The 57,671-nt window shown below is 63.5% G+C and carries 46 protein-coding genes (2 of these 46 cut by a window edge); 21 read left to right on the top strand and 25 right to left on the bottom strand.

Features of this window, described 5'->3' with window-relative positions:
* The 10 genes from ptsP to LGQ10_RS14740 form a co-directional block, all read left to right on the top strand.
* Positions 1-1,508, top strand: the 3' portion of a protein-coding gene (ptsP, locus tag LGQ10_RS14785; RefSeq protein ID WP_226525971.1) for a phosphoenolpyruvate--protein phosphotransferase. 1,354 nt of this gene lie to the left of the window's left edge; the window shows 1,508 of its 2,862 coding nt (coding positions 1,355-2,862); the start codon falls outside the window, past its left edge; it ends in the stop codon at positions 1,506-1,508.
* A complete protein-coding gene (gene pfkB / locus LGQ10_RS14780; RefSeq protein WP_226525970.1) occupies positions 1,508-2,449 on the top strand; it encodes a 1-phosphofructokinase in 942 nt (313 codons plus the stop codon). Before ptsP ends, pfkB begins: the two co-directional genes overlap by 1 nt.
* 11 nt (positions 2,450-2,460) lie before the next feature.
* Positions 2,461-4,218, top strand: coding sequence for a PTS fructose-like transporter subunit IIB (locus tag LGQ10_RS14775; protein WP_226525969.1), 1,758 nt, complete (start codon positions 2,461-2,463; stop codon positions 4,216-4,218).
* 769 nt (positions 4,219-4,987) lie between these two features.
* Positions 4,988-5,365 carry a hypothetical protein gene (locus LGQ10_RS14770; RefSeq protein WP_226525968.1) on the top strand — a complete coding sequence of 126 codons (378 nt, stop codon included), beginning with the start codon at positions 4,988-4,990 and terminating at the stop codon, positions 5,363-5,365.
* A 339-nt stretch (positions 5,366-5,704) separates the two neighbouring features.
* Entirely contained in the window at positions 5,705-8,863 is a 3,159-nt protein-coding gene (gene cas3f, locus LGQ10_RS14765; RefSeq protein WP_226525967.1) for a type I-F CRISPR-associated helicase Cas3f, read from the top strand.
* A gap of 131 nt (positions 8,864-8,994) precedes the next feature.
* Entirely contained in the window at positions 8,995-10,347 is a 1,353-nt protein-coding gene (gene csy1, locus LGQ10_RS14760; protein WP_226525966.1) for a type I-F CRISPR-associated protein Csy1, read from the top strand.
* On the top strand, positions 10,340-11,323 hold the full coding sequence (gene csy2 / locus LGQ10_RS14755; RefSeq protein WP_058434977.1) for a type I-F CRISPR-associated protein Csy2: 984 nt from the start codon (positions 10,340-10,342) through the stop codon (positions 11,321-11,323). Before csy1 ends, csy2 begins: the two co-directional genes overlap by 8 nt.
* An 18-nt stretch (positions 11,324-11,341) precedes the next feature.
* Positions 11,342-12,364: a type I-F CRISPR-associated protein Csy3 gene (gene csy3, locus LGQ10_RS14750; protein WP_226525965.1), complete on the top strand. Its 1,023-nt coding sequence runs from the start codon at positions 11,342-11,344 to the stop codon at positions 12,362-12,364.
* A gap of 3 nt (positions 12,365-12,367) precedes the next feature.
* On the top strand, positions 12,368-12,931 hold the full coding sequence (cas6f, locus tag LGQ10_RS14745) for a type I-F CRISPR-associated endoribonuclease Cas6/Csy4 (RefSeq protein ID WP_226525964.1): 564 nt from the start codon (positions 12,368-12,370) through the stop codon (positions 12,929-12,931).
* A 339-nt stretch (positions 12,932-13,270) separates the two neighbouring features.
* The gene (locus LGQ10_RS14740; RefSeq protein WP_226525963.1) at positions 13,271-14,812 is read left to right on the top strand and encodes an alkaline phosphatase D family protein; all 1,542 of its coding nucleotides are present in this window, start codon (positions 13,271-13,273) and stop codon (positions 14,810-14,812) included.
* A gap of 111 nt (positions 14,813-14,923) precedes the next feature.
* Here LGQ10_RS14740 and LGQ10_RS14735 read toward each other — a convergent pair whose 3' ends face one another.
* Together LGQ10_RS14735 and LGQ10_RS14730 are read right to left on the bottom strand one after the other, a co-directional pair.
* Positions 14,924-17,455, bottom strand: a complete 2,532-nt coding sequence (locus tag LGQ10_RS14735; RefSeq protein ID WP_226525962.1) for a PepSY domain-containing protein — start codon at positions 17,453-17,455, stop codon at positions 14,924-14,926.
* Between the two features lie 152 nt (positions 17,456-17,607).
* Positions 17,608-19,869: a TonB-dependent receptor gene (locus LGQ10_RS14730; protein WP_226525961.1), complete on the bottom strand. Its 2,262-nt coding sequence runs from the start codon at positions 19,867-19,869 to the stop codon at positions 17,608-17,610.
* Positions 19,870-20,077: 208 nt separating this feature from the next.
* Here LGQ10_RS14730 and LGQ10_RS14725 point away from each other — a divergent pair, with 208 nt between their 5' ends.
* Together LGQ10_RS14725 and LGQ10_RS14720 are read left to right on the top strand one after the other, a co-directional pair.
* Complete coding sequence (locus LGQ10_RS14725) at positions 20,078-20,758, top strand: Fe2+-dependent dioxygenase (RefSeq protein WP_058437505.1); 681 nt, start codon at positions 20,078-20,080, stop codon at positions 20,756-20,758.
* 3 nt (positions 20,759-20,761) lie between these two features.
* Positions 20,762-21,661: a tetratricopeptide repeat protein gene (locus LGQ10_RS14720; RefSeq protein ID WP_226525960.1), complete on the top strand. Its 900-nt coding sequence runs from the start codon at positions 20,762-20,764 to the stop codon at positions 21,659-21,661.
* Between the two features lie 113 nt (positions 21,662-21,774).
* Here LGQ10_RS14720 and LGQ10_RS14715 read toward each other — a convergent pair whose 3' ends face one another.
* From LGQ10_RS14715 to LGQ10_RS14695, 5 genes are all read right to left on the bottom strand, one after another.
* A complete protein-coding gene (locus LGQ10_RS14715) occupies positions 21,775-22,938 on the bottom strand; it encodes a type III PLP-dependent enzyme (protein WP_058437504.1) in 1,164 nt (387 codons plus the stop codon).
* 818 nt (positions 22,939-23,756) lie between these two features.
* Positions 23,757-24,914, bottom strand: a complete 1,158-nt coding sequence (locus tag LGQ10_RS14710) for a betaine/proline/choline family ABC transporter ATP-binding protein (RefSeq protein WP_058433310.1) — start codon at positions 24,912-24,914, stop codon at positions 23,757-23,759.
* The gene (locus tag LGQ10_RS14705; protein WP_226525959.1) at positions 24,911-25,579 is read right to left on the bottom strand and encodes an ABC transporter permease; all 669 of its coding nucleotides are present in this window, start codon (positions 25,577-25,579) and stop codon (positions 24,911-24,913) included. The genes LGQ10_RS14710 and LGQ10_RS14705 overlap by 4 nt, the downstream gene beginning before the upstream one ends.
* A gap of 12 nt (positions 25,580-25,591) precedes the next feature.
* Entirely contained in the window at positions 25,592-26,485 is an 894-nt protein-coding gene (locus LGQ10_RS14700; RefSeq protein ID WP_226525958.1) for a glycine betaine ABC transporter substrate-binding protein, read from the bottom strand.
* A 24-nt stretch (positions 26,486-26,509) separates the two neighbouring features.
* Positions 26,510-27,226: an ABC transporter permease gene (locus tag LGQ10_RS14695; protein ID WP_226525957.1), complete on the bottom strand. Its 717-nt coding sequence runs from the start codon at positions 27,224-27,226 to the stop codon at positions 26,510-26,512.
* Between the two features lie 478 nt (positions 27,227-27,704).
* On the opposite strand from LGQ10_RS14695, the gene LGQ10_RS14690 reads away from it, so the two are divergent.
* Both LGQ10_RS14690 and LGQ10_RS14685 read left to right on the top strand, forming a co-directional pair.
* A complete protein-coding gene (locus LGQ10_RS14690; RefSeq protein ID WP_058437844.1) occupies positions 27,705-29,288 on the top strand; it encodes a peptide chain release factor 3 in 1,584 nt (527 codons plus the stop codon).
* Positions 29,289-29,534: 246 nt separating this feature from the next.
* Positions 29,535-29,777 (top strand): hypothetical protein, encoded by a 243-nt coding sequence (locus tag LGQ10_RS14685; protein ID WP_226525956.1) that lies wholly within the window; start codon positions 29,535-29,537, stop codon positions 29,775-29,777.
* A 103-nt stretch (positions 29,778-29,880) separates the two neighbouring features.
* Here LGQ10_RS14685 and LGQ10_RS14680 read toward each other — a convergent pair whose 3' ends face one another.
* The 10 genes from LGQ10_RS14680 to LGQ10_RS14635 all read right to left on the bottom strand — a co-directional run bounded on the left by LGQ10_RS14680 (position 29,881) and on the right by LGQ10_RS14635 (position 42,766).
* Positions 29,881-30,849, bottom strand: a complete 969-nt coding sequence (locus LGQ10_RS14680) for a peptide ABC transporter ATP-binding protein (RefSeq protein ID WP_058437848.1) — start codon at positions 30,847-30,849, stop codon at positions 29,881-29,883.
* Positions 30,849-31,817, bottom strand: coding sequence for an ABC transporter ATP-binding protein (locus tag LGQ10_RS14675; protein WP_058437850.1), 969 nt, complete (start codon positions 31,815-31,817; stop codon positions 30,849-30,851). Before LGQ10_RS14675 ends, LGQ10_RS14680 begins: the two co-directional genes overlap by 1 nt.
* Before the next feature lie 10 nt (positions 31,818-31,827).
* Positions 31,828-32,739: an ABC transporter permease subunit gene (locus LGQ10_RS14670; RefSeq protein ID WP_058437852.1), complete on the bottom strand. Its 912-nt coding sequence runs from the start codon at positions 32,737-32,739 to the stop codon at positions 31,828-31,830.
* A gap of 11 nt (positions 32,740-32,750) precedes the next feature.
* Positions 32,751-33,761, bottom strand: coding sequence for an ABC transporter permease subunit (locus LGQ10_RS14665; protein WP_058437854.1), 1,011 nt, complete (start codon positions 33,759-33,761; stop codon positions 32,751-32,753).
* 72 nt (positions 33,762-33,833) lie between these two features.
* Positions 33,834-35,429, bottom strand: a complete 1,596-nt coding sequence (locus tag LGQ10_RS14660) for an ABC transporter substrate-binding protein (protein WP_058437856.1) — start codon at positions 35,427-35,429, stop codon at positions 33,834-33,836.
* Between the two features lie 78 nt (positions 35,430-35,507).
* The gene (locus LGQ10_RS14655) at positions 35,508-36,914 is read right to left on the bottom strand and encodes an OprD family porin (RefSeq protein WP_058437858.1); all 1,407 of its coding nucleotides are present in this window, start codon (positions 36,912-36,914) and stop codon (positions 35,508-35,510) included.
* 169 nt (positions 36,915-37,083) lie between these two features.
* Complete coding sequence (locus LGQ10_RS14650) at positions 37,084-38,685, bottom strand: ABC transporter substrate-binding protein (RefSeq protein WP_226525955.1); 1,602 nt, start codon at positions 38,683-38,685, stop codon at positions 37,084-37,086.
* 239 nt (positions 38,686-38,924) lie between these two features.
* Positions 38,925-40,550, bottom strand: a complete 1,626-nt coding sequence (locus LGQ10_RS14645) for an ABC transporter substrate-binding protein (protein ID WP_058437422.1) — start codon at positions 40,548-40,550, stop codon at positions 38,925-38,927.
* A gap of 704 nt (positions 40,551-41,254) precedes the next feature.
* Positions 41,255-41,818 carry a helix-turn-helix domain-containing protein gene (locus LGQ10_RS14640; protein WP_058437423.1) on the bottom strand — a complete coding sequence of 188 codons (564 nt, stop codon included), beginning with the start codon at positions 41,816-41,818 and terminating at the stop codon, positions 41,255-41,257.
* 228 nt (positions 41,819-42,046) lie between these two features.
* The gene (locus LGQ10_RS14635; protein ID WP_058437424.1) at positions 42,047-42,766 is read right to left on the bottom strand and encodes an SIMPL domain-containing protein; all 720 of its coding nucleotides are present in this window, start codon (positions 42,764-42,766) and stop codon (positions 42,047-42,049) included.
* A gap of 429 nt (positions 42,767-43,195) precedes the next feature.
* On the opposite strand from LGQ10_RS14635, the gene LGQ10_RS14630 reads away from it, so the two are divergent.
* The 3 genes from LGQ10_RS14630 to LGQ10_RS14620 all read left to right on the top strand — a co-directional run bounded on the left by LGQ10_RS14630 (position 43,196) and on the right by LGQ10_RS14620 (position 46,835).
* A complete protein-coding gene (locus LGQ10_RS14630) occupies positions 43,196-44,458 on the top strand; it encodes an ATP-binding protein (protein WP_058437425.1) in 1,263 nt (420 codons plus the stop codon).
* Positions 44,451-45,011 (top strand): response regulator transcription factor, encoded by a 561-nt coding sequence (locus tag LGQ10_RS14625; protein ID WP_025132017.1) that lies wholly within the window; start codon positions 44,451-44,453, stop codon positions 45,009-45,011. Before LGQ10_RS14630 ends, LGQ10_RS14625 begins: the two co-directional genes overlap by 8 nt.
* A 96-nt stretch (positions 45,012-45,107) precedes the next feature.
* A complete protein-coding gene (locus LGQ10_RS14620) occupies positions 45,108-46,835 on the top strand; it encodes an ABC transporter ATP-binding protein/permease (RefSeq protein ID WP_226525954.1) in 1,728 nt (575 codons plus the stop codon).
* A 69-nt stretch (positions 46,836-46,904) separates the two neighbouring features.
* Here LGQ10_RS14620 and LGQ10_RS14615 read toward each other — a convergent pair whose 3' ends face one another.
* Positions 46,905-47,093: a hypothetical protein gene (locus tag LGQ10_RS14615; protein WP_058437426.1), complete on the bottom strand. Its 189-nt coding sequence runs from the start codon at positions 47,091-47,093 to the stop codon at positions 46,905-46,907.
* A 13-nt stretch (positions 47,094-47,106) separates the two neighbouring features.
* A complete protein-coding gene (locus tag LGQ10_RS14610; protein WP_226525953.1) occupies positions 47,107-48,747 on the bottom strand; it encodes a phospholipase in 1,641 nt (546 codons plus the stop codon).
* Positions 48,748-48,998: 251 nt separating this feature from the next.
* Here LGQ10_RS14610 and LGQ10_RS14605 point away from each other — a divergent pair, with 251 nt between their 5' ends.
* Positions 48,999-49,940 carry an AEC family transporter gene (locus tag LGQ10_RS14605; RefSeq protein WP_058437428.1) on the top strand — a complete coding sequence of 314 codons (942 nt, stop codon included), beginning with the start codon at positions 48,999-49,001 and terminating at the stop codon, positions 49,938-49,940.
* A 40-nt stretch (positions 49,941-49,980) separates the two neighbouring features.
* On the opposite strand, the gene LGQ10_RS14600 is transcribed toward LGQ10_RS14605, so the two are convergent.
* The 6 genes from LGQ10_RS14600 to gatC all read right to left on the bottom strand — a co-directional run bounded on the left by LGQ10_RS14600 (position 49,981) and on the right by gatC (position 55,173).
* Entirely contained in the window at positions 49,981-50,361 is a 381-nt protein-coding gene (locus LGQ10_RS14600; protein WP_058437429.1) for a carboxymuconolactone decarboxylase family protein, read from the bottom strand.
* On the bottom strand, positions 50,358-51,422 hold the full coding sequence (locus tag LGQ10_RS14595) for a calcium/sodium antiporter (protein WP_226526143.1): 1,065 nt from the start codon (positions 51,420-51,422) through the stop codon (positions 50,358-50,360). Before LGQ10_RS14595 ends, LGQ10_RS14600 begins: the two co-directional genes overlap by 4 nt.
* A 49-nt stretch (positions 51,423-51,471) precedes the next feature.
* Entirely contained in the window at positions 51,472-51,846 is a 375-nt protein-coding gene (locus LGQ10_RS14590; RefSeq protein ID WP_226525952.1) for a septal ring lytic transglycosylase RlpA family protein, read from the bottom strand.
* Positions 51,847-51,961: 115 nt separating this feature from the next.
* The gene (gene gatB, locus LGQ10_RS14585; RefSeq protein ID WP_058434362.1) at positions 51,962-53,407 is read right to left on the bottom strand and encodes an Asp-tRNA(Asn)/Glu-tRNA(Gln) amidotransferase subunit GatB; all 1,446 of its coding nucleotides are present in this window, start codon (positions 53,405-53,407) and stop codon (positions 51,962-51,964) included.
* 10 nt (positions 53,408-53,417) lie between these two features.
* The gene (gatA, locus tag LGQ10_RS14580; RefSeq protein WP_058434361.1) at positions 53,418-54,869 is read right to left on the bottom strand and encodes an Asp-tRNA(Asn)/Glu-tRNA(Gln) amidotransferase subunit GatA; all 1,452 of its coding nucleotides are present in this window, start codon (positions 54,867-54,869) and stop codon (positions 53,418-53,420) included.
* A gap of 16 nt (positions 54,870-54,885) precedes the next feature.
* On the bottom strand, positions 54,886-55,173 hold the full coding sequence (gene gatC, locus LGQ10_RS14575) for an Asp-tRNA(Asn)/Glu-tRNA(Gln) amidotransferase subunit GatC (RefSeq protein ID WP_022642307.1): 288 nt from the start codon (positions 55,171-55,173) through the stop codon (positions 54,886-54,888).
* A gap of 211 nt (positions 55,174-55,384) precedes the next feature.
* On the opposite strand from gatC, the gene mreB reads away from it, so the two are divergent.
* From mreB to mreD, 3 genes are all read left to right on the top strand, one after another.
* The gene (gene mreB, locus LGQ10_RS14570) at positions 55,385-56,422 is read left to right on the top strand and encodes a rod shape-determining protein MreB (protein WP_022642308.1); all 1,038 of its coding nucleotides are present in this window, start codon (positions 55,385-55,387) and stop codon (positions 56,420-56,422) included.
* Positions 56,423-56,563: 141 nt separating this feature from the next.
* Complete coding sequence (gene mreC / locus LGQ10_RS14565) at positions 56,564-57,655, top strand: rod shape-determining protein MreC (RefSeq protein ID WP_226526142.1); 1,092 nt, start codon at positions 56,564-56,566, stop codon at positions 57,653-57,655.
* Positions 57,655-57,671, top strand: partial view of a rod shape-determining protein MreD gene (mreD, locus tag LGQ10_RS14560; protein WP_058434360.1) — the start only. The gene runs 475 nt beyond the window's last position; 17 of the gene's 492 nt are visible here — the first part of the coding sequence; the start codon lies at positions 57,655-57,657; its stop codon lies off the right edge, out of view. The genes mreC and mreD overlap by 1 nt, the downstream gene beginning before the upstream one ends.

Below are 57,671 nucleotides of genomic sequence, written 5' to 3'. Positions count from 1 at the left end.
AGGGGCTGATCCAGCGCAGCCAGGCCAAGGCCATCCGCGAGATCTTCATCACCCACCTGGAAATGCTCGACGACCCCGAGCTAGTGGACGAGGTGGACACCCGGCTCAAGCAGGGCGAAAGCGCCGAGGCCGCGTGGATGAGCGTGATCGAAGGCGCCGCCCGGCAACAGGAAGCCTTGCAGGATGCCTTGCTCGCCGAGCGCGCCGCCGACCTGCGGGACATCGGGCGCCGGGTGCTGGCCCAGCTCTGCGGCCTGGCGGCCCCGGTCGAGCCGGAGCAACCCTATATCCTGGTGATGGATGAGGTCGGCCCCTCGGACGTGGCCCGCCTGGACCCGGCCCGGGTGGCCGGCATTCTCACCGCCCGTGGCGGCGCCACGGCCCACAGTGCCATCGTCGCTCGGGCCCTGGGCATTCCGGCGCTGGTGGGCGCCGGCGCCGGGGTACTGTTGATTGCGTCCGGCACGGCGTTGCTGCTGGATGGCCAGCGCGGTCGCCTGCATGTCGACCCGGATCCGGCGACCCTGCAGCGTGCAGTCCAGGAGCGCGACAGCCGCGAGCAGCGGCTCAAGGCCGCCGCTGAACAGCGCCACCTGCCGGCCCAGACCCGTGACGGGCATGCGGTGGAGGTGTTTGCCAATATCGGTGCCAGCGCGGAGGTTGCCGCGGCCGTGGAGAACGGCGCCGAAGGCATCGGCCTGCTGCGCACCGAACTGATCTTCATGGCCCACCCCCAGGCCCCGGACGAAGCCACCCAGGAAGCCGAGTACCGCCGCGTGCTCGATGGCCTGGGCGGGCGGCCGCTGGTGGTGCGCACCCTCGACGTGGGCGGCGACAAACCGCTGCCCTACTGGCCGATCGCCCAGGAGGAAAACCCCTTCCTCGGCGTGCGCGGCATCCGCCTGACCCTGCAACGCCCGCAGATCATGGAAGCGCAGTTGCGGGCCCTGCTGCGCTCGGCCGACGACCGCCCGCTACGGATCATGTTCCCCATGGTCGGCAGCGTCGAGGAATGGCGCCAGGCCCGGGACATGACCGAGCGCCTGCGCCGGGAAATCCCCGTGGCCGACCTGCAGCTGGGGATCATGATCGAGGTGCCGTCGGCGGCCCTGCTGGCCCCGGTACTGGCCAAGGAAGTGGACTTCTTCAGTGTCGGCACCAACGACCTCACCCAGTACACCCTGGCCATCGATCGTGGCCATCCGACCCTCTCGGCCCAGGCCGACGGCCTGCACCCGGCGGTGCTGCAACTGATCGACATCACCGTGCGCGCCGCCCATGCCCACGGCAAGTGGGTCGGTGTGTGCGGCGAGCTGGCGGCCGACCCGCTGGCGGTGCCGGTGCTGGTGGGCCTGGGCGTGGATGAGCTGAGCGTCTCTGGGCGCAGCATCGCCGAGGTCAAGGCGCGCGTTCGCGAACTCGGCCTGGCCCAGGCCCGAACCCTTGCTCAACAGGCCCTGGCCGTTGGCAGCGCCAATGATGTGCGCGCCTTAGTGGAGGCCATGTAATGGCGAAGATTCTCACCCTGACCCTCAACCCGGCACTGGATCTGACCGTGCCCCTGGCGCGCCTGGAGGTGGGGCAGGTCAACCGCAGCGAGGCCCTGCACGTGCATGCCGCCGGCAAGGGGGTGAACGTGGCCCAGGTCCTGGCTGACCTGGGCCATCGCCTGACCGTCAGCGGTTTTCTCGGCGCCGGCAATCCCCAGGCCTTCGATGAGTTGTTCGCCCGTCGTGGGTTCGTCGACGCCTTCGTCCGCGTGCCGGGGGAAACCCGCAGCAACATCAAGCTGGCCGAGGCCGATGGGCGCGTTACCGACGTCAACGGCCCCGGTCCGCAGGTCGACGAAGTCGCTCAGCAGGCGCTGCTGGCGCGCCTGGAGCAGATCGCCCCCGGGCATGACGCGGTGGTGGTCGCCGGCAGCCTGCCCCAGGGCGTGAGCCCGCAGTGGTTCCAGGCCCTGCTGCTGCGCCTGAAGGCCATGGGCCTGAAGCTGGCCCTGGACACCAGCGGTGCGGCCTTGCGTGCCGGGCTGGCGGCCGGGCCGTGGCTGGTCAAGCCCAATGGCGAGGAACTGGCCGATGCCCTGGGCCGGCCGGTGGCTTCGCCGGCTGACCAGGCTGGCGCTGCACGCCAGTTGCAGGCCCAGGGGATCGAGCATGTGGTGGTCTCCCACGGCGCCGACGGCGTCCACTGGTTCGCCGCCGACCAAGCCTTGCAGGCGCTGCCGCCCAAGGTTGCGGTGGTCAGTACGGTGGGCGCCGGCGACTCGTTGCTGGCCGGGGTGCTGCACGGCCTGCTCGCCGGCCAGGACGCCGCCCAGGCCCTGCGCACGGCCACGGCCATCGCCGCCATGGCGGTGACCCAGATCGGTTTCGGCATCGGCGACCGGGCACAACTGGCCCGCCTGGAACAGGGGGTGCGCGTGCAGCCCCTGGCAGAACAATAAGAGAGGTGCCCATGAAGTTAGCCATCGTTACTGCCTGCCCCAACGGCATGGTCACCAGCGTGCTCTGCGCACGCCTGCTGGACGCCGCGGCCCAGCGCCAGGGCTGGAGCACCAGCGTCGAGGTCCACGACCCGGCCCGTCCGGAACGCCAGCTGTCCGCGGCCATCCTGTCTGCCGCCGAGTGGGTGCTGGTGGTCAGCAGCGGGCCTGTGGATCTGTCGCGTTTCGTCGGCAAGCGGGTCTATCGCAGCAGCCCGTCCCAGGCCTTGCAGGATGTGGATGCCCTGCTGCGCCGTGGCGCCGAGCAAGCCCAGGTGCTCACGGCTGCCGAAGAGCCGCTCGAGTCCGCGCCCAGCATCGAACAGTCAACCCCACGGGTGGTGGCGATCACTGCTTGCCCCACCGGCGTGGCCCACACCTTCATGGCCGCCGAGGCCTTGCAGCAGGCGGCCAAGCGCCTGGGTTACCAGCTGCAAGTGGAAACCCAGGGTTCGGTGGGCGCGCGCAATCCGCTGAGCGCCGAGGCCATCGCCGAAGCCGACGTGGTGCTGCTGGCGGCGGACATCGAAGTGGCCACCGAACGCTTTGCCGGCAAGCGCATCTATCGCTGCGGCACCGGGGTGGCGTTGAAGCAGGCCGAGGCGACCCTGGACAAGGCGCTGGCCGAGGGGCGGCCGGAGTCCGTGGCCAGTGACGCCCAGGCGCCGGCCAAGCAGGACAAGGCCGGGGTCTACAAGCACCTGCTGACCGGGGTTTCGTTCATGCTGCCGATGGTGGTGGCGGGCGGCTTGATGATCGCCCTGTCGTTCGTCTTCGGCATCACTGCGTACAAGGAGGAGGGCACCCTGGCCGCGGCCTTGATGCAGATCGGTGGTGATACCGCCTTCAAGCTGATGGTGCCGTTGCTGGCCGGCTACATCGCCTACTCCATCGCCGACCGGCCGGGGCTGGCCCCGGGGATGATCGGCGGCCTGTTGGCCAGCACCCTGGGCGCGGGGTTCATCGGCGGTATCGTCGCCGGGTTCCTGGCCGGGTACGCAGCCAAGGTGATCAACCGTTACCTGCAATTGCCCCAGGGCCTGGAGGCCCTGAAGCCGATCCTGATCATCCCGTTGCTGGCCAGCCTGTTCACCGGCCTGGTGATGATCTACGTGGTGGGCAAGCCGGTGGCGGGAATGCTCGGAGCCCTGACCCATTTCCTCGACAGCATGGGCACCACCAACGCGATCCTGCTGGGTGTGTTGCTGGGGGCGATGATGTGTGTGGATCTGGGCGGGCCGATCAACAAGGCGGCCTATGCGTTTTCGGTGGGGCTGCTGGCGTCCCAGAGTTATGCGTCGATGGCCGCAGCGATGGCGGCAGGGATGGTGCCGCCCATTGGCTTGGGCATCGCCACGTTCATCGCCCGGCGCAAGTTCGTCCAGACCGAGCGGGAGGCGGGCAAGGCGGCACTGGTGCTGGGGTTGTGCTTTATCTCCGAAGGGGCGATTCCGTTCGCCGCCAAGGACCCGTTGCGGGTGATTCCGGCGAGCATTGCCGGTGGGGCGTTGACCGGGGCCTTGTCGATGTATTTTGGCTGCAAGCTGATGGCGCCCCATGGGGGATTGTTCGTGATGCTGATTCCGAATGCGATCAATCATGGGGTGTTGTATTTGCTGGCGATCGTGGCGGGGAGTTTGTTGACGGCGGGGGTGTATGCGGTGGTGAGGCGGGGGGATATGGGGGTGGAGCCGGAGTCTGGGGTGGGGCAGGTGGACGGGGCGGCCTGATAGCCGGCCCGGGCTCTTTGGGTTTTGTGTACATATCCGTTGTTGGTGGGGTGGCTTGCTTATGGTTCCGCCCTTACGGCGGGTCACTTTTTTCAAACGCCAAAAAAGTAACCAAAAACGCTTGCCCCCACGTCCGGCCGCTCGCTGCGCTCGGGTTCCCTCGTTCCGGTACTTCTCAGGGGGCATCGCTTCCAGCGATGTCCTCGACTGCGTCGAGGGGCGCTGCGCGCCATTCCCCTGATAAGCACCTGCACTCGGCCTCCCCAGGGGGCGGGTGGGTCAAGATCACCAGCACCACGGCGCGCCCTACCGGGCGGCGCATCGCGGGGTGTGGTGTGCGTGTTTGGCATCGCTTCGTGTAGCCGCTGCCGAAGGCTGCGCACGGGCGCGCAGCGGCCGCCTGGATCTTGAATCCGCCGAAGATTTTGTGGCCTTTCTTAGCCTTCGACAGGCTCAAAACCCATCCAAGTCTCTTTCTTTTGTAAGGGGTTTCCGAGAGACTTCCTGGCGCTTGCGGGTGAGCACTCTGCTCACTAGTCTCGGTTCGTCACTGACCCTCAGTGATCGGGTTTAGCAGCCCGATACCAAGACTCGTAAGCATCGTCGTCAGCCCAGTTGGTTATCTACCTGCTGGGTTTTGTTATGGCGGCTGTGCGTGGGGCACCCTCGGGTGCGCCGGGTTCCTTGGACCGGTCTGCTAACCCGCGTACAGCTGCCACCCTCACGTTTAGCAGCGTCGGGTGATAGCTCAACTCCAAGGAGCTACACCATGAAAAAGCTCGTCCCCGATCCACCCATTTTCTCTTCTGTTTCACGTCGCAACCCGGAGCATGACCGGGCCAACGAGGTGATTCTCCATGCACTGGTGAACACCCGTACCGGTTCGCTGATCCGGACGCTGAAACCCACGGTCGCCGCAGCGGTGGGTCGCGATTCATTGTTCAACGTCCGCTCCGGCATCAGTGCCGAGGAGGCCCTGGTCCATGTGTCCATGCTGCTCAAGGCCGCCGAGGAGGTGTCCGATGAGATCACCGAGCAGGCCAGCGGCGTCGAGCGTGGTTTGATCTGGTCCCTGGTGCATTCGGTGGAGATGGCTCGCGGCGTGGTGGATGCCTTGCTCGATGGCCATCGCCTTTCCCCTGACTGAGTGCGCACCACCTGTGGCGAGGGAGCTTGCTCCCGCTGGGGCGCTTTCTCGCCCCAGTGCCCGGTGTGCAACGTCGCCAGCGGGATGCCTTGGCGAGCCCGCAATCTGCCGGCCAAGATCTTCAGTCATGGGCCCGTGCGCAGCTGGCCATAACTCTTCCTTTACCTTGGCCTTGTGCCCGTAAACCCTGGCTCCAGCAGGGGGCGGTTGCTGTTTGCCGGGGCTTGGGACGTGCCTTCATGCCCTCTATTTGAACTTTCAATACGCCATGGACGAACAATCGGACATTGCTTATAACCGCTAGCGCTCAATGGACGATGCAGCAGGCGGTTGTATTTCATGGAAGACATCAACTCCGCGATTCTAGAAACAGAGCTTCACTCCAAACGCACTCGCCACCCTGACTTGCTGCGTAGTGCCGCAAGCAAGGACTGGCACACCGCTGATGACATCTCGCTGCTGGCGCAATTGGCGGCGCTGCTGCATGACGTGGGCAAGGCCAGCCGGGCCTTCCAGCAGAAGCTGCGGCGCCGCGGCCTGGAAAAGGACCTGTATCGCCATGAGTGGGTATCGCTGCGACTGTTCCTGGCTTTTGTCGGGGCTGACGATGATCCCGCCTGGCTCCGGCGCCTGGCAGCGCCCAGTGCCGAGGATGATCAGACTTGGCTGGCTACCGGGCGTTTTCAGCGGGATGGGCTCGATGTCACGACGCCGCCATTCAAGCAGCTCGCGCCCTTGGCGGCTGCCGTGGCTTGGCTGGTGGTCAGCCATCATCGCCTGCCGACGCTGCCCAGCTGGAACGAGGCCGGTGATGGTGAGCAATCATGGCTGGGCAAGAAGTCCGCCCGCTTCAATCCCGCGATGCTGGACAACCTGATCGAAGGCATCACCCACGAGTGGAACGAATGCAGTCGTTCGGCGCCGCTCGAAGAGGTCGAGGGGTTCTGGCAATTCGCGCACGGCCTGCCCGTGGTCTATCCCAAGTGGCGGGCCCAGGCGGCCAAGATCGCCCAGCGGTTGCTGGTGCTGCAAGCCAAGCCTGGGCATGGCGATTGGCTGGACAACCCTTATGTCATGCACCTGGCGCGCATGAGCCTGATGCTGGCTGATCATCACTATTCCAGCCTGCCGCCGGAGTCGAGCCAGCGGGTCAGGGGTGATGACCAGGGCTCGGTGTTCGCCAATACCCATAGCGACGGCCAGCTCAAGCAGCCCCTGGATGAACACTTGCTCGGGGTTGCCCGCATGACCCGCAGCATCGTCCATGGCTTGCCCGATTTCGAGCGGTGTCTGCCGCGTTTGGCGCGTCATGCAGGCTTGCGCAAACGCAGTGGTTCCGGGCGTTTTGCCTGGCAGGATCAGGCGGTGGATGCGGCGACCGGCCTGCGTGGCCAGTCGCAGCGACAAGGGGCCTTTATCGTCAACATGGCCTCTACCGGATGCGGCAAGACCCTGGCCAACGCACGGATCATGCATGCCCTGGCCGACCCCCAGGCCGGCATGCGTTGTACCTTCGCCCTGGGGCTGCGCAGCCTGACCTTGCAGACCGGCAACAGCTACCGCCAGCTACTGAACCTGGGGGACGACGACCTGGCCATCCGGGTTGGCGGTTGCGCCAGTCGGGCGTTGTTCGAGCATTACCAGGCCGAGGCCGAAGCCAGCGGTTCGGCTTCGACCCAGGCGTTGATCGAAGAAGACAGCCATGTGCGCTACGAGGGCTCGCTGGCCGCCCACAGCCTGTTGTCCAAGGTGCTGAGCCAGCCCCAGATCACCGCGTTGCTCAACGCGCCGATGTTGGTCTGCACCATCGATCACTTGATGCCCGCCACCGAAGCGCAAAGGGCCGGGCGGCAGATTGCGCCGATGTTGCGCCTGCTCAGCAGCGACCTGGTGCTCGATGAGCTGGATGATTTCGACCTGGCCGACCTGCCGGCCCTGACGCGCCTGGTGTACTGGGCAGGTTTGCTGGGCACGCGGGTGCTGTTGTCGTCGGCGACCCTGCCAGCGGCCCTGGTGCAGGGGATGTTCCAGGCCTATGGTGCCGGGCGCCGGCACTATCGACGCAACCGTGGACAGCCCGACACGCCTGGCGAGATTCCTTGCCTGTGGATCGATGAGTTCACGGCCCAGCCCTTCAACTGCCACGACGCCGAGGCTTTCTGCCAACAGCATCGGGCCTTCGTTGACCAGCGGGTGCAGGCGCTCGGGCGTATCGAGCCCAGGCAGCGTGGCGAACTGGTTGCCTTGAGCATTGGCGCGCAGCCAGTGGCGGACATACGCCGGGCGTTCGCCGAACAGGTGCGGGCCACGATGTTGCGGGCCCATGCCCGGCATGCCGAGGTGTGCCCGCACAGTGGCAAGCGCGTCAGTTTTGGCCTGGTGCGCATGGCCAATATCGAACCGCTGTTCGATGTCGCCCTGGCCCTGTTCGCCCTCGGCGCGCCAGCCGGCCAACGTATTCATCTGTGCGTCTACCACTCGCGGTTCCCGCTGTTGCTGCGCTCGGCCATCGAGGCGCAGTTGGACACCTGCCTGGACCGTCGGCAGCCGGGCGCGGTGTATGACCAACCGCAGATCCGCCAGTTGCTCGACCAGTACCCCGAAGAGGAGCAGGTGTTCGTGGTGCTGGGGTCACCGGTCACTGAAGTCGGGCGCGACCATGACTACGACTGGGCAGTGGTCGAACCCTCATCGATGCGTTCGCTGATCCAGCTGGCCGGGCGGGTACAGCGCCACCGCCAGCAGCCGTGCCGGCACGCCAACATGTTTATCTTCGATAGCAACCTGCGGCATTTCGAACAGCCTGGAGCCGCAGCGTTCATCCGCCCGGGTTTCGAGCATGGCAACCGCCAGGCGGATCACCCCATGCGCCTGGCCAGCCATCGCCTCGGGCAGCTGCTGGATCCGGCCGACTACCAGGAGCTCAGCGCCCGTCCGCGCATCCAGCCCAGGGCCAGCCAGGCGTGGCGTCCACGGCACAACCTGGTGGACCTGGAGCATGCGCGGCTCAGCGCGCAGATGCTGCCCAAGGTTCGCAGCCGCGCAGGCCAACCGACCCCACGCGGGGTCAAGCCGGTGGCTTTCGATCTGGACGCGGCCTGTGCCTGGCAATACCCCAGGGCGGCCCTGACCTGGGCCTTGCCCCAGCAGCAGCCTTTTCGTGAAAACACGATCAGGGAGACGGAGCTGTTGTGGTTGCCTGATGACGATGAACAACGTTTGGTCCTGCACCGTATTCATCAGCAGCCCGGGTCGCGTACGCCTGATCTCTATCTGCCGGCGTCTTCGTTGCTGGAGGAAGTCGATCTGGAGGAACTGTCCGGCCCAGGCATCAGGCCCTGGGGGCGGTATGAGCTGCTGTCGCTGCTGATCGAGCAGGCGGACATTCAAGGCCTGTCGCTGCGGGCCTGCGCCGAGCGCTTTACCACGGTCAAGTTGAGCGACAGCACCCATGGTTGGCGTTTTCATCCGGTACTGGGAGTGGGTGCAAAACCGTGACCCAACACCGGTGCCCTCCAGGAGCCAGGTTCTTGAGGGGCAAACCCCAGATGGCCGAAAAACGGTAGTGGCTAAGTGCCCGGTAAAACCGTTATAGATTTGTCATCTGTCAGTTCACTCAAGGAAGAGATATGAACGAAGGATCGGATCACATAACGCGCACTCTGCTTTTTCGTAACGCCATCACGGCGTTCATCCATGAACGGCGGGACGCAAAACTGAAAGGCGCTGACACAAGCGATGCGCTCAGCGCCGCAAAATATGAATACGCCACCTGGCTCGCCGACGCCGCTCGCCGAGTAGGGCAGATCCAGGCTGTCACCCATGTGCTCAAGGCCACCCACCCCGACGCTCGTGGCAGCAGCCTGCATGCCGCTCCGCAAACATTGCCGCGGCACCGGGAAGTCGGCAGCCACATGCTGGGCAGCGATTACGCGCAGGACATCGTCGGCAACGCCGCAGCGCTGGATATCTACAAGTTCCTCAGGTTGGAGGTGGAGCAACGTCGGCTGCTGGACTGGTTGCGGGAGGACGATGCCGACCTGTTGGCCGCCCTGGGCCCGGACCCGGTCCTGGCGCGAAGTTGGGCCGAAGCCTTCAAGGGCCTGGTACGCCCCAATCCGGCCTTGAGCTCCCACGCCCTGGCCAAGCAGCTGTTCTGGTGTGTGTCGGGCGAGCCTGGCGACGATGCCGGTTTCGAGTTGCTGCAACCAATGTTTCCCAGCAGCCTGGTCCACGCGGTCCATGCCGATATCAACGATGCACGCTTCGGAAAAAGCAACCAGGTGGCGCGCCAGGCCCGGCGCCAGCGCGTCGCCCATGACGGCATCTACCGCGACTATCCGCAACTGCTGGTGCGCAAGCTCGGCGGAACCAAGCCGCAGAACGTCAGCCTGCTCAACAGCGAGCGTGGCGGTGTGAATTATCTGCTGGCGTCCTTGCCACCCAAATGGCGACAGCAGCATCCGGGCAACCTGTTGCACCTGGATTCAGTCTTCGGCCGCCTGCGGTATTTCGAAGACATGGGCGAACTGATCGAAGCCCTCTGTGCTCTGCTGCGAGCCGACCCGGCGCGCAGCCTGCGCACTCGAACCCAACGTGAACGCATCGAACGAGCCCTGGGCCGGGCGTTGGCGGCCTTTGGCCTGAGTCTGCGTGCATCGCTGGTGGCTGGCTGGAGTCGTGACCGGCGGTGCCAGTTGCCGCTGTGCGAACAACTCTGGCTCGACCCGCAACGCGCGCAGTTGGCGCCGCGTGACGGCCACCAGGAAGCGGACTTGGCCTTCACTGCTGCCTTCGCCCAGCGCCGCTGGCCGGACGCAATCGCCCAGCGTTTCGGCCACTGGTTGAACACCTTCCTGCTGCAGCGGGGGCTGCCGGTGGGCGATACCGAACAGGCTCATTGGGCAAGGCAAGCCGTGGTCGATGCCGAGTGTTCTTGCACTCCCCGTGACGGGGCGGAGCGGGAGGAGGGACATGGCTGAGTGCCCACATTTCGAGCACCTGCTGGTCATCCCTCACCTGCAAGTACAGAACGCCAACTGCCTCTCCAGCCCGCTGACCCATGGCTTCCCCTCGATCACCGCCTTTCTCGGGCTGATGTGGGCCCTGGAGCGCAAGACCATCGACGCGGGCCTGGATCTACAGTTCAACGCGGTGGGCGTGGTGGTCCACGATCATCAAGAACAGGTCTCCACTGCTGGTTTCATCAACCGGCTGCACCTGACCCGCAACCCCCTCAGCCGCGATGGCAGCATGGCGGCGATCAACGAAGAAGGGCGCATCCACCTGCAGATCAGCCTGGTATTCGCGATCCAGAGCCAGGCCCTTGACGACCAGCAGAGCACCATCGCCCGCCAAGTGCGGGAACTGTTGATGCAGATGCGCATCGCCGGCGGCAGCGTGATTCCCTCCGGCGCTCCTCGGGGTATTCAGCAGCCGTATTCGATGCCCATGACCGGTGACGAAGAGGCGCGGGACGAGTTGTTTTATCAGGCCAAGTTGCGCCTGTTGCCGGGCTTCACCCTGGTGGAGCGCCAGGACCTGCTGGAGCGGCGTCATCGCGATCTGCAAAGCCGTCAACCTGAAGCCACTGTGCTGGATGCCTGGCTGTCGCTGGCGCGGATCAACTGGTCCAGCGTAACCCCCGTCGACGAGGCAGAGGCTCCAGGGCCGGTGCAGTGGTGCAACGACCGCACCGACCTGGGCTGGCTGGTACCGATCCCCGTGGGCTATGGCGCGCTCACCGCGCTGCAAGCGCCGGGTTCGGTCGCTCGGGCCCGCGACCCGCAAACGGCCTTTCGCTTCGTGGAAAACCTCTATGGCATCGGGCAGTGGGTCAGCCCCCACCGCTTGCAGTCCCCGCAACAGCTGCTGTGGTACGCCGACTCCCGCAGCGACCAGGGCCTGTACCGCTGTCGCAACGACTACCGCGCGCCCTCGCTGGTGCACTTCGACTGATTACAAAGGAGTTCGAACATGAGCAGTGACGCTCTGAAAACCGCTTCGGTCCTGGCCTTCGAGCGCAAGCTCGATCCTTCCGATGCGCTGTTCCATGCCGGTGACTGGCAGACGCGCAGTCAGTGGGTGCCGGTGGTGGTGCGGGAGAAGTCCGTGCGCGGGACCATTTCCCATCGGCTCAAGGCCAAGGAACTGGACCCGGCCAAGCTGGATGCCGCCATCGAGCATCCCAACCTGCAAACCGTGGATGTTGCGACCCTGCCGCATGATGCCGACACCCTGCGGGTCAGCTTCACCTTGCGAGTGCTGGCCGGTACTGGCCAGCCTTCGGCCTGCAACGATTTTGCCTACCGGCAGAAACTGCTCCAGACCGTACAGGGGTACGTCCAGGCCAATGGCTTCGGCGAATTGGCCCGCCGCTATGCCCATAACCTGGCCAACGGCCGCTTCCTGTGGCGCAACCGCATGGGCGCCGAGCAGGTCGAGGTGGAGGTCGAGCATCTGATGGAAGGCCGGGCAGCGACTCAATGGCGCTTCGACAGCCTGAGCCTGTCCCTGCGTCATTTCGACGATGAGGGCCGGCACGGCAAAGCCTTGCAGCCGTTGGCTGGCCTGATTGCCCAGGGGCTGGCCGGCGAGCAGCATGTGTTGCTGCGCATCACGGCCTACGCCCGCATGGGCGCCGGGCAGGAAGTGTTCCCATCCCAGGAGTTGATCCTGGAGCGTGGTCGCGGCGACAAGAGCAAGACGCTGTACCGCGTGGGCGACATTGCCGGCATCCACTCGCAGAAGATCGGCAATGCCCTGCGCAGCATTGACACCTGGTACCAGAGCGCCGACAGCAACGGGCCGATCGCTGTTGAACCCTATGGTTCGGTGACCACCCAGGGCAAGGCCTATCGCCAGCCCCGTGGTAGCAAGGACGATTTCTACACCCTGCTGGACCGCTGGGTACTCAAGGATCGGCAGCCACCGCTGGAGCAGCAACACTTCGTGATCGCCACCCTGATTCGCGGTGGCGTGTTCGGTGAGGCGGGTTGAGTCATGGACCACTACCTCGACTTGAAACTGCTGGCCGATCCGGAGTTCCCCGCACCGCAATTGATGAGCGCTTTGCTCAACAAGTTTCATCGGGCCCTGCATGACCTGCGGCGCAACGATATCGGCATCAGCTTCCCCGATACCCGAAGCGCAATCAGGCACCTGGGCTCGCACCTGCGCATCCACGGCAATCGCCAGGCCCTGGGCCAGTTGCTGGCCATCGATTGGCTGACCGGCATGCGCGACCATGTACAGATCGGCCAGCCATGCCCGGCGCCGACGCAGGTTCAGCATCGCCATGTCAGCCGGGTGCAGGTCGACAGCAGCCCGGCACGCCTGCGCCGCCGCCTGATCAAGCGCCATGGGTTGACCGAGGACGAAGCCCGCCAGCGCCTGCCCGACAGCGCGGCGAAACGTTGCGACCTGCCGTTCGCTGTCATGCGCAGCCATACCAGCCATCAGCTGTTCAACCTGTTCATTCGCCACGGCCCTCTGCTTGAACAACCGCAGCCCGGAACGTTCAACGGTTATGGCCTGAGCTCCAGTGCGACGGTGCCCTGGTTCTGACCTTTTTCCCCTGACGCAGTGGAGCGCCTTGTCACGTCAATGACTTACAAGGCACCTCAAAAAGGCTGTACGCCCTGCGTTGGGGGCACTGCCGCACAGGCAGCTAAGAAACCAGTCCTTCACCGTCCTTCGGTGCTGTTCATCTCGATTGCCGAACAGGCAGGCAAAACACAATCCATCAATCCATCGGCACCCGTTACTGCCGTAGAGGCAGCTTGAGAGACCCGCTGCACCCGTCGCCGGCTGGCCTGGGACTCCCGGGCCAGGACGCGTCTTTGTCACATCCCCTTCATCGCCGCTGGCTAAGGTGGCCTCTTTTGACCATGTCAGGGAGTCACCATGAGCGAGTTCAACCTCGGCCGTCGACGGATCATGCAAATCGCCGGGGCGGGGATGTTGATGCCCAGCCTGGCGCCGGCGGTGATCGCCTCGGTCAAGGATCGGCCCAAGCTCACCGATGGCGTGCAGTCCGGCGACTTGCAGGGCGACCGGGCGATCATCTGGAGCCGCAGCGACCGCCCGGCGCGGATGGTGGTGGAATGGGACACCCGCAGCATGTTCACCAACCCGCGGCGCCTGGTCTCGCCGCTGGCCGATGCCCGCACCGATTTCACCGCCCGGGTCGAGCTCAGCGGATTGCCGGCCAACCAGGCGATCTTCTATCGGGTGACCTTCGAGGATGCCCGCACCGGGGTCGCCAGCGAACCCTGGTTCGGCCATTTGCGCAGTGCCCCGAGCCAGCGCCGGGATATCCGTTTCGTCTGGAGCGGCGACACTGTCGGCCAGGGTTTCGGCATCAACCCGGACATCGGCGGCATGCGCATCTACGAGGCGATGCGCCTGCGCTTGCCGGACTTCTTTATCCACAGCGGCGACACCATCTACGCCGACGGCCCGGTACCGGCGCAGTTGACCACCGAGGGCGGGCGCATCTGGCGCAACCTCACCACCGAGGCCAAGAGCAAGGTGGCCGAGACCCTGGACGAGTACCGCGGCAACTATCGCTACAACCTGATGGACGAGAACCTGCGCCGGTTCAACGCCGAGGTGCCGCAGATCTGGCAGTGGGACGACCACGAGGTGGTCAACAACTGGTCGCCGAGCAAGCAGCTGGACGAGCGCTACATGGTCAAGGACATCCAGACCCTGGTCGGCCGTGCGCGCCAGGCCTGGCTGGAGTACGCGCCGATGCGCCGGCAGAGCGCCGATGGCGGCGGGCGGATCTATCGCAAGCTCAGCTACGGGCCGTTGCTGGATGTGTTCGTGCTGGACATGCGCAGCTATCGCGGGCCCAACGACGACAACCTTGGCGGCGAGAAGCCGTTCCTCGGCCGTGAGCAACTGGACTGGCTCAAGCGCGAACTCAAGGATTCCCAGGCGCAGTGGAAGGTGGTGGCCGCAGACATGCCCATCGGCCTGGGCGTGCCCGACGGTGAGGTCAGCCCTGGCGTGGCGCGCTGGGAGGCCATCGCCAACGGCGACCCGGGCCCGGCCCAGGGCCGCGAGCTGGAGATCGCCGAGTTGCTGGCCTACCTGCGCAAGCATCGGGTGCGCAACCATGTGTGGCTGACCGCCGACGTGCATTACTGCGCGGCCCACCACTATCACCCCGACAGGGCGGCATTCCAGGATTTCGAGCCGTTCTGGGAGTTCGTCGCCGGCCCGCTGAATGCCGGCAGCTTCGGGCCCAACGCGCTGGACAAGACCTTCGGCCCCGAGGTGGTGTTCCAGAAGGCGCCGCCGACCCAGAATGCCTCGCCGTTTGCCGGCTTCCAGTTCTTTGGCGAGGTGCAGATCGATGGCCAGACGGCGCAGATGAACGTGATCCTGCGTGATCTCGATGGCGTGGCGGTGTTCGAGCGCACGCTGCAACCAGCCTGATGCACGCCTGTTGCCTATGGGTAGGAGCGAGGCTCGCCCGCGATGAATGCTAACGCGGTGTTCCAGACACACCGCATCGCGCTTATCGCGGGCGAGCCTCGCTCCTACCGGTCAGTAGACGTCGCGGCGGTAGCGGCCTTGTTCGATCAGGCGCTCGACCTGTTCGGCGCCCAGCACTTCGTTGAGCACCTGGTCCACCCCCGCTGCCATGCCTTGCAGGCTGCCGCAGATGTAGAGCGCGGCGCCGTCGTCGAGCCACTGTTGCAAGGTGCCGGCGGCCTGGCATAGGCGGTCTTGGACGTAGATCTTCTGCTCCTGGTCGCGGGAGAAGGCCAGGTCCAGGCGGCTCAGGTCGCCGCGGGCCAGCCATTCCTGTAGCTCATCCTTGCAGTAGAAATCATGCTCGGCGTTGCGTTCGCCGAAGAGCAGCCAGTTGCGCTGCTGGCCCTCGGCGATCCGTGCCTTTAGCAGGCTGCGCAGGCCCGCCAGGCCCGTGCCGTTGCCCAGCAGGATCAGCGGGCAGGGCTCGGTCGGCAGGTGGAAGCCGCTGTTGCGACGCACCCGCAGGCTGATGCTCGCGCCCACCTGGACGTGCTCGGTGAGCCAGCCGGAGCCGATGCCCAGGCTGCCGTCGGCGTGGCGTTCCTGGCGCACCAGCAGTTCCAGGCAACCGTCGGCGGCGATCGAGGCGATGGAGTATTCGCGCGGGCTCAGCGGCACCAGCGCATCCACCAGGGCCTGGGCATGCAGGCCCACCAGATGGGTGCGATTGTCCGGCAGCTGGCGGCTGCCCAGGGCCTGTTCCAGGCTCTCTTCCAGACCGTCGAGCTGTACTGGGGTGTCCCTGGAAAGCCCCAGGCCCTCGAGGAAGTGCTCCACCAGCCACAGACAGTTGCGCGGCATGACCTCCACCAGGTCGCCGGCCAGCCAGCTGCTGGTGCCGGGCGGCTGCAATTTCAGGAGGTAGACCCCCGAGCCGCTGCTCTCGGGGTTGAGCAAGGTGCGCTGGCTCAAGGTCCAGTTGGCGAAGGCCGGGGCCTGCCACAGGTCCACCGGGGCATGGCCGGTGAGCTGGCCCAGTTGCTGTTGCCAGTGGCGCAGGGCGTAGGTGTCGCCACTGTCGACCTCCACCGGGGTGAACAGGCTGCTACCGCCCTGGCTCGACAGCCAGGCGTGCAGGCGCCGGGCGAACCCGCAGAACTGCGGGTACTGGCGATCGCCCAGGCCCAGCATCGCGTACTCCAGGCCGTCGAGGGCCAGCTCGCGGCCCAGCAGCTTGCGCTCGAAGCCCCGGGCGCTGTCCGGCGCCTCACCGTCACCGAAGGTACTGACCACGAACAGCGCCCGTTGAGCGCTGCGCAGGTCCTGCTCGCCCAGGCTGGCCAGCGGGCGGACCCGGGCACCGATGCCTGCGGCCTGCAATTGCCCGGCGGTCTGCCAGGCCAGTTGCTCGGCGAAACCGCTCTGGCTGGCAAAGCCGATCAGCCAGCCGTTGGCGTCGTCGGCAGGCTGTTCCAGACCCTGGCGGGCATCCTTGATCTGGCGTTTCTTGCGCCGGCGATCCAGGTACAGCAACCAGCCGGTGATGAAGAACAGCGGCATGCACAGCGAGGCCAGGGTCAGCACGATGCGTCCCACCAGGCCGAAGTAGCTGCCCACGTGCAGGGCGTAGACACTGGTCAGCAATTGCGCCTTGAAGCTCTTGTCGGCGTAGCGATCGTGCCGGCTGATGACGCCGGTGGCCGGGTCCAGGGTGATCTGGTTCAGGGCGCGCTCGTGGGGCGAATCCTTGAGCAGGTAGAACACCGTCGCCGGTTGCCCGGCCACGGGCGGCATGCGCACGTTGTAGGCGCTCAGATCCTTGCCGGCGGCGCTGTAGATGCTGCTCCACATGGCTCGGTAGTCGGCCACCGGGGCCGGGCCCTTGGGCGGTGGGCCGCCGCGACCGCCACGGACGCGCTCGCTCTGCGGTGCATCCGAGAGCAGGCGGGTCAGGCCCTTGCTGTACCACTCGTACGACCAGTACAGGCCGGTCAGGGCGAACGACAAGTAGAACAGCAAGCACCAGGTACCGAACACCGCGTGCAGGTCCCAGTTGAAGGCCCGGCCTTTCTTGGCCCAGTCCAGGGTCAGCCAGGCGCGCCAGCTGGCGACCTGGCGCGGCCAGCGCAGGTACAGGCCGGACAGGCAGAAGAAAATCAGGATCAGGGTGCAGGCCCCGGTGATCTGCCGGCCGCTGTCGCCCATGGCCAGGAACCGGTGCAGTTGCAGCATGAAGCCGAAGAAGCCCTGGCCCAGGGCCTCGCCGGTGAGTTCACCGGTATAGGGATCGAAGTAGCGCATCTGCCCACGGCGTTCGCCGGGCGGTGGTGTGAAGAACACCCGCGCGGCGTTGCCGCTGTCGGTCTCGACCCAGAGCATGGACACGTCCTTGCCCTCGCCAGCCTGGAGCTTGGCCACCAGTTCGGCGGGCGGCAGCGGGCCGGCGGGCAGCTTGTCGACCTGCAGCACCGATGGGTTGAGGGCGCGCAGGATCTCGTCCTCGAACGACACCACGGCCCCGGTGATCCCCATCAGGGCCAGGACCAGCCCGGCGCTGATGCCGAAGAACCAGTGCAGCTGGAACAGGGTTTTCTTCAACACATCGACCGCCTTGATGATCCGGAAAGGTAAAACACGGCGCGCATTATGCCGTGTGTGAGCGAGAAGCATTCTTCTTTACACGCAAAAGCCCCAGGCAGCGGGTGCATGGGGCTTGGGCACCTGTGGCCGGGGCCACAGGATGTCGTTGCGGATCAGAAGTGGAAGTTGGCACTCATCAGGGCGGTACGGCCTGCTGCAACGTGGGCGTAGTGAGTCTGGAATACCTGATCGAAGTAACGCTTGTCGGTCAGGTTCTGCACGTTCAATTGCAGGTCGACGTTCTTGGTCAGCTTGTAGCTGGCCATTGCGTCATAACGCCAGTAGGACGGAATTTCTACCGAGTTGGCGACGTTGCCGAACTGCGAGTCGACGAAGGTGGCCCCGGCACCGATGGTGAGCCTTTCCGGAATCAGGTCGTAGGTCGACCAGAGGGTGAAGTTGTTCCGTGGGGTGCTCGGCATGTGGTTGCCTTCATCTTCGGACTTGGTGGTCTTCACCACTTCGCTTTCCATGTAGGTGTAGCCGCCATAGACCTTCCAGTTACGGGTGATCTTGCCGGTATAGGTCAGCTCCAGTCCGTTGACGCGTTGTTCGCCGTCCAGCACCTGGGTTGTTGCTCCGTCCGGATCGTCGATACGTGCATTGGTTTTCTCGGTACGGAACAGGGCAGCGGTCAGCGACAGGTCATCATCGAAGAAGTCCCACTTGGTACCGACTTCGTAGTTGCGGTTCTTTTCCGGATCCAGGTCGCTGTTGTTCGCTGCCAGCTCCAGGCCGCCGTTGCCGCTGGTTTCCCCAGCGGGGTTGCTGGAGGTGGAATAAGCGGCGTAGATGCTGCCGTTGGGCAGTGGTTTGTAGACCACACCGATCTGGTAATTCAACAGATCGCTGGTGTTTTCGCGGGAGAAGCTACCTGCCACGGAACCACGACCGCCAGTGCTATAGCCGCTGGACTGGGTTTTGTAGTTGTCATAACGCAGGCCAAGGTTCAGCGACCATTGCTCGTTGAACTTCAAGGTGTCGAATACATAGGCCGCAGTGGTCTTGGTATCGGTGTCGGTAAATGCTTCGCTGTCTTTGATGGTGCCGTTCCAGCTATCACCTGGGGTCGGGTCATAGAGACTGGTGCAATCGCCGGACCTGAACAGCGCCGGATTACAAGTCGTGCCAGAGGCGCTGGAGGTCAGTACGTATGGACGGTTGTGAGTGTCCTGATAGGAGAACTCCAGCCCGGTGACCAGGCTATGTTCGATAGCGCCGGTATTGAACTTGGCGCTCAGGTCGGTCTGGTTGGTCCAGCCTTTGGATGTCGAGTTGCGGTTCTTCGAGCTGCGATACAGGGTGCCGTTGGCGACGTTGCCCTTGCTGTCATCTGGGTTGGTGACGATGTAGTCGAGTGTCGAGCGCGACAGGCGGAAGCTGTTGGACAGGGTCAGGTTGTCGTTCAGATCATGCTCGATCTTGAAGGTGCCACTGTCGTTGGTGGTCTTGCGATAGTCACGTCCGGTCAGGCCATAGAAGTTGTCACGGTTGACATGGGCTGGCTTGTCGACGTTGTACTTGCTGCGATTAGCGCTGGACGTCAGTGGTAGACCGTAGTCGGGCATGTCGTCGGTACGCACATGGTAGTAGCCGACAGTCACACGGGTATCGGTGCCCAGACCGAAGGCGAAGGATGGCGCCACGCCCCAGCGGCTTACATCCACTGCGTCACGGCCAGCAACATTGGCCTCGTGTTTCATCAGGTTCAGACGGAAGGCCGAGGTGTCGGTCATCTGCTGGTTCAGGTCCAAGGTAGTGCGCTTGGTCTGGTCCGAGCCCCAGGTGAAACCGCCGTTGTAGGAGTTGCCCAATTTGGCAGTCTTGGATACCAGGTTGAGACTGCCGCCGGTGGAACCTGCACCGGTAAAGGCCGAGCCTGGACCTTTGCTGATTTCGATGGATTCAACGTTGAAGATTTCCCGGCTTTGCGAAGCAGGGTCTCGCATGCCATCGATGAACACATCGCTTTCGGCGTTGAAGCCTCGGATGATCGGTCGGTCACCGGCGGGGTTGCCGCCCTCTCCAGCGCCAAAGGTAATGCCCGGGGTAGTACGCAGGGCGTCCACCAAGCTGGTGGCACCGGTGTCACGCATGACCTGCTGAGGAATTACGGTCACGCTTTTGGGAGTTTCCCGCAGCGGTGCGGTGTATTTCTTCGAGGAAGAGCTGTCGACCTTGTACGACGTCGCGTCCTGGGCCTCGCCGGTGATGCTGGTGGCATCCAGGGCGATGGCGTTGCCCGAGGTCTTCTTGCCGGTGTCCTCGGCGGCCTGGACCATGTGCCCGGCGGAGCCGGCGGTGATGGCGACGCCGATGGCGGATGCCAGCAGACGTGGCGAACTGACAGCGGATAATGGTTGTTGGCGTGTCATGTCTTGTCCCCTCCCCGAGGTTTTGAGGCCGCGGAATATAGGGGATACGAGCATTCGTTATCAATTGCGAAACATTGCTATTCGCACTGAATTTACATTCTTTACAATTTATCTTTACGGTTTTTGCATTCCCATCCGTCCCGGGCGTTTTACACAGTCAATAAGAATCAATACCATTGCCGCACTTTTATCTTCCAGGTACCTGGCCATGTTGCTGCACATCCCCGGCGTGTTCACCCGCGATGAAGTAGGGCGTATCCGCCAGGCCCTGGAACAGGCGGACTGGGCGGACGGCAAGATCACCGCCGGCTACCAGTCGGCCAAGGCCAAGCACAACCTGCAGTTGCCCGAAGGCCATCCCCTGGCCCGGGAGATCGGCGAGGCGCTGCTCGAGCGGTTGTGGCAGAACCCGCTGTTCATGTCCGCGGCCCTGCCGCACAAGGTGTTCCCGCCGCTGATCAACTGCTACACCGCAGGTGGCAGTTTCGACTTCCATATCGACAACGCCGTGCGCCAGCCCAAGGGCAGCGCCGAGCGGGTACGCACCGACTTGTCGTCGACCCTGTTCTTCAGCGACCCCGAGGACTACGACGGCGGCGAGCTGGAGATCCAGGACACCTACGGCGTGCAGCGGATCAAGCTGCCAGCCGGCGACCTGGTGCTGTACCCCGGCACCAGCCTGCACAAGGTCAACCCGGTGACCCGGGGCACTCGTTACGCCTCGTTCTTCTGGACCCAGAGCCTGGTGCGCGAAGACAGTCAGCGAGCACTGCTGTTCGAGATGGACGGGGCGATCCAGGAACTGACCCGGGATGTGCCCGAGCATCCTTCGCTGATCCGCCTGACCGGCACCTACCACAACCTGTTGCGCCGCTGGGTCGAGGTCTAGGCCGTGGCTTTTCAACTGCGCCGCGAGGAACGCCTCGACGGCGAGCAACTGGGCGCCATGCTCGAAGAGAGCCCGGCCCGCGCCGCCCAGGCGATCCTGCTGGCTGCCGGCCAAGGGCTGGTGGACGCCCAGGCCCTGCTGGGGCAGATCCTGCTCGATGGCCGCGGCATCGAACAGGACCCGGTCCTGGCCCTGCGCTGGTTCGGCATCGCCGCCCAGGGCGGCCACCTGATGGCGCGCAACATGCTCGGCCGCTGCCATGAACATGGCTGGGGTTGCCCGGCGGACCCTGGCATCGCTGCCGGGCATTACCGCCAGGCTGCCGCCGCCGGGCTGGACTGGGGCCTGTACAACTACGCCAACCTGTTGGCCACCGGTCGTGGCGTGGTGCAAGACCATGCCCAGGCCCTGGCCTGCTACCAGCGTGCGGCGCAACTGGGCCATGCCAAGTCGATGAACCTGCTGGGGCGCTACCTGGAAGAAGGGCAGGTCTGCCCGGCCGACCTCGAGGCGGCCCGGGACTGGTATCGCCGCTCGGCCGAAGGCGGCGATTTCCGGGGGCAGTTCAGCTACGCCGCAGTGCTGGCCGAGGCCGGGCGTGTTGGCGAAGCGGTGGAATGGCTGCAACGGGCCCTGGTCGGCGGCAACCTGAATTTTCTCCGGGTGGCCCGTGGTGCCTTGCTTGAAGCCCGGCATCCACAAGTACGCGCCCTGGCCCTGGCCTATCACCAGCGCGCCGCGCAACTGGGGGATGAGCGCGATGCCGCAAGGCTTGCCGAGTTGGCGGCCACGCTCGACCTGTTGCCTTCTGAGGGCCTGGCCGAGGTGGACGCGGCCAGAGTCGTCGAGCATCAGGTGGTGCAGGCTTGGGCCGAGGACCTCTCCAAGGACGCAAAGGTGTAAACCTTATTCAGGACGGGGCACCTTGTTCAGGACGGGACAACGCTCATAAAAAAGCCCATGACAGGTCATGGGCTTTTTACTTGCAGCTTGAAGCTAACCGCTTGCTGCTGCCGTCAGACGTAGTAGGCCTTCAGCGGTGGGAAGCCGTTGAATTCCACGGCGCTGTAGCTGGTGGTGTAGGCACCGGTGGACAGCCAGTACATGCGGTCGCCGATGGCCAGGTTCAGTGGCAGGCCGTACTTGTAGTTCTCGTACATGATGTCGGCGCTGTCGCAGGTCGGGCCGGCGATCACCACTTCTTCCACTTCGCCTTTCTTCTCGGTCCAGATCGGGAACTTGATGGACTCGTCCATGGTTTCGATCAGGCCGGAGAACTTGCCCACGTCGGTGTACACCCAGCGTTCCACGGCGGTACGGGACTTGCGTGCCACCAGGACCACTTCACTGACCAGGATGCCGGCGTTGGCGATCAGCGAACGGCCTGGCTCGAGGATGATTTCCGGCAGGTCGTCGCCGAAGTCTTCCTTGAGGAAACGGATGATTTCCTCGGCGTAGGTTTCCAGGCTGTTGGTGCGGGTGATGTAGTTGGCCGGGAAGCCGCCGCCCATGTTGATCAGCTTCAGCACGATGCCGTCTTCTTCCTTGAGGCGCTCGAAGATCACCTTGACCTTGGCGATGGCGGCGTCCCAGACGCTGATGTCGCGCTGTTGCGAGCCCACGTGGAACGACACGCCGTACGGCACCAGGCCCAGGTCACGGGCGAGGATCAAGAGGTCCATGGCCATGTCGGTCTGGCAGCCGAACTTGCGCGACAGTGGCCAGTCGGCAGTGGTGGAGCCTTCGGTGAGGATGCGCACATAGACCTTGGAGCCCGGCGCGGCCTTGGCGATGTTGCGCAGGTCGGCTTCGGAGTCGGTGGCATACAGGCGGACGCCCTTCTCATAGAAGTAGCGGATGTCCTTGGACTTCTTGATGGTGTTGCCGTAGCTGATGTTGGCCGGGTCGATGCCGCGGCCCAGCACCTTGTCCAGCTCGTAGATCGAGGCGATGTCGAAGCTGGAGCCTTTTTCGTGCAGCAGGTCGATGATCTCGACGGCCGGGTTGGCCTTGACCGCGTAGTAGACCTTGGCGAATTCGAAACCGGCGCGCAGGTCGTCGTAGGCCTGGGCGATCATCTGGGTGTCGATGACCACGAACGGGGTTTCTTGCTTGTCGGCGAACGCCTTCATTTTCTGAAAGGTTTCGCGCGCAAAATAGTCTTCGACGTTAATCGACATGCGTTGGGAGCTCCTACTGGCAAACGTTGCTAATCAATGGGTTTAAGGAGATGTCATCGATGACATCGCCTTGTGAACGTCCTCCGTATCCCCACTTTGGTTCGCCTACTTCCCAAGGCATTGCCGCCGAAAGCAAAAAGGCCATGTAGATCGCTTGAGAGCTGCTGCGCTTGGCAATACTGCGTTGGGAAGAGGCTCAGAATGCTCATTTACAGCTGTAAACTCTGCTTCTTCGCCTCTTCCCGCCTGGTATTGCCTGCGCTCGCTACGCTCTCAAGCGATCTGGGAATATTGCCCTTGGCCTTGCTGTCTCGTCGTCAGTACTTGAGCCGGATGGATCGTTTCCAGCATGGACGTTCGGCGCGAACTTTAGGCGGTGAGTGGGCTGAGATCAACAAAAAATGTCGCGTTTTTGCACTTGCCTGACGTGCGTAATCGACACCTCTCGTTGTAGCCGACACAGATGACGGACAGATGTTCCCGAAGAATTCCCGGGTGTTAAAAATACCTGCACGTTCGACGCTTTTGCGCGCCAACTGGCTAGTAAGTATGAAGTCGTCAACATCGGCGACGTTAGCGGCGAGAGGGCGGTGCAAGGGAGATTTTGGCTGTTTTGGCACAGGTCGCCGGACAGCTGTCGCCGGCACGACTGTTGATCTTTTTTTTCGGCTCTTGGGCAGGGCAAAAAACCGTGTGGCGAGGGCGCTTGCTCCCGCCAGGCTGCGCAGCAGTCCCACTCTTTTTGCCAAGAGGGGCCGCTCCACGGTCCAGCACGAGCAGGCACCCTCGCCACAGGTTCGCTGTTGGTTATTTATTGATCAGCTTGCCGCTGTTTCAGCCGGCGAGACGATATGGGTCTTCATCCCCCGTGAACGCCCGGAGCTCAGGTAGGCGGCAATCGATTCCTGGGTCACTTCCCCCAGGAACACCCGCTCGGCGTCCATCACCGGCAGCCACGAACGGTTGAACTCGTACATGCGCGACAGCAGGATTCGCAAGTGCTCGTCGTAGGCGGCGGTGGCGTTGAACTCGCGCAGGAAGCTGCCGCAGTCCCCCGACTGGCGGTGCAGGTCGCGCCGACGCACGTAGCCCAGGGCCTTGTTCTCGGTGCAGGTCACCACCACGTAGCGCCGGTCATGCTCGTCCATCAGTTCCAGGGCCTCGGCCACCGGGGTATCCGGGCTCACCGACGGGGCGTTGTCGGCCGCGTCCTCGGCCTTGACCAGCAACAGGCGTTTCAAGGTGCTGTCCTGGCCGACGAAGTTGCTGACGAAGTCGTCCGCCGGGTGCGCCAACAGGGTGTCCGGATGGTCGATCTGCAGCAGCTTGCCGGCGCGGAAGATGGCGATCTTGTCCCCCAGCTTGATGGCTTCGTCGATGTCGTGGCTGACCATGATCACGGTCTTGTTCAGCGCCCGCTGCATCTCGAAGAACTCGTTCTGGATCATCTCGCGGTTGATCGGGTCGACCGCGCCGAAAGGCTCGTCCATCAGCAACAGCGGCGCTTCGGCCGCCAGGGCGCGAATCACCCCGATCCGCTGTTGCTGGCCGCCGGACAGCTCGCGCGGGTAGCGATGCAGGTACTGCTTGGGTTCGAGCTTGATCATGCTCATCAGCTCGCGGGCGCGGTCGTGGCACTTCTGCTTGTCCCAGCCCAGCAGGCGCGGCACCACGGTGATGTTTTCCTCGATGGTCATGTTGGGGAACAGGCCGATCTGCTGGATCACGTAGCCGATGTTGCGGCGCAGGGTCACCTCGTCCAGGCCGGTGGTGTCCTCGCCGTTGATCAGCACCTTGCCCGAGGTGGGCATGATCAGGCGGTTGATCATCTTCAGCGTGGTGCTCTTGCCGCAACCGGAGGGCCCGAGGAACACGCAGATCTCGCCTTCATTGACGGTCAGGCTGACCGAGTCGACGGCCTTGACATCCTTGCCGTTGCTGCGAAAGGTCTTGCTCAGGTTTTGTAGTTCGATCATTTCAGGGCTCCTAGTGGGCTCAATCCTTTTGGCGTCAGCGAACGTTGCAGCCATTGCAGAAGCAGGTCGGCAAAGATGGCCAGCAGGCTGACCAGCACGGCGCCGACGATCAGCATCGACATGTCGCTGCGGCTGATGGAGGCCAGGATCAGTACTCCCAGGCCGCCGGCGCCGATGGTGGCGGCGATGGTCATGACGCCGATGTTCATCACCACGGCGGTGCGTACCCCGGCGAGGATCACTGGCACCGCGATGGGCAACTCGACCATGCGCAGGCGCTGGCCGAAGGTCATGCCGATGCCCCGCGCGGCTTCGCGAATGCCCGGTTCGACGCCGGTCAGCGCCAGGTAGGTGTTGCGCATGATGGGCAGCAGGGAATAGAGGAACACCGCCGTGATGGCCGGCAATGGGCCCAGGCCCTGGCCGAACTTGGAGTAGAACGGCAGCAGCAGGCCGAACAGGGCGATGGACGGAATGGTCAGCAGCACCGTGGCGCTGGCCTGCAATGGGCCGGCGAGGCTGGGGAAGCGGGTCATCAGCACGCCCAGGGGCACGCCGAAGACGATGGCCAGGGTGACGGCGATGCCCACCAGGGTGATGTGTTGCCAGGTCAGGTGCAGGACCTGGGCCCAATCGAGATGGGAAAAGGCGTTCAGGAATTCCATGTCTTCTCCTCTTTAGTTGATTGGGTGCTGGCGCAGGAAATCTGCGGCCACGGCGGATGGGCTTTCATGGTCGACGTCGACCCGGGCGTTGAGCTGGCGCATGGTTTCGTCGTCGAACAGCGCCGCCAGCGGCTCGAGTTCGGCGGCCAGTTGCGGGTGGGCGTCGAGGTAGGCCTGGCGCACCACGGGAGCGGCGGTGTAGTCCGGGAAGTAGTGCTTGTCGTCTTCTAGCAGCTTGAGCTTGAAGGCGCTGAGGCGCCCGTCGGTGGTGTACACCAGGCCGGCAAACACCTGGCCATTGCGCAGGGCCGTGTAGACCAGGCCGGCGTCCATCTGCCGGGTGTTCTTGCGGGTCAGGGCCATGTCATACAGCTTGACCATCCCGGCCATGCCGTCGGAACGGTTGGCGAACTCGGTGTCCAGGGCCACCAGGCGATTTTCCCGGGTGTTTTCGGCCAGGGCGCGGGTCAGGTCGCTGATGCTGTTGATCTGCGGATGTTCCTTGGCCACGTTTTCTGGCAGCGCCAGGGCATAGGTGTTGCTGAACTTGGATGGCGACAACCAGACCAGGCCTTTTTTCGCGTCGAGTTCTTTCACCCGGGCGTAGGACTGCTGCTTGTCGAGCTTCTCGTCGATGTGGTTGTAGGCCACCAGCGACACCCCGGTGTATTCCCAGATCAGGTCCAACTGGCCACTTTCCTGGGCACTGCGGGCCAGGTTGCTGCCCAGCCCGCCGGTGACGCGGGTGTCATAGCCCTTGCTGCGCAGGTACTGGGAGGTGATTTCCGCCAGCAGGGTCTGTTCGGTGAAGACCCGGGCGCCAATGCGGATCAGCGGTTTTTGCGCGGCGTGGGCCAGTCCGCTGAAAAGCAGGGCGCAGCCGAGTATCAGGCTCAATTTCTTCATGTCGGTTCCTTGTCTCTGACGGGCTTAGGACGGACGCAGGCCACGTTCCAGCCAGAGGCGGCTGGCCAGGGTCACCAGGCCGTCGAGCAGCAGCGCCAGCAGGGCCGTGCAGGCGGCACCGAGCAGCAGTTGCGGCTGGTTGTTCAGGGCGATGCCGGGGAAGATCAGGCTGCCCAGGCTGTTGGCGCCGATCAGGAAGGCCAGGGGCGCGGTGCCGACGTTGATCGCCAGGGCTACCCGCACGCCGCCGATGATGATCGGCACGGCATTGGGCAATTCGACTTTCCACAGCACCTGGCGTGGGGTCATGCCGATGCCGACGGCGGCTTCCTTGAGCGAACCCTGGACGTTCTTCAGGCCCTCGTAGGTGTTGCGCACGATGGGCAGCAGGGAGGCCAGGAACAGGGCGAAGATCGCCGGCCCGCTGCCGATGCCGAGGATCCCCAGGGCGATGGCCAGGACGGCCAGGGGAGGGATGGTGTTGCCGATGTTGAACACTTGCATGAAGCGTTCGGCACGTCCGGTCATGGCAGGACGGCTGAGGAAGATGCCGGCGGGGATGCCGACCAGCAGGGCGGCGAACATGGACGCCAGGACCAGGAACAGATGAGCTTGCAGGTAGAACCACAGATCGTCGCGGTAGTGTTCGATCGTCTTGATGCCGATCCAGTGGACCAGCAGGGCCAGGAGGGCAATGACCGCAGCCCCTCCTATCAGCCCTTTGCCATAGCGAATAGCCACGGGCGGACTCCTTTTTTCTTATCGGTCGGCGGGCGCCTCCCCGTGTGGCATGACCGTTGTCGGCTGCCGGGAAAGTCCCCGCGAAAAGCAGTTCGTCGAGTGCCGGCAGGGCGGCGGTGAACGAACCATGAGCGCAGCTTCGTCAAGCTAACTTGCTGATATTTCAGGCCCTGACGAGAGCGCGTGACAGGGAAGTGGACGTCTCCACCTTTTAAAAGGTTCCATACTTGACGGCGTTTGGCCACCCTTGTGGCCGCTGCAGGGCAACGCTCGTGGATCAGAGCGGGATGAGATTTGGCTGATTCAGAGGGGACGGGTTGCGGGTGCTGCGCGCCCGGTCGCAGCCTTCGCTGGCGCTCGACAGCGGCTACAGGCCTACCAGGCTATGGGGGCAGGGGTAGAGGGCGAACGGTGGTCCGGGGGGCTTGCTTTGCGCTATACTCGCCGCCCTTTTTTGATCACCGCCAGGCGATTTCCCATGACCCAACAGGCCGCCGAAGTCGCGAAACGCCGCACTTTCGCCATCATTTCCCACCCGGATGCGGGTAAGACCACCATCACTGAAAAACTGTTGCTGATGGGCAAGGCCATTGCGGTGGCGGGGACCGTCAAGTCGCGCAAATCCGACCGCCACGCCACCTCCGACTGGATGGAAATGGAGAAGCAGCGCGGGATCTCGATCACCACCTCGGTGATGCAGTTCCCCTATCGTGACCACATGATCAACCTGCTGGACACCCCCGGCCACGAAGACTTCTCGGAAGATACTTACCGCACCCTGACCGCGGTGGACTCGGCGCTGATGGTGCTCGACGGCGGCAAGGGTGTAGAGCCGCGGACCATCGCCCTGATGGACGTCTGCCGCCTGCGGGATACGCCGATCGTCAGCTTCATCAACAAGCTGGACCGCGACATCCGCGATCCGATCGAGCTGCTGGACGAGATCGAGGCGGTGCTGAAGATCAAGGCCGCACCCATCACCTGGCCGATCGGCTGCTACCGCGACTTCAAGGGCGTGTACCACCTGGCGGGTGACTACATCATCGTCTACACCCCGGGCCATGGCCACGAGCGCACCGAGACCAAGATCATCGAGAAGCTCGACTCCGACGAAGCCCGTGCCCACCTGGGCGACGAGTACGAGCGTTTCCTCGAGCAGCTGGAACTGGTGCAGGGCGCCTGCCACGAGTTCAACCAGCAGGAATTCCTCGACGGCCACCTGACCCCGGTGTTCTTCGGTACCGCACTGGGCAACTTCGGCGTCGATCACGTGCTGGATGCCGTGGTGGACTGGGCTCCGCTGCCGCTGCCACGAGTGGCCAACGAGCGCAGCGTGGCGCCCCAGGAAGAGAAGTTCTCGGGTTTCGTGTTCAAGATCCAGGCGAACATGGACCCCAAGCACCGCGACCGCATCGCCTTCATGCGCATCTGCTCGGGCAAGTACGAGAAGGGCATGAAGATGCGCCACGTGCGCACCGGCAAGGACGTGCGCATCGGCGACGCCCTGACCTTCTTCTCCTCCGAGCGTGAACAGCTGGAAGAAGCCTTCGCCGGCGACATCATCGGCTTGCACAACCACGGCACCATCCAGATCGGCGACACCTTCACCGAAGGCGAGAACCTGGGCTTCACCGGTATCCCGCACTTCGCCCCGGAACTGTTCCGCCGCGTACGCCTCAAGGACCCGCTCAAGTCCAAGCAGCTGCGCCAGGGCCTGCAGCAGCTGGCCGAAGAGGGCGCGACCCAGGTGTTCTTCCCCGAGCGCAGCAACGACATCATCCTGGGCGCCGTGGGCGTGCTGCAGTTCGATGTGGTGGCCAGCCGCCTGAAGGAAGAATACAAGGTCGAATGCGCCTACGAGCCGATCACCGTGTGGTCGGCGCGCTGGATCACCTGCGACGACAAGAAGAAGCTGGAAGAGTTTTCCAACAAGGCGGTGGAGAACCTGGCGCTGGACGGCGGCGGCCACCTGACCTACCTGGCGCCGACCCGGGTCAACCTGGCACTGATGGAAGAGCGCTGGCCGGACGTGAAATTCCGCGCCACCCGCGAACACCACTAAGTTCGCCTGCAACATCCCAAGCCCCGCGGTGCAGACCGCGGGGCTTTTTTTGTGCCCGTCACCTGCCCGTGCAGTCGCCTTGTCAGTGCAGCGCCGTTAGTCGGAAGAGGCTGGTTGGGATGTGGATCGATAGCAGGCTATCTGGCAAGTCCCGGGTATCGCGACTAGGTTTCAGACAGTGCTGTGGCCGTTGCGAGGCAGGCCGGCAGCCATCGATGAGTCACCTTTGAAGGGATGGAATCGGCTATGAGCATTTTTCAACGCATGGTGCTGCTGATCAAGGTGCTGGTGCTGCTGGCACTGGGAACCTCCGGGGCCTGGGCCCACAACCTGCTGCAGGTCAAGGAGCCGGGTTATTCGACAGAGCAGAGCACGCCGGTGCAGCTGCTGGCCAAGTCCGAGTCGGAGCCGGGGGATGAGGGGCAGGGCGGCAGTTCGGGCGATGACGACCAGACCACCGACGATGGCGAGGAGTCCGATCAGGGCTGAAAAAAACCCCTCGCGGCGGATCGATGCGCGATCCGTCGCGAGGGGCCGGTGCAACCAGGTCAGGCGCCCCCGGATGTTCCGGGGGCGCCTTTTTCGTGCTTCCTTACAAGAACTGCTCCGCGTAGTGGCAGGCCACCTGGCGGCTGTCGAGCTGGCGCAGGGCCGGCTCTTCGGTGCTGCAGCGCTCGCTGGCATACGGGCAGCGCTTGTGGAAGGCGCAACCCGATGGTGGGTTCAACGGGTTGGGCAATTCGCCGGCGATCTTGATCTTCGGCTTGTCCGGGTCCGGGTGGATGGCCGGGGTGGCCGAGAGCAGGGCCTGGGTGTAGGGGTGCAAGGGACGGGCGTAGATGTCTTCCTTGGGGCCCATTTCCACCGGCCGGCCCAGGTACATCACCAGCACCTGGTCAGCGACGTGGCGCACCACCGCCAGGTTGTGGGAGATGAACACATAGGCAGTGTTGAATTCCTGCTGCAGGTCCATGAACAGGTTCAGCACCTGGGCCTGGATCGATACGTCCAGGGCCGAGGTCGGCTCGTCCGCCACCAGCACCTTGGGTTGCAGCATCATGGCCCGGGCCAGGGCGATACGCTGGCGCTGGCCGCCGGAGAACATGTGCGGGTAGCGCTGGTAGTGCTCGGGGCGCAGGCCCACCTGCTTCATCATCGCCTGGACTTTTTCCCGGCGTTCGGCAGCCGACAGCTTGGTGTTGATCAGCAGCGGCTCGGCCAACTGGTCACCGATCTTCTGCCGTGGGTTGAGCGAGGCGTAGGGGCTCTGGAACACCATCTGCACGTCGCGGCGCAGCTGCTTGCGCTGCGCCTTGGTCGCGCCCTTGACCTCATGGCCGGCAATCTGCAGCGAACCCGAGGACGGCTCCTCGATCAGCGTCAGGGCCCGGGCCAGGGTGGATTTGCCGCAGCCGGACTCGCCCACCACGGCCAGGGTCTTGCCGGCCTCCAGTTCGAAGGACACGCCATTGAGCGCGCGGACGGTGGCGTGGCCCTTGAACAGGCCCCGGGACACTTCGTAGTGACGGGTCAGGTCGCGGGCGGTAAGAACGACGGCCATCACGCCACCTCCTGGTTGAGCGGGTAGAAGCAGCGCACCAGGCTGGCGGCTTGCGGATCGAGGCTGGGCCGTTGCTGGCGGCAGCTTTCCTGGACGTAGGGGCAGCGTGGCGACAGCAGGCAGCCCTGGGGCCGGTCATAACGGCCGGGAACGATGCCCGGCAGGGTCGAGAGCCGCGAGGCACCGAGGCTGTGCTCGGGAATCGCCGCCAGCAGGGCTTCGCTGTAGGGGTGTGCCGGGATATCGAACAGTTCCGGCACCTTGCCCACTTCCACGGCCTGGCCGGCGTACATCACGCACACACGCTGGGCGGTCTCGGCCACCACGGCGAGGTCGTGGGTGATCAGCACCAGGCCCATGTTCCGCTCTTTCTGCAAGCTCAGCAGCAGGTCCATGATCTGTGCCTGGATGGTCACGTCCAGGGCGGTGGTCGGTTCGTCGGCAATCAGCAGCTTGGGTTCGCCGGCGATGGCCATGGCGATCGCCACGCGCTGGCTCATGCCTCCGGATAGCTGGTGCGGGTAGGCATCCATGCGGCTGGCGGCGCCCGGGATCTCGACCTTTTCCAGCAGTTCGATGGCGCGCTTGCGCGCCGCCTTGCCAGACATCTTCAGGTGCAGGCGCAGCACTTCCTCGATCTGGAAGCCCACGGTGTAGCTGGGGTTCAGCGCGGTCATCGGGTCCTGGAAGACCATGGCCAGGTCCTTGCCCACGACCTGCCGGCGCTGGCGGGCGCTGAGCTTGAGCATGTCCTTGCCGTCGAAGGTCAGGGCGTCGGCGGTGACGATGCCGGGGTGCTCGATCAGGCCCATCAGGGCCATCATGGTCACCGATTTGCCGGAGCCGGATTCGCCGACGATGGCCAGGACTTCGCCCTTGTCGACCTTGAGGTCCAGGCCGTCCACCACGGGAACTGCCTTGGCGTCGCCGAAGCGGACATTGAGATTCTTGATTTCTAGCAGTGACATGGGAATCTCCTCAGGCGGCGTTCTTGAGTTTCGGATCCAGCGCATCGCGCAGGCCGTCGCCCATCAGGTTGATTGCCAGCACGCTGAGCAAAATGGTCAGGCCGGGCAGGCTCACGACCCACCAGGCGCGTTCGATGTAGTCGCGGGCCGAGGCCAGCATGGTGCCCCACTCGGGGGTAGGCGGCTGGACGCCGAGGCCGAGGAAGCCCAGGGCGGCGGCGTCGAGGATCGCCGAGGAGAAGCTCAGGGTGGCCTGCACGATCAGCGGCGCCATGCAGTTGGGCAGCACGGTGATGAACATCAGGCGCGGCAGGCCGGCACCGGCCAGGCGCGCAGCGGTCACGTAGTCGCGGTTGAGCTCGCCCATCACGGCGGCGCGGGTCAGGCGCACGTAGGACGGCAGGGACACCACGGCGATGGCGATCACGGTGTTGATCAGGCCTGGGCCGAGGATGGCGACGATGGCCACGGCCAGCAGCAGCGACGGCAGGGCCAGCATGATGTCCATCAGGCGCATGATGCTGGGGCCCAGCAGGCGCGGAAAGAAGCCGGCCAGCAGGCCCATCAGGATCCCGGGAATCAGCGACATCACCACCGACGACAGGCCGATCAGCAGCGACAGGCGCGAGCCCTGGATCAGGCGCGACAGCAGGTCGCGGCCCAGTTCGTCGGTGCCCAGCAGGAACTGCATCTGCCCGCCCTCGAGCCACGCCGGCGGGGTCAGCAGGAAGTCGCGGTACTGCTCGCTGGGGTCGTGCGGAGCCACCCAGGGCGCGAAGAGCGCGCAGAACACCACCACCAGCATGAACAGCAGGCCGGCCACGGCGCCCTTGTTGCGGGAGAAGTGCTGCCAGAATTCTTTGTAGACGGACGGATAGAGCAGGCTTTGATCGACTGCTACCGAGGAAGTTGGAGTACTCATGAGTCTTGGCCTCAGCGCTGATGACGGATGCGTGGGTTGGCAAAGCCGTAGAGGATGTCCACCACGAAGTTGACCATGATCACCAGGCAGGCGATCAACAGGATGCCGTTCTGCACCACGGGATAGTCCCGGGCGCCGATGGCTTCGATCAGCCACTTGCCGATGCCCGGCCAGGAAAAGATGGTCTCGGTCAGGACCGCGCCGGCCAGCAGGGTGCCGACTTGCAGGCCGACCACGGTCAGCACCGGGATCAGCGCGTTGCGCAGGCCATGGATGAAGACCACCCGGTTGGGCGACAGGCCCTTGGCCTTGGCGGTACGGATGTAGTCCTCACGTAGCACTTCGAGCATCGAGGAGCGGGTCATCCGGGCGATCACCGCCAGGGGAATGGTGCCCAGCACGATGGCCGGCAGGATCAAGTGCTCCAGGGCGTCGACGAATGCGCCAGTGTCGCCGGCCAGCAAGGTGTCGATCAGCATGAAGCCGGTCTTGGGCTCGATGTCGTAGAGCAGGTCGATTCGCCCGGAGACCGGAGTCCAGCCCAGGCTCACCGAGAAGAACATGATCAGGATCAGGCCCCACCAGAAGATCGGCATCGAGTAGCCGGCGAGCGAGATCCCCATGACCCCGTGATCGAACAGCGAGCCGCGGCGCAAGGCGGCGATCACCCCGGCCAGCAAGCCGATGACCCCGGCGAACAACAGGGCGGCCATGGCCAGTTCCAGGGTGGCGGGAAACAGCGAGGAGAATTCGCTCCACACACTGGTGCGGGTGCGCAGGGACTCGCCCAGATCGCCATGGGCAAGCTTGCCGATGTAGTCCAGGTACTGGGCATACAGCGGTTTGTTCAATCCAAGGCGTTCCATTGCCTGGGCATGCATCTCGGGATCGACCCGGCGCTCGCCCATCATGACTTCCACGGGATCGCCGGGAATCATGCGGATCAAGGCGAAGGTCAACAAGGTGATGCCGAAGAATGTGGGAATCAACAACCCCACACGGCGGGCAATAAAACTAAACATCTTCTGAAGTACCTCAATCAGCCGGTTAGGCGTTCCCGCCGCCCCTGGGTCAGGGGTGGCGGGCGTTTCTTATTACTTCACCTGGGTGGTAGCGAAGTTGTTGGTGGTCAGGGGGCTCTGGTGATACCCCTCGACGTTCTTGCGCATGGCCGTGAACATTTTCGGATAGGCCATGGGAATCCAGGGTTGATCCTGCTCAAAGACCAGCAGTGCCTGTTCATAGAGCTCGGCGCGCTTGGCGGGTTCAGCGTCGGCGCGGGCTTTGTCGATCAGATCCTGGAAGGTCTTGTTGCACCAGCGAGCGTAGTTTTCGCCGTTTTTCGCCGCGTCACAACTCAGGTTCGGGGTCAGGAAGTTGTCCGGGTCACCGTTGTCCCCGGCCCAGCCGGCCGACACCATGTCATGTTCGCCGTTTTTCGCGCGCTTGAGCATCTCGCCCCACTCCATCACGCGGATGTCGAGCTTGAGGCCGATCTTGGCCAGGTCGGCCTGCATCATCTGCGCGCCGAGCAGCGGGTTGGGGTTGGTCGGGCCGCCGCCGTTGCGGGTGAACAGGGTGATCACGGTGCCTTCGGGCACGCCGGCTTCCTTGAGCAGGGCGCGGGCCTTGTTCAGGTCCCGCGGCGGATTCTTCAGGCTGGTATTGAAGCCCAGCAGGGTCGGCGGATAGGGGCCGGTGCCGACCAGGGCGTTGCCCGGGCCATACAGGCTGTTGACGTAGGCTTCCTTGTCGAAGGCGATGTCGATCGCCTTGCGTACCCGCACGTCGCTCATGTACTTGCGGGTGGTGTTCATGGCGATGTAGCCGGTGGTCATGGCCGCCAGTTCGTCGACCTTCAGCTTTGCATCGGCCTTGATGCTGGGGATGTCATCAGGCTTGGGGTAGAGGGCGATCTGGCACTCGTTGGCCTTGAGCTTCTGCAGGCGCACGTTGTTGTCGGTGGTGATGGCCAGCACCAGCGGGTCCGCTGGCGGCTTGCCACGGAAGTAGTCCGGGTTGGCCTTGAAACGCACCTGGGCGTCCTTGGCGTAGCGGATGAAGACGAACGGGCCGGTGCCGATGGGCTTGCTGTTGAGCTCGGCAGTCTTGCCTTCCTTGAGCAGCTTGTCGGCGTATTCCGCCGGGAAGATCGAGGAGAAGGCCATGGCGATGTCAGCCAGGAACGGAGCTTCGCGGCGGGTCAGGGTGAAGATCACGGTGTGGTCGTCGGTTTTCTCCACGCTCTTGAGCAGTTCCTTGAAACCCATGCTTTCGAAATAGGGGAAACCCACGCTGGACTTGTCATGCCAGGGGTGTTTCGGGTCCAGCTGGCGCTGGAAGCTCCAGACCACGTCGTCGGCGTTCATGTCGCGGGTTGGAGTGAAGTAGTCGGTGGTGTGGAACTTGACGCCCTTGCGCAGGTGGAAGGTGTATTGCAGGCCATCCGGGCTGATTTCCCAGGACTCGGCCAGGGCAGGCTCGATATCCGTGGTGCCCGGCTTGAAGTCCACCAGGCGGTTGAAAATGGTTTCCGCCACTGCGTCGGCAGTCACCGCGGTCGTGTACTGGACCATATCGAAGCCTTCCGGGCTGGCTTCGGTACAGACCACCAAGGGTTTGGCCGCGGCGCTGATAGCGACGCTCAGCAATGCGGCGCTCAAGGCCGCTTTCATGGGAAGCATTTTCATCAAGAACCCCTTTCGAACGATGGAACCAGCGTAGCTTGAAGGGCGGATTCATCATGAATCCGCCCTTCAACTGGTGGGTTAGAGGATATTGAACGGAATGGTGGTGACCAGGCGGAACTCGTTGATGTTGCCGTCGGCCTGGTACTTGCTCGCGCGGTGGGTGGTGTAGGTCGCGCGGATGGCGGTGGCCTTGAGCGGACCGCTCTGCACCGCATAGCTGGCGCCGATCCCGTATTCGTAGTGGGTCTCGCCGTCCATGGTGCTGACGCCGACCAGTTTGCCTTCGGAGTTCAAGCCACCGTAGGCGGTGCCCTTGTAGTGGGTACCGTCGATGCCCCAGCCGCGGGCCTGGTAGATGTTGAACTTGAGGCCGGGCACGCCGTATTCGGCCATGTTCAGGCCATAGGCGATCTGGAAGGATTTCTCGTTCGGGCCGTTGAAGTCCGAGAGCAGGGAGTTGGCCAGGTAGATGCCGTTGGTTTCGTGCAGGTAGTCGAAGTACTCGTTACCGTTCACCGCCTGGTAGGAGAAGGTCAGGCTGTGGGCCTGGTGGGCCAGGCCCAGGGACAGGGAGTAGGTATCGTTGTCGATCTCGCCCATCTCTTTCTTGCCGGTATCGACGGTCTTGTAGTAGTTCAGGCCGGTGGTCAGGGCCAGTACCGAGCTGTCACCCAGTTCGTGAGTGGCACCGAAGTAGTACTGGTTCCAGAAGTCTTCCACCTTGGAGGCGTAGAGGCTGGTCTTCAGGCTCTTGAGCGGCTGGTAATTGGCGCCGATCAGGCTGACGCGGTCAGTCTCGGCGCTGTTGTTGGTGTATTCGCTGCGGAACTTCGACAGGCTCTGCTCGCTTCGTGGCGATACCCGGTCGAAGGTGCCGGCGTCGAACGACAGGTTGTTGAATTCTTCACTGTGGATGCTCGCCCCTTCGAAGCTCGAAGGCAGCGGACGGTTGCCGATGACGTCGACGATCGGCGTGCTGAAGTTCTGCCGGCCCACGGTCAGGGTGGTGTTGGAGACGCGGAACTTGACGTTGGCCAGGCCCAGCTTGCTCCACTGGCCCACGGCGTCGCCGTCGGAGTGGGTCAGGGTACGGTTGTTCTTGCCGGCGATGTGCTTGCGGTCACGATCCAGGGCAATCGCGTTGTAGGCCGCGACTTCGGTGCTGACGCCCACGGTGCCTTCGGTGAAACCGGAGCTGTAGTTGAGGATCGTGCCCTGCACCCAGTTGATGCGGCGCGCAGTGGAGGTGGGCTGGCCGTTGTGGTTGTACGAGAAACGATCGTTGCGCCGCTTCAACTCGTTGGCGTACCAGTTGCGGGTGCTGCCGGACAGGCTCTGGCCTTCGACGAAACCCTTGGCTTCGGACTGGGCATTGGTGCTGTTCAGTTCAGTCGGGACGAAGTCCTGGCTGACGCTCTCCGCATAGGCCGTAGCAGTGATGCTACTGATGGCCAGGGCTAACAATGCGCTGCTGCTCAATTTCATGGGTGACGCTCCTTTGTTTTGTTTTTTTACTTGCCGGTTTTTTTCGGCCGGCTGGTTTTTTGGAACTCATTCAAGGCATCGCAAACGTTTGCATGGGGCTCATTCGCTGAATCCAGGCAATACGCCTGCTTGAGGGCGAGCATCGCCCCCACGGTTCTAGGCTCATCGGTTATGGAGTCAGGCCGACCCCGGAGAAGGCGTTACGCCCGAAGGGGCTGACCTTGAAACCCTCGACCTTCGTGCTCAACGGCTGGTTGATGGTCGAGTGCGCCACCGGGGTGATCGGCACCTGCTGCTTGAGCAGTTGCTGGGCCTGCTGGTACAGGGCGGTGCGCTGTTCGCGGTCGGTGACGACCTTGGCTTGCTTGATCAGCTTGTCGTACTGCGGGTCGCACCACATGGAATAGTTGTTGCCGCCAATGGCATCGCAGCTGTACAGGGTACCCAGCCAGTTGTCGGGGTCACCGTTATCGCCGGTCCAGCCGATCAGGCTGATGTCGTGCTCGCCATTCTTGGTGCGCTTGATGTACTCGCCCCACTCGTAGCTGACGATCTTCACCTTGAGACCGATCCTGGCCCAGTCTGCCTGCAGCATCTCGGCCATCAGCTTGGCGTTGGGGTTGTAGGGGCGCTGCACGGGCATGGCCCACAGGGAGATTTCCGTGCCTTCCTTGACTCCGGCGGCCTTGAGCAGCTCACGGGCTTTTTCCGGGTTGTAGGCGGCATCCTTGATGCTGTCGTCGTAGGACCATTGGGTCGGGGGCATGGCATTGACGGCCAGCTGGCCGGCGCCCTGGTACACGGCATTGAGGATGGCCGGCTTGTTCACCGCCATGTCCAGTGCCTGGCGCACTTCGAGGCGGTCGAAGGGTTTGTGCCGCACGTTGTAGGCGATGTAGCCGAGGTTGAAACCGGGTTTCTCGATCACCTGCAGCTTCGGATCGCTCTTCAAGGCGTCGATGTCGGCGGGACGTGGGTGCAGGGTGACCTGGCACTCGCCGGCACGCAGTTTCTGTACCCGTACCGAGGCGTCGGTGTTGATGGCGAAGATCAGCCGGTCGAGCTTGACCCGGCTCGGGTCCCAGTAGTGCGGGTTGGCGGCGTAGCGGATCTGCGAGTCCTTCTGGTAGCGCTGGAAGACGAAGGGGCCGGTGCCGATGGGTTTCTGGTTGATCTGGCTGGGGGTGCCGGCCTTGAGCAGTTGCTGGGCGTATTCGGCGGAGAGGATCGCGGCGAAGCTCATGGCGAGATTCTGGGTGAACGCCGCGTCCACGGTATTGAGAGTGATGACGACGGTCAGCGGGTCGGTCTTCTCGACCTTGGCAATGTTCTTGTTCAGGCTCATGCCGTTGAAGTATGGGAACTCCGTCGGGTAGGCACGGCGGAACGGGTGTTCGGCGTCGAGCATGCGGTTGAAGGTGAACAGCACGTCGTCGGCATTGAAGTCGCGGGTTGGCTTGAAGTAGGGGGTAGTGTGGAACTTCACGCCCTCGCGCAGGTGAAAGCTGTACGTGAGGCCGTCCTCGGAAATGTCCCAGCGGGTGGCCAGGGCTGGCACCACGTTGGTTGCGCCTCTCTCGAACTCCACCAGGCGGTTGTACAACGGCTCGGCGGCATCGTTGTCGGTGGCGGTGGTGTATTGCGCGGTATCGAAACCGGCCGGGCTGCCTTCGGAGCAGAACACCAGGCTGCGGTCGGCGGCCTGGCTGAACGAGCTGGCGACCAGCAGGCCGCTCCCCAGCAACGCCGGGATGATCAAGGAGTGACGCATGACGATCCATCTCCATTTTTTGTTGTGATGATCAACAGGCCCTGATTCCTTCCTGGAATCTGTACAGGTCGTTGATGCCAACCAGGGTGCCAATGATCACCGTCTGCCTGGATTTGCCAGGGCGTGCGACTCCAGAGTCGAGCGGCTGCGCGCTGGCGCAGCCGTCCCGAAGCGGGGGCCTACTCTTTCAGAGGGTGACAAGGCAACGGCGGCGTTGCGGACACCGCCGTCACTGCACGTTACTTGCCGATGCTCACGCCGTAGAAGGAGTTCAAGCCGAACGGGCTGATCTTGAAGTCCTGCACGTTGGCGCGCATGGGTTGGAACACCGTCGAGTGTGCGATAGGTGTCATCGGGACTGCGTCTTTGAGGATGTGCTGCGCCTGCTTGTACAGCTCGGTGCGTTTGGCCACATCCGATGTGGTCTTGGCTTGCTTGATCAGTGCGTCGTACGGCTTGTCGCACCACTTGGAGAAGTTGTTGCCGTTCATGGCATCGCAGCCGAACAGGGTGCCCAGCCAGTTGTCGGGGTCACCGTTGTCGCCGCTCCAGCCGATGATCATCGCCTGGTTCTCGCCGCCCTTGGAACGCTTGATGTACTCGCCCCACTCATAGCTGACGATGTTCACCTTCAGGCCGATCTTCGCCCAGTCGGACTGCAGCATTTCTGCCATCAGCTTGGCGTTCGGGTTGTAGGGACGCTGTACCGGCATGGCCCACAGGGTGATCTGGGTGCCTTCCTTGACGCCGGCTTCCTTGAGCAGTTGGCGGGCTTTCTCGGGATCGTACTTGGCATCCTTGATGGTGGTGTCGTAGGACCATTCGGTCGGCGGCATGGCGTTGACCGCCAGCTGGCCGGCGCCCTGGTACACCGAATCGATGATCTGCGGCTTGTTCACCGCCATGTCCATCGCCTGGCGTACCTTGAGGTCGGCCAGCGGGTTGGCGTCGGTGCGGCCCTTCAGGACCGGCATCACGTTGTAGGCGACGTAACCCAGGTTGAAGCCGGCCTGCTCAGGCATCTTCAGGGCCTTGTCTTCCTTGAGGGCCTTGAGGTCGGCCGGGCGCGGGAAGAGGGTGACCTGGCATTCGTTCTTCTTGAGCTTCTGGATACGCACCGAAGGGTCGGTGGTGATGGCGAAGATCAGGTTGTCGATCTTCACGTCTTCAGGCTTCCAGTAGTCCTTGTTGCCGGTGTAGCGGATGTTGGAGTCTTTCTGGTAGCTCTTGAACACGAACGGGCCAGTGCCGATCGGCTTCTGGTTGATCTCGCTGGCCTTGCCTTCCTTGAGCAGCTTGTCGGCGTACTCGGCGGACTGGACGGAGGCGAAGCTCATGGCCAGGTTCTGGATGAACGCAGCGTCGACGCTCTTCAGGGCGAAGCGCACGGTGTGGTCGTCGAGCTTCTCGACCTTGGTGATGTTGGTGTCCATCCCCATGTCGGTGAAATACGGGAATTCGGTGGGGTATGCCTTACGGAACGGCATGTCCTTGTCGATCATGCGGGTGAAGGTGAACACCACATCGTCGGCATTGAAGTTGCGGGTCGGGGTGAAGTACGGCGTGGTATGGAACTTGACGCCTTCGCGCAGGTGGAAGGTGTAGGTCAGGCCGTCTTCCGAGATGTCCCAGCTGGTGGCCAGGCCCGGGATGACCGCGGTGCCGCCACGTTCGAACTGGCTGAGACGGTTGAACATGGTTTCTGCTGAGGCGTCGAAGTCGGTTCCGGTGGTGTACTGGCCCGGGTCGAAACCGGCAGGGCTGCCCTCGGAGCAGAACACCAGATTAGTCGCCGCCTGGGCGAAGGGAGTGCTGGCCAGCAGACCGGCGCTGACTAAAAACGGAATGACTGCTTGTTTGAACATGGTGGCCTCATGATTTGTTGTCATTGTTGGTGTTGAGGGCGACCTTGTGAGTCGACCCGCCGATACTTATGCAGGCCCCATACCCGATGCAAGATGCGGGGCCGACACAGGCATCAAAGAGTGGAACGAACGTACACGAATGACGCATTTGTATAAATCTTGACGCATTTGACCGTTTGCGCCGGTTCTTTTGGGTGCATTTGTCGCCATGTTTGTGGGCACTCGGGACGAACTGCGCCCCGCAACGGTGCGCGGCTCGGGCGTGCAGCGAGCGCTCTGGACAAGGGGTTTTCCGGGACAAGCGCGTCTCTGCAGGCTAGCTGCGGATCGTTGGCGGCCGGAATGAAGGAGTCGGGGTGATGGTTGCCGACGGCATGTGGCAACGGTGAGCCAAGGCTCGAACCGATGGTCTGCCAAACCTGGTGCGGAAAGGACTTACACATGCAAACCTCATTTTTTCTTTTTTTAGGGCTTACCTGAGGGTTGGCCTTGTGGGCCGGAACAACTCGCCTTGCCATGGGAAATGGATGAACCCATGGAGCCTATGCGGCGATGGCGAGCGCTTGTTGTGTGCTTGAGTGACGACTCGCCGATGCCGAAATTAAGTCATGCTGAAATTGCGGTCAACGAAAATTAAGCATGACTAACTTTTATCCGGCACAAAGTCTCGTCCCTGAGGCTCCGCAGGCATGCCTGGATTGGATTCAGGAGGCTGGGTGGTCGTCGAACAGGCCCATGGTGGTGATGGTCAGGACTTCCGCCGGGCCATCGCCGACATTGGCCAGGCAGTGGGTCTTGGTGGCATCGAAATGCACCGAGTCGCCCGGGCCGAGGGGATATAGGCGACCTTCGATGGTGTACGTGATCTGTCCAGAGAGGACGTAGGAAAATTCTGAACCATCGTGGGAGATCAGTTCAGATTGATACCCCACCGAGATGTTCATCTTGACCGCATTGATCATGTTTCCCGGAAAGGAGCTGGACAGTCGTTCGTAGGCCAGGGGCTGGCCCTCGATGGTATAGCGCACCCGTTCGCCCTCGTGGGAGTCCGGCTGAGCCTGGGCTGGCTGGTCGAACAGGGCGTTAAGTGGAACGTTCAGGGACTTGGCGATATTGACCAGGGAGGAAATGGATACGCCTGTGAGATTACGTTCCGCCTGGGAGAGGAAGCTCGCGGTGAGACCGGATTCGCTGGCAATCTGGCGCAGGGTTTTCTTGGCGGCGCGGCGATAGCGACGCAGGCGTTCGCCGATGCGATCTGCGGTCATTGAAGAGACTCTTATTGGAAAGCTGCAGTATACCCGGCGTGTATCTGGCGGACGTCAACAACATGTGACAGATACATGACAGGGGACCGTCACTGTAACATCACCTCACGGGTTGAAATCATACGTAACAAAACGAGTTGTCCTCATTTGTCTGACGACAGGTTGAAACGAAAAACGGCGGCCCCTCCGATTGGGAGGTGACCGCCGTTTGTGTCTCTGCGCAATGATTTATTGCATCAGCACTTCGATCGCGCCGTCGGCGGTCATGTTGACCTTGCTGGTGCCCGCCTCGACTTCCGGGGTGACGGAAAAAGAGGAACGATCGGCTTCGGCGGCTTTCATCATCGGAGCGCGCAGGTAGGGTTGTGGATAACCTTCGCTGTTGAGGTTCAGGCTGACGATCTTGTAACCCTTGCCCCCCAGGGCCTCGGTGGCCAGCTGGGCGCGAGCCTTGAAGGCCTTTACCGCGTCCTTGAGCAGGGCATCCTCGCTGGCCTGGCGGGTTGCGGGCGCGATGGCGAAATCCATGCCGTCCATCTTCAGGTCGGTCAGTAGCTCGCCGGTGAGCTTGGACAGGGCGGCGAAGTTGGAGCTTTCCAGGCGCAGTTCCGCGCGCTCGCGCCAGCCGGTGATCTTCTGGCCCTTGCTGTCGTAGATCGGGTAGCTGTTGCGGCTGCCCTGGCTCAATTTCACGTCCTTGACCTGACGTGCCTGTTCCAGGGCCTTGTTCATGGTGGTGCTGATTTCCGCCGCCAGCTTGGCCGGATCGGCGTTCTGCGATTCGCTGTAGAGGGTCACGATCATCAGGTCGCGAGCCACTTCCTGGCTGGCTTCGGCGCGCAGGGAAACCTGGTTGTAGTGCAATTCATCGGCGGCCAGGGCGGGCAGGCTGGTGAGAGTGCCGGCGCTGAGGGCCAGAAGGGCGACGCTGCGGGTGAAAGGCTGCATGGAATCTCCTTGAGTGCGGTCCGCAAGCCAAAGGTTCGCGCCTGCGTGAGCGATAAGACTCTAGCTTTTATTCCCGGTTGCACCCATTACAACTTTGATACACCTGCGCCTCGCTCTGCCCGCGATGTCTGCTGTAGCTGAAAGCTAGCCGCCTGGGGTAATGCCAGTCAGTCAAGCGAAGTGATTCCCGGTAGGAGCAGCCGGTCGACGCTCGATGGCTGGCGATGCTCGTCAACGGTAGTGCGTGTTGAATGGATAAACGCAGGGCTCTGGAGTCCGTCGCGGGCAAGCCTCGCTCCAACCATGTCCTTCACTGATCGGCATTAGCCGGGCTGCTTTTCCTGTGGCGCTTTGCCGCAGTTTGCCTGTGTCGGGGGCTGCTTGGTTATACTCCCGCCGATTGCCCTGGAGCGCTCATCAGGAGAGCTCATGCTCGCCCCCGTAAAATTGTTGTCCGCCACCCGCCAGAATCTCTGGCGCCTGACCTTCATACGCACCCTGGTCCTGGCCGCTCAGGCCGGTTCGGTAGGGATCGCCTACTGGCTCGACCTGCTGCCGTTGCCCTGGTTGCAACTGGGCGTCACCCTGGCGTTCTCCATGGTGCTGTGCGCCTTCACCGCGATCCGCCTGCGCACTTCCTGGCCGGTGACGGAGCTGGAATACGCCCTGCAGCTGGCGTGCGACCTGTTTATCCACAGCGTGCTGCTGTATTTCTCCGGCGGGTCCACCAACCCGTTCGTGTCCTATTACCTGGTACCCCTGACCATCGCCGCAGTGACGCTGCCCTGGCGCTACTCGGTGGCGCTCTCGGGGATTGCCCTGGCGCTCTATACCCTGCTGCTGGCCTGGTTCTATCCGTTGCAGACCCTGCCCATTGCCCGCGAGAACCTGCAGGTCTATGGCATGTGGCTGAGTTTTGCCCTGGCCGCGGCGGTGATCACCTTCTTTGCTGCCCGGATGGCCGAGGAGCTGCGGCGTCAGGAAGAGTTGCGGGCGATTCGTCGTGAAGAAGGCCTGCGCGACCAGCAGTTGCTAGCCGTGGCGACCCAGGCCGCTGGCGCGGCACATGAGCTGGGCACGCCGCTGGCGACCATGAGCGTGCTGCTCAAGGAAATGCGCCAGGACCATCCCGATCCGCTGTTGCAGGATGACCTGTCCGTGCTTCAGGACCAGGTCAAGCTGTGCAAGGAAACCCTGCAGCAACTGGTGCGTGCCGCCGAGGCCAACCGCCGCTTGGCGGTGGAGATGCAGGATGTCACCCAGTGGCTGGACGAAGCCCTGAATCGCTGGCACCTGATGCGTCCGGAAGCCAGTTATCGCTTCCATTTGCTGGGCCAGGGGGCGATGCCACGCCTGGCGCCGCCGCCGGATTTGACCCAAGCCCTGCTCAACTTGCTCAACAATGCCGCCGATGCCTGCCCCGAGGGGCTGGAAGTCAGGCTGGACTGGGATGCGGAAGATTTGACCATCAGTATTCGCGACCACGGCGCTGGAGTACCCTTGGCCATCGCCGAGCAGATTGGCAAACCGTTTTTTACCACCAAGGGCAAGGGCTTCGGCCTGGGCCTGTTCTTGAGCAAGGCCAGCGTGACCCGCGCTGGTGGCTCAGTAAAACTCTACAGTCATGAGGAAGGCGGTACGCTCACCGAGCTGCGCCTGCCCCGTGCCGCCCGAGGAGACGACCATGAGTGAAGAGATCCAAGTCGAAGGCGAGGAATTGCCGCACCTGCTGCTGGTGGATGATGACGCCACGTTTACCCGGGTCATGGCACGTGCCATGAGCCGCCGCGGCTTTCGCGTGAGTACCGCAGGTTCCGCCGAAGAGGGCCTGACCATCGCCCAGCAGGACCTGCCGGACTACGCCGCGCTGGACCTGAAGATGGACGGCGACTCCGGGCTGGTGCTGCTGCCCAAGCTGCTGGAGCTGGATCCGGAGATGCGCGTGCTGATCCTCACCGGTTATTCGAGCATCGCCACTGCGGTGGAGGCGATCAAGCGAGGCGCCTGCAATTACCTGTGCAAGCCGGCGGATGCCGACGACGTGCTGGCCGCGCTGCTGTCCGAACACGCTGACCTGGACACCCTGGTGCCGGAAAACCCGATGTCGGTGGACCGCCTGCAGTGGGAGCACATCCAGCGGGTGCTGACCGAACACGAAGGCAACATCTCCGCCACTGCCCGAGCCCTGGGCATGCACCGTCGCACGTTGCAGCGCAAGTTGCAGAAGCGCCCCGTCCGCCGCTGATCCGCACCGGGCCTCGATGTCCCCCGGGACGGGTGAAAAAGCGAGCCGATCGACTATGATCGGCTCAATGCTCCTCCTTCCAATCGAGCTCCCATGATGAATCAGAACGCTGAGTATTCTGCGGTCAACGATGCTGTGCGCGGGCAGTTCTTTCGCCGGGTATGGGCCATGACCGTGCCGTACTGGCGCAGCGAGGAAAAGGCCAAGGCCTGGCTGCTGCTGATCGTGGTCATCGGCCTGTCGCTGTTCAGCGTGGCCATCTCGGTGTGGATCAACAGCTGGTACAAGGACTTCTATAATGCCTTGCAGAAGAAGGACGAGGCGGCGTTCTGGCACCTGATCCTGTATTTTTGCGGCATTGCTGCGGTGGCGATCCTGGGGGCGGTGTACCGCCTGTACCTGACCCAGATGCTGACCATCCGTTGGCGAGCCTGGCTGACCGAAAAACATTTCGCCCGCTGGCTGGGCAACAAGAACTACTACCAGCTGGAGCAGGGCGGTTATACCGACAACCCGGACCAGCGGATTTCCGAAGACCTCAACAGCTTCACCACCAACACCCTGGCGCTGGGCCTGGGGCTGATCCGCAATCTGGTCAGCCTGGTGTCCTTTTCCATCATTCTCTGGGGCGTGTCCGGCAGCATCGAGGTGCTGGGCTATACCATTGCCGGCTACATGTTCTGGTGCGCCCTGGTGTATGCCCTGGTCGGCAGTTGGCTGACCCACCTGATCGGGCGCCGGCTGATCGGCCTGAACAACCAGCAGCAACGCTTCGAGGCCGACCTGCGCTTCTCCATGGTACGGGTCCGGGAAAACGCCGAGAGTATCGCCCTGTACGACGGCGAGAAGAACGAGAACCAGCGCCTGAGCAGTCGTTTCGGCAAGGTCTGGCACAACTTCTGGGACATCATGAAAGTGTCCAAGCGCCTGACCTTTTTCACCGCGGGTTATGGCCAGATCGCGATCATTTTCCCCTTCATCGTCGCCGCCCCTCGCTACTTCGCCGGCAAGATCGAGCTGGGCGAGCTCATGCAGATCAACTCGGCCTTCGGCAACGTCCAGGAGAACTTCAGCTGGTTCATCACGGCCTATTCGGACCTGGCCGCCTGGCGCGCCACCTGTGATCGTCTGCTGAGCTTTCGCCAGGCCATGAGCGACAACGAAGCGCGCGCCCCGGCCATCGATGTCCAAACCGAGGGCGAACAACTGCAGGTGCGGGACCTGGGCCTGGACCTGGCCGATGGCCGGCACCTGCTGGCCGGAGCGCAGATGACCGTGAACCCGGGCGAGCGGCTGATGCTCAGCGGCCGTTCCGGCAGCGGCAAGAGCACCTTGCTGCGCGCCATGGGACGCCTGTGGCCCAGGGGGCACGGCAATATCCGCTTGCCTGGCCAGCGCTCGCTGTTCCTGCCGCAGAAACCCTACCTGCCCATTGGCAGCCTGCGTGAGGCCTTGAGTTATCCACAGCCGGGCGAGCGCTATCCTCAGGAACGCTACGAGCAGGTACTGCAGATTTGCCGCTTGCCGCACCTGGTGGCGCGCCTGGATGAACCCAATCACTGGCAACGCATGCTTTCGCCGGGTGAGCAGCAACGCCTGGCCTTTGCCCGGGCGCTGTTGTACGCACCGCAATGGTTGTACATGGACGAGGCGACCTCGGCCATGGATGAAGAAGACGAAGCCGCGTTGTACCAGGCGCTGATCGACCAGTTGCCGGGGTTGAGCATTGTCAGCATCGGCCATCGCAGCAGCCTCAAGCGTTTTCATCCGCGGCATATTCGTATCGACCAGGGGCAACTGGTGGAGCAGGCCCAGGGCGCCTGATCGCCTGCCGGATGAACAAAGGCCCGCCCGGCAGTAGCTGCCGCGGCGGGCCTTTTTTGCGCAGGGGCGTCAGCCGTTCAGGATCGAACGATCGACCCTCACTGCCAGTTGGCCTTTGCCGGGCTTGGCATTGAAGGCCACGTTGCCACGTTCGTCGACGCTGGCCCGGGCGATGGGAGCGCCATCGAGCAGCAACTCCAGCGGGGCGCCCTTGAGGGATTGGCCGGAGGCCAGTTGCAGATTCAGATTGATAGCCATGGTGATGTCCTTGTCAGGCGTTGCGGTCGATGAAGCGGGTGGCGTTCTTGTCGATGGAGCCGATGAGCTCGGGTGAACCACCACGGAACTGGCGGAACACGTTGCGCCCGCTGGCGCCGCCGTTGGTGGTGCCGGCCGGGATGGCCAGGGTCGGCTGGAAGCTGTCGCTGAGTTCGACATAGGCCGACCAGGGGCCGATGTACGATTCGTTCAGGCCGTTGGTTTCGCTGACGGCGTAGCGCACGGCCTGGCCAGGCAACCAGTTCGGCTCGCTGGGAGTATGGCTCTGCCAGCCGTCGGCGAGGATCGAAGGCACCGCGCCGGGGGTATCCAGATAACCTGCCGGCTTGTTGGGGCTGTAGTTCTTGAGCAGCAGGTAGGTGCTCCAGCCCCACCAGTTGTCGATGGTCTTGCTGTCGTTGAGGTTGTTGACGTCGCTGCGGCGCAGTACCTGATTGCCCTTGGCCACGAACAGCGGGGAGAAGTTGCCGCTCTTGGCGGCGTCCAGGTCGGGGGCCACCTTCAAGGCGGCGTAGCTGGCGGGGGCCGGCAGGCTGCCGCCCAGGTAGCAGGAGAAGATCTCGTCTGCCGAGCGTTGCACGGCGAGTTTCACCAGCTGGCGGTTGCGATGGTCGACGCTGTCGAAATAGCGCTTGTCGCCATAGGAGTGCCAGCGATCGCCCTGGGCGTTGCTGACATTGAGGCCGAACTTGCTGTCCTCGTCATGCATGAAACGGGTGATCAGCGAGCCCAGGTCGCTGGGAGTAACCACCGCCGCCACCTGCTTGCGCGGGACCCGTACATGGCCGGCGGAGAACAGGTCGGTCAGGAAGTGGTCAGCGAAGGCATTCATGGCGTAGGCCAGTTCCAGCTGCTTGTCGTCCGCGGTCTTGCCCGCCAGTACCGCTTGCTGCAGGGCCGCGGTATGGCCGGCGGTGTAGGCCGCCAGGGCCCATTCGCCAAAGTGGTCGGCATTGTTGGCGGCCAGCTTGAGGTAGCGTCCCAGGGGGAACAGGGCGGACACCGCGCTGCCACCACCGGTGATCTTGTTCCACTCCTCGGACAGGGTATCGCCCAGGGCGTCATAGGCTTCATGGGGCTGTTTGCCGTCGCGGATGGCCTGGTTGGCGGCGATGATTTCCTTCTGCATCACGGCCAGGATTTGCCGGGCCTCGTCCTTGGCGGCAGGCAGCACCGCCAGGGAGTTGAATGCCGCGGTGAAGCGCTGCACCCGTTCGGCCGTCGTCGCGCCATCGCAGATCGGCTGGTCGGGAATGCCGTAGAAGTCACCGCCCAGGGCGACCACCTGGCCATAGGTCAGGGCCAGGCCGTTGGGCAGGTGCAACTCCACCTGCCAGGCCGGGATGGGGGCCGCATCCTTCACGAAGCGCAGCAGCGTGCTGTCGCCGATGGCGGTGTGCTCGCCGCCTTCGAAACGCAACTGGGGAGTGCCTGGGGTGGCTGGCTGTGGCGCGTGCGGCAGATGTTCGGGGCGGTGGTACTTGATGGTGTGATGGCCATCGGCGACCAGCACCAGGCTGTCGCCATCGCCATTGATGGCAATGCCTTGTTCGGTAAAGAGACGGTCGAGGTCGGCAATGATCCTGCCCGCCAGGGGTGGCTGTGGCTGCTTCTGTGCAGAAAGTCCTGACATTTCTAGCTCCTTGATATGTCATGAATTATTTGTATTTAACTGTATGTATATACAGTTAAAATTGAGAATAAACGAAAATCATTCCCCGTCAAGCCGGGAATGTTCCAGGGCATGGTGTTTTTTCGATCCATTCGGAGGAGGGGGCCCGGCGAGGCCTCTGGCCCAAGGATTGGCGGCGAGGTCCTCGAGCGATCGCAAGATGATTGGATTACCATTAGCCACCTAACGACAGGCTCAAGGTCCACCCGCCCATGCTGGCCATCTTTCTCGAAACGCTGACGATCACCGCGCCCGTCTTCGCCATGCTGTTCCTTGGCCTGATACTCAAGCGGGTGGGGTGGATCAACGACAACTTCATCCACACCGCGTCGTCCCTGGTGTTCAACGTCACCATGCCGGCGCTGCTATTTCTGGGGATAGTCCACGCCGACCTGCGCTCGTCGCTCCAGCCCGGTGTGCTGATCTACTTCTCGCTGGCCACCCTGGCGTGTTTCGCCCTGGCCTGGCTGTGGGCGATCTGGCGTTGTCCACGGGAAGATCGCGGCATCTATACCCAGGGCGCGTTTCGCGGTAACAACGCGATCATCGGCCTGGCCCTGGCGGCCAGCATGTATGGCAGCTACGGCATTTCCCTGGGGGCGGTGCTGGCGGCACTGGTGATTCTTTTCTACAACACCTTGTCGACCATCGTCCTGGCGGTCTACAGCCCGGTGATCAAGTCCGATCCCTGGAGCATCTTCAAGAACGTCATCAGCAACCCGCTGATTGTCAGCGTGCTGGTGGCCGGACCGTTCGCCTACTGGCAGATCGGCTTGCCCGGCTGGCTCGAGACGTCGGGCCAGTACCTGGCACAGATGACCCTGCCCCTGGCGCTGATCTGCATCGGGGGCACCTTGTCCATGGCGGCCCTGCGCAACAGTGGCCGACTGGCCATCGGCTCCAGCCTGATGAAGATGATCAGCCTGCCGGCCCTGGCGACCTTTGGCGCCTGGTCATGCGGGTTTCGGGGGGCGGAGCTGGGGATCCTGTTCCTGTACTTCGGCAGCCCTACCGCGGCGGCGAGCTTCGTCATGGCCCGGGCGGCCAATGGCAACCATGAACTGGCGGCAGCGATCATCGTGATCACCACCGTGATGGCGGCGGTGACCACCAATATCGGGATCTTCCTGCTGCAGTGGGGAGGATGGATCTAGGAGGAGGTCGCCGGCACGCTGGAGCGGCCGGCGAGGCGCTTCACTGAGCCGGCTGGTAGGTGTCGATCACTTCCTGGGCGGCGCGAAAGGCGTCGATGGCCGCCGGCACGCCGGCGTACACCGCGCAATGCAGCAACGCCTCGCGGATCTCCTCGACTGTGCAGCCGTTGTTCAGGGCGCCGCGCACGTGGCCCTTGAGCTCCTGTGGACACTTGAGTGCCGTCAGGGCCGCCAGGGTGATCAGGCTGCGGGTCTTGAGCGGCAGGCCTTCGCGGTTCCAGACGCCACCCCAGGCATGCTCGTTGACGAAATCCTGCAAGGGCTGGGTGAACTCGGTGGCGTTGCCCAGGGCGCGGTCGACGAAGGCATCGCCCATGACTTGGCGTCGCATGTGCAGGCCGCTTTTGTTGTTCTCGCTCATGGCATTTCCTTCTTGTGTTGGCGGCGCCAGGCCCGAAGCGAACTGAACAGCAGGAACGCCACCAGCGCTGGCAGGACGAAAAACAGCATCAGGTGCTCCAGCTTGCCCGCCAGGGGCATGCCGGTGGTGAAGGACATCACGTGCAGCCCGTAGGCCAGGTACAGGCAGAGAAACAGCAGGCCCTCGGCCCGGGTCACGCGGTAGCCGGAATAGAACACCGGCAGGCACAGGATGGCGACACCGAGCAGTACCGGCAGGTCGAAATCCAGGGCATTGGGTGAGACCGACAGCGGCGTTGGCGCTACCAGTGCGGTAAACCCCAGGACCCCCAGCAGGTTGAACAGATTGCTGCCGATCACGTTGCCCACGGCGATGTCACGCTGGCCGCGCAGGGCCGCCAGCAGCGAGGTGGCCAGCTGTGGCAACGAGGTGCTGACGGCGATCACCGTCAGGCCGATGACTCGCTCCGACAGGCCCAGGTCATCGGCCACCGTGATCGCCGCGCCTAGCAGCAGGTGCCCGGCGAACACCAGCAGGCCCAGGCCGAAGAGGATCAGCAGCAGGCTGGCGAGCCAGGGCGCCGGGTGTCTGCGCGCTTGCGGTACTGGAGGGTGCAGGCGGGTGGCGTGGCGGGACTGGCGCGACAGCAGAGCCAGGTACAGCACCAGCGCCCCCAGCAGGATCGCGCCGTCGAACGGGCCCAGGTGCTCGTTGTAGGCAAGGACGAACACCAGCAGGCTGGCGCCGATCATCAGTGGAATGTCCAGGCGTACCAGTTGCCGGGAAACTCGCAGTGGAATGATCAGCGCCGACAGGCCCAGGGTCACCAGGATGTTGAAGATGCTGCTGCCGATCACGCTGCCGACGGCAATGTCGGTGCTGCCACCCAGCGTCGCTTGCAGGCTGATGGCCATCTGCGGTGCGCTGCTGCCGAAGGCGACGATGGTCAGGCCAATGATCAGCGGTCGCACATGCAGGCCTACCACCAGGCGGACTGCGGCGCGCACCAGCAACTCGGCACCGGCAATCAGCATCAGCAGGCCGCTGATGAGCTGGATCAGGCTGAGCAGGGGCAATTCGGCGAAGGCAGTAATGGCTGGGCTCCGGGAGTCAGTCGCTGAGGGCTTGGATGCGTACTTTCGCGGTTCCGCTGCGCAGCATGTCCAACTGCTGGGCGGCACTGCGGGAGAGGTCGATCAGGCGGCCGCGGGTGTGCGGGCCTCGATCGTTGATGCGGACCACGACGCTCTTGTCGTTGGCCAGGTTGGTGACTTGCACGCGGGTGCCGAAGGGCAATTGCCGATGGGCGGCGGTAAGCCCGTGCTGGTCGAAGGCTTCGCCACTGGCGGTGCGTTTGCCGTGATGACGGGAGCCGTAGTAGGAGGCGGTGCCTGTCTCGTCATAACCCCGAGGGTCGATCAGGTGGTTGCTGGAGCAACCGCCGAGCAGGGCGAACAGGGCGCAGGCGCCGAGCAGGGACGGCATGGACAAGCGCCTTGGGCGCTGGGTGGCGGCCCCCGATGGGGGAGACGGGCTTGCCAGTGAAGACGGCGGTACGCAGACCTCGTTTCGACTGGCAAGCCACGGCTTCATGTCCCGGTCAGCCTTCGAGCTTGCTTTTGAGCAGTTCGTTGACTTGCTGCGGGTTGGCCTTGCCCTTGGACGCTTTCATCGCCTGGCCGACGAAGAAGCCGAACATCTTGCCGCGCTTGGCCTCGTCGGCGGCACGGTACTGTTCGACCTGTTCGGCGTTGGCAGCGAGCATTTCGTCCAGCACCGCCGAGATCGCGCCGCTGTCGGTAACCTGCTTGAGGCCGCGCTTGTCGATGATCTCGTCGGCATTGCCTTCGCCGTTGGCCATGGCTTCGAACACGGTCTTGGCGATCTTGCCGGAGATGGTGTTGTCCTTGATCCGCAGGAGCATGCCGCCCAGCTGTTCGGCCGAGACCGGGGCTTCGTCGATTTCCAGGCCCTGCTTGTTCAGCAGGCTGCCCAGTTCGACCATGACCCAGTTGGCGGCGAGCTTGGCGTCACCGGCGATGCTGGCGACCTTCTCGAAGTAGTCCGCCTGCTCGCGGCTGGTGGCCAGGACGCTGGCGTCGTAGACCGACAGGCCGAACTGTTCCTGGAAGCGCTCGCGCTTCTGCGGTGGCAGCTCAGGCAGGGTGGCGCGCACCTGGTCGAGGAAGGAATCCTCGATGACCACGGGCAGCAGGTCGGGGTCGGGGAAGTAACGGTAGTCGTTGGCTTCTTCCTTGCTGCGCATCGGACGGGTTTCGTCCTTGTTCGGGTCGTACAGGCGGGTCTGTTGGATCACCTTGCCGCCGTCCTCGATCAGCTCGATCTGACGACGGATCTCGGTGTTGATGGCCTTCTCGATGAAGCGGAACGAGTTGACGTTCTTGATCTCGCAGCGGGTGCCAAACTCGACCTGGCCCTTGGGACGGACCGAGACGTTGCAGTCGCAACGCAGGGAGCCTTCGGCCATGTTGCCGTCGCAGATGCCCAGGTAGCGCACCAGGGCGTGGATCGCCTTGACGTAGGCCACGGCTTCCTTGGCGTTGCGCATGTCAGGCTCGGAGACGATTTCCAGCAGCGGCGTGCCGGCACGGTTCAGGTCGATGCCGGTGGCACCGTTGAACTCTTCGTGCAGGCTCTTGCCGGCGTCTTCTTCCAGGTGCGCGCGGGTGATCCCGACACGTTTCATCGTGCCGTCTTCCAGGGGGATGTCCAGGTGGCCCTTGCCGACGATCGGCAGTTCCATCTGGCTGATCTGGTAGCCCTTGGGCAGGTCCGGGTAGAAGTAGTTCTTGCGGGCGAACACGTTGTGCTGGCCGATCTCGGCGTCGACCGCCAGACCGAACATCACTGCCATGCGCACCGCTTCCTGGTTCAGCACCGGCAGCACGCCGGGCATGCCCAGGTCGATCAGGCTGGCCTGGGTGTTGGGCTCGGCACCGAAGGCGGTGGAGCTACCGGAGAAAATCTTCGATTGAGTGGTGAGCTGGGTATGAATCTCCAGCCCGATCACGACTTCCCATTGCATGTGTGTCTCCTCAGAAGCCGGTTGGGGTGCGGGTGTGCCAGTCAGTGTTCAGCTGATACTGGTGCGCAACGTTGAGCAAGCGGCCTTCCTGGAAGTACGGGGCGAGCAGTTGCACGCCGACCGGCAAGCCGTCGACGAAACCGGCCGGCATCGACAGGCCCGGCAGGCCGGCGAGGTTGGCGGTGATGGTGTAGACGTCTTCCAGGTACGCAGCGATCGGGTCGCTGTTCTTGGCACCGAGCTTCCAGGCCGGGTTGGGCGTGGTCGGGCCGAGGATGACGTCGACTTCGTTGAACGCGGTCATGAAGTCGTTTTTCACCAGGCGGCGGATCTTCTGCGCCTTGAGGTAGTAGGCATCGTAGTAGCCGGCGGACAGCGCATAGGCGCCGACCATGATCCGGCGCTGCACTTCGCTGCCAAAGCCTTCGCCACGGGAGCGCTTGTACAGGTCCTCGAGGTTTTCCGGGTTCTCGCAGCGGTAGCCGAAGCGCACGCCGTCGAAACGCGAGAGGTTGGAAGAGGCTTCCGCCGGGGCGATCACGTAGTAGGCAGGAATCGCGTGCTGCATGTTCGGCAGGCTGATGTCCTTGATCACCGCACCGAGCTTTTCCAGCTCCTTGATGCTGGCATGGATCAGGTCGGCAATGCGCGGGTCGAGGCCGGCGCTGAAGTATTCCTTCGGCACGCCGATGCGCAGGCCCTGCAACGAGCCATTGAGGCCGGCGCTGTAGTCCGGGACCGGTTCATCGATGCTGGTGGAGTCGTTCGGGTCGAAGCCGGCCATGCCTTGCAGCAGGATCGCGCAGTCTTCGGCGGTACGTGCCAGGGGGCCGCCCTGGTCGAGGCTGGAGGCGTAGGCAATCATGCCCCAGCGGGAAACACGCCCGTAGGTCGGTTTCAAGCCGGTGAGGTTGGTGAAGGCCGCAGGCTGGCGAATCGAACCACCGGTATCGGTGGCCGTGGCGGCAGGCAACAGGCGAGCGGCAACGGCTGCGGCGGAACCACCGGACGAACCGCCCGGTACATGTTCCAGGTTCCACGGGTTCTTCACCGCGCCGTACCAGCTCGACTCGTTGGCCGAGCCCATGGCGAACTCGTCCATGTTGGTCTTGCCCAGGGTCACGGTGCCGGCGGCAGCCAGGCGGGAGACCACGGTGGCATCGTAGGGCGCCTTGAAGTTGTCGAGCATCTTCGAGCCACAGCTGGTGCGGATGCCCTGGGTGCAGAACAGGTCCTTGTGGCCGATCGGCGCGCCCAGCAGGGCGCCACTCTCGCCGTTGGCGCGACGGGCGTCGGCAGCCTTGGCCTGGGACAGTGCCAGGTCTTCGGTGAGGCTGATGAAGCTGTTGATCTGCGGGTCGAGCTGGGCGATGCGAGCCAGCAGGGTCCGGGTCAGTTCTTCGGAGGAGAATTTCTTGTCGGCGAGTCCGCGGGCGATCTCGGCCAGGGTCATGTGGTGCATTGCAGGCTCTTTCCCTTTAGTCGATGACTTTCGGAACCAGGTACAGGCCGTTTTCGACCGCTGGCGCGATGGACTGGTAGGCCTCGCGATGATTGGACTCGGTCACAACGTCTGCGCGCAGGCGCTGGCTGGCTTCCAGGGGGTGGGCCAGGGGCTCGATACCGTCGGTATCGACTGCCTGCATTTCATCCACCAGCCCCAGAATGCTGTTCAGGGCGGAGGTGATGTGTGGAAGATCGCCTTCATTGAGCTTGATGCTGGCCAAATGAGCGATTTTTTCCACATCGGAGCGTTCAAGCGCCATGGGATTCTCCAGTGGAAAACAAAAGCGGATATTGTCCGCGTGTCAGATTGTCGGAACACTACCGCATTTCTACGGTCTTACGGCCGCGATTGTGGGGGTTGGTGCACAGAAAAGCCGCCAATTTAACATATTGGCGCCTTGCCCAAAATCCCTGTCGTTGTTAGAGTTTGCCGCACTTTTTTACCCACGCGTTGCCTAGGGTCCCTTTCCCATGTTCAAGAAACTGCGTGGCATGTTTTCCAGCGATCTTTCCATTGACCTGGGCACTGCCAACACCCTTATTTACGTGCGCGAGCGCGGTATTGTCCTCAATGAACCCTCTGTCGTTGCCATCCGGACCCACGGTAATCAGAAAAGTGTTGTGGCGGTTGGTACCGAAGCCAAACGCATGCTCGGCCGTACGCCGGGCAACATTGCTGCCATTCGTCCGATGAAGGATGGCGTGATCGCCGATTTCAGCGTCTGCGAGAAGATGCTGCAGTATTTCATCAACAAGGTTCACGAAAACAGCTTCCTGCAGCCCAGCCCGCGAGTGCTGATCTGCGTTCCATGCAAGTCCACCCAGGTCGAGCGTCGCGCCATCCGTGAATCGGCCCTCGGTGCCGGTGCCCGTGAAGTGTTCCTGATCGAAGAACCGATGTCGGCTGCCATCGGCGCCGGCCTGCCGGTCGAGGAAGCCCGCGGCTCGATGGTCGTGGACATCGGTGGTGGCACCACCGAAATTGCCCTGATTTCCCTGAACGGCGTGGTCTACGCCGAGTCCGTACGCGTTGGCGGCGACCGCTTCGACGAAGCCATCGTCACCTACGTGCGTCGCAACTACGGCAGCCTGATCGGCGAGTCCACCGCCGAGCGCATCAAGCAGGAAATCGGCACCGCCTACCCGGGCGGCGAAGTGCGTGAAGTCGACGTTCGCGGCCGCAACCTGGCCGAGGGCGTGCCACGTGCCTTCACCCTGAACTCCAACGAAGTGCTGGAGGCTCTGCAGGAGTCCCTGGCCGCCATCGTTCAGGCAGTGAAGAGCGCCCTGGAGCAGTCGCCCCCGGAATTGGCGTCGGATATCGCCGAGCGCGGCCTGGTGCTGACCGGTGGAGGCGCATTGCTGCGTGACCTGGACAAGCTGCTGGCCCAGGAAACCGGCCTGCCGGTGATCGTCGCCGAAGACCCGCTGACCTGTGTCGCTCGCGGCGGTGGCCGTGCATTGGAAATGATGGACAAACACACCATGGACCTGCTCTCCAGCGAATAACTTCGCTGCGGGCATCTATGCTGTTGCGCTCACAGGCAGCACTTTGCAGTGCTGCCTGTCGCGTTTATCTTCTGTCAATCGTATCCAGGCCGGTTCGATGCCTTATGAATAGACACAACATTTGCCTGGGAGGAGCGGCCTATTAAACCGCTTTTCGCCAAAGGCCCCTCATTGGGCGTGCGCCTCCTGGTGCTGGTCGTACTGTCGATCGCACTGATGGTGGTCGACGCGCGCTTCACACTGCTCAAGCCAGTGCGTAGCCAGATGTCGCTGGTGCTGATGCAGTCGTACTGGATCACCGATCTGCCGCAGCGCCTGTGGCAAGGCGTGGCCAGTCAGTTCGGCAGTCGCACCGAACTGGTCGCTGAAAACGAAAAACTCCAGACCGAGAACCTGCTGTTGCAGGGGCGCTTGCAGAAGCTTGCGGCCCTGACCGAGCAGAACGTGCGCCTGCGCGAGTTGCTCAACTCTTCGGCGCTGGTCAACGAGAAGGTTGAAGTGGCCGAATTGATCGGCATGGACCCCAACCCCTTCACTCACCGCATCCTGATCAACAAGGGCGAGCGTGATGGCGTGTTCCTGGGGCAACCGGTGCTCGATGCCCGTGGCCTGATGGGCCAGGTGGTGGAGTTGATGCCCTACACTTCACGCGTCCTGCTGCTCACCGATACCACCCACAGCATTCCCGTGCAGGTCAATCGCAACGGCCTGCGCGCCATTGCCAGCGGTACTGGCAATCCGGAGCGCCTGGAACTGCGCCACGTGGCCGATACCGCGGATATCAAGGAAGGCGACCTGCTGGTCAGTTCCGGCCTGGGGCAGCGTTTCCCCGCCGGCTACCCGGTGGCCACGGTCAAGGAGGTGATCCACGATTCCGGCCAACCGTTCGCCATCGTTCGTGCGGTGCCCACTGCAGCGCTGAACCGCAGCCGTTACCTGCTGCTGGTGTTCAGCGATTCACGCACGGCGGAGGAACGGGCCAACGATGCGGCCCAGGCCCAGGAGGCCCTCGACCAGCAAGGTGGTTCCGCCGCGCCTGTCGTGCCGGCCACGGTAGCCAAGCCGACGGCGGCGCCTGCGGCTGCTCCGGCCAGCGCACCAGCTGCCGCGCCAGCGACCCCGGCCAAGCCCGCGGCCCATGCTCCGGCCAGGCCGGTTCATAAACCTGTGGTGAAGCCTGCGGCCACCAAGCCGCCAGCCGCAGCACCGGCCACCACCGGAGGAAGAGAATAATGGCGGGCACGACCTA

Origin of the sequence: Pseudomonas sp. L5B5, assembly GCF_020520285.1 — a bacterium.
Taxonomy (GTDB): Bacteria; Pseudomonadota; Gammaproteobacteria; order Pseudomonadales; family Pseudomonadaceae; genus Aquipseudomonas.
This window is presented reverse-complemented; position numbering and strand designations above follow the sequence as displayed.

What these genes read in the sequence shown, in the direction of transcription:
- pfkB (WP_226525970.1), top strand. Translation starts at nt 1,508, where the DNA reads ATGGCGAAGATTCTCACCCTGACCCTCAACCCGGCACTGGATCTGACC.
- LGQ10_RS14775 (WP_226525969.1), top strand. Translation starts at nt 2,461, where the DNA reads ATGAAGTTAGCCATCGTTACTGCCTGCCCCAACGGCATGGTCACCAGC.
- LGQ10_RS14770 (WP_226525968.1), top strand. Translation starts at nt 4,988, where the DNA reads ATGAAAAAGCTCGTCCCCGATCCACCCATTTTCTCTTCTGTTTCACGT.
- cas3f (WP_226525967.1), top strand. Translation starts at nt 5,705, where the DNA reads ATGGAAGACATCAACTCCGCGATTCTAGAAACAGAGCTTCACTCCAAA.
- csy1 (WP_226525966.1), top strand. Translation starts at nt 8,995, where the DNA reads ATGAACGAAGGATCGGATCACATAACGCGCACTCTGCTTTTTCGTAAC.
- csy2 (WP_058434977.1), top strand. Translation starts at nt 10,340, where the DNA reads ATGGCTGAGTGCCCACATTTCGAGCACCTGCTGGTCATCCCTCACCTG.
- csy3 (WP_226525965.1), top strand. Translation starts at nt 11,342, where the DNA reads ATGAGCAGTGACGCTCTGAAAACCGCTTCGGTCCTGGCCTTCGAGCGC.
- cas6f (WP_226525964.1), top strand. Translation starts at nt 12,368, where the DNA reads ATGGACCACTACCTCGACTTGAAACTGCTGGCCGATCCGGAGTTCCCC.
- LGQ10_RS14740 (WP_226525963.1), top strand. Translation starts at nt 13,271, where the DNA reads ATGAGCGAGTTCAACCTCGGCCGTCGACGGATCATGCAAATCGCCGGG.
- LGQ10_RS14730 (WP_226525961.1), bottom strand. Translation starts at nt 19,869, where the DNA reads ATGACACGCCAACAACCATTATCCGCTGTCAGTTCGCCACGTCTGCTG.
- LGQ10_RS14725 (WP_058437505.1), top strand. Translation starts at nt 20,078, where the DNA reads ATGTTGCTGCACATCCCCGGCGTGTTCACCCGCGATGAAGTAGGGCGT.
- LGQ10_RS14715 (WP_058437504.1), bottom strand. Translation starts at nt 22,938, where the DNA reads ATGTCGATTAACGTCGAAGACTATTTTGCGCGCGAAACCTTTCAGAAA.
- LGQ10_RS14710 (WP_058433310.1), bottom strand. Translation starts at nt 24,914, where the DNA reads ATGATCGAACTACAAAACCTGAGCAAGACCTTTCGCAGCAACGGCAAG.
- LGQ10_RS14705 (WP_226525959.1), bottom strand. Translation starts at nt 25,579, where the DNA reads ATGGAATTCCTGAACGCCTTTTCCCATCTCGATTGGGCCCAGGTCCTG.
- LGQ10_RS14700 (WP_226525958.1), bottom strand. Translation starts at nt 26,485, where the DNA reads ATGAAGAAATTGAGCCTGATACTCGGCTGCGCCCTGCTTTTCAGCGGA.
- LGQ10_RS14690 (WP_058437844.1), top strand. Translation starts at nt 27,705, where the DNA reads ATGACCCAACAGGCCGCCGAAGTCGCGAAACGCCGCACTTTCGCCATC.
- LGQ10_RS14685 (WP_226525956.1), top strand. Translation starts at nt 29,535, where the DNA reads ATGAGCATTTTTCAACGCATGGTGCTGCTGATCAAGGTGCTGGTGCTG.
- LGQ10_RS14680 (WP_058437848.1), bottom strand. Translation starts at nt 30,849, where the DNA reads ATGGCCGTCGTTCTTACCGCCCGCGACCTGACCCGTCACTACGAAGTG.
- LGQ10_RS14675 (WP_058437850.1), bottom strand. Translation starts at nt 31,817, where the DNA reads ATGTCACTGCTAGAAATCAAGAATCTCAATGTCCGCTTCGGCGACGCC.
- LGQ10_RS14670 (WP_058437852.1), bottom strand. Translation starts at nt 32,739, where the DNA reads ATGAGTACTCCAACTTCCTCGGTAGCAGTCGATCAAAGCCTGCTCTAT.
- LGQ10_RS14665 (WP_058437854.1), bottom strand. Translation starts at nt 33,761, where the DNA reads ATGTTTAGTTTTATTGCCCGCCGTGTGGGGTTGTTGATTCCCACATTC.
- LGQ10_RS14660 (WP_058437856.1), bottom strand. Translation starts at nt 35,429, where the DNA reads ATGAAAATGCTTCCCATGAAAGCGGCCTTGAGCGCCGCATTGCTGAGC.
- LGQ10_RS14655 (WP_058437858.1), bottom strand. Translation starts at nt 36,914, where the DNA reads ATGAAATTGAGCAGCAGCGCATTGTTAGCCCTGGCCATCAGTAGCATC.
- LGQ10_RS14650 (WP_226525955.1), bottom strand. Translation starts at nt 38,685, where the DNA reads ATGCGTCACTCCTTGATCATCCCGGCGTTGCTGGGGAGCGGCCTGCTG.
- LGQ10_RS14645 (WP_058437422.1), bottom strand. Translation starts at nt 40,550, where the DNA reads ATGTTCAAACAAGCAGTCATTCCGTTTTTAGTCAGCGCCGGTCTGCTG.
- LGQ10_RS14640 (WP_058437423.1), bottom strand. Translation starts at nt 41,818, where the DNA reads ATGACCGCAGATCGCATCGGCGAACGCCTGCGTCGCTATCGCCGCGCC.
- LGQ10_RS14635 (WP_058437424.1), bottom strand. Translation starts at nt 42,766, where the DNA reads ATGCAGCCTTTCACCCGCAGCGTCGCCCTTCTGGCCCTCAGCGCCGGC.
- LGQ10_RS14630 (WP_058437425.1), top strand. Translation starts at nt 43,196, where the DNA reads ATGCTCGCCCCCGTAAAATTGTTGTCCGCCACCCGCCAGAATCTCTGG.
- LGQ10_RS14625 (WP_025132017.1), top strand. Translation starts at nt 44,451, where the DNA reads ATGAGTGAAGAGATCCAAGTCGAAGGCGAGGAATTGCCGCACCTGCTG.
- LGQ10_RS14620 (WP_226525954.1), top strand. Translation starts at nt 45,108, where the DNA reads ATGAATCAGAACGCTGAGTATTCTGCGGTCAACGATGCTGTGCGCGGG.
- LGQ10_RS14615 (WP_058437426.1), bottom strand. Translation starts at nt 47,093, where the DNA reads ATGGCTATCAATCTGAATCTGCAACTGGCCTCCGGCCAATCCCTCAAG.
- LGQ10_RS14610 (WP_226525953.1), bottom strand. Translation starts at nt 48,747, where the DNA reads ATGTCAGGACTTTCTGCACAGAAGCAGCCACAGCCACCCCTGGCGGGC.
- LGQ10_RS14605 (WP_058437428.1), top strand. Translation starts at nt 48,999, where the DNA reads ATGCTGGCCATCTTTCTCGAAACGCTGACGATCACCGCGCCCGTCTTC.
- LGQ10_RS14600 (WP_058437429.1), bottom strand. Translation starts at nt 50,361, where the DNA reads ATGAGCGAGAACAACAAAAGCGGCCTGCACATGCGACGCCAAGTCATG.
- LGQ10_RS14590 (WP_226525952.1), bottom strand. Translation starts at nt 51,846, where the DNA reads ATGCCGTCCCTGCTCGGCGCCTGCGCCCTGTTCGCCCTGCTCGGCGGT.
- gatB (WP_058434362.1), bottom strand. Translation starts at nt 53,407, where the DNA reads ATGCAATGGGAAGTCGTGATCGGGCTGGAGATTCATACCCAGCTCACC.
- gatA (WP_058434361.1), bottom strand. Translation starts at nt 54,869, where the DNA reads ATGCACCACATGACCCTGGCCGAGATCGCCCGCGGACTCGCCGACAAG.
- gatC (WP_022642307.1), bottom strand. Translation starts at nt 55,173, where the DNA reads ATGGCGCTTGAACGCTCCGATGTGGAAAAAATCGCTCATTTGGCCAGC.
- mreB (WP_022642308.1), top strand. Translation starts at nt 55,385, where the DNA reads ATGTTCAAGAAACTGCGTGGCATGTTTTCCAGCGATCTTTCCATTGAC.